Consider the following 57671-nt stretch of genomic DNA (forward strand, 5'->3'; position numbering starts at 1 on the left):
CGCGGCACGACGCCTGGCACACCGACGTCTACACCGATGCCGACGGCACCTGGCGTTGTGTCTGGTCGCAAGCCACCGGCATCATGGACCTTCCGTCGGCCGCACCCTGACCCGGTGGATTCTCGCCGCACCGCCGACGGCGGATCGTATGGGTCATCCGGCCTTTCCGGATTCGATCACCCCGACGGACTCCTGTCCCAGCTCGCGGCTGACGTAGGTCGAAGCCTCCAGGCCGTTGCCCAGGGGGACCTCCACGGAGAAGAATCCGTTCGCGCTGTCACGCACATGATCCAGGTATGGCCGTGCCTGTACGCCGAACCGGCGCGTGGAGTTCGCGTAGATCTGCGCGCCGGGTCGCAACGCGGGCCGCAGGACGGTGAGCGCGTCCAGGTACGAACCCACCCAGCTGTCCAGGTACACCAAGTCGACCTGCTCACCGAAGCCCTTCAGGCTCGTCGCGGCGTCTCCCAACAGGAGCCGTACGTGGGAGTGCAGGCCTGCCGCGGTGAAGTTCCAGCTCGCGTCCCTGGCCTTGCGTGGGTCGATCTCGGAGGTGAAGACGGTTCCGTGCCCGTTGTCCCGCATGGCCGCGGCGATGTGCAGGGTGGAAAACCCGTAGGAGGTGCCGAGTTCGACCACCACGTCCGGTTTGATCGATCGGACCGCCGAGTACAACAGCAGTCCGATCTCCGGCGGTGACGCGAAGGCGCCATCTCGGTAGACCTCGAGGACGTCGCCCGGTTCCGGTTGCGCGTCCGTGCCACGCAGCAGCCGGTCCAGCGCGGGCTCCTCCCCCGAGTTCCATCCGTTCCGGGCACCGATCCGGTCGAGCACGCGCCGCACCTTGGGCTCGTCGAGAGCCGTCCCGTCGTTGCGCATTCGCTGTCCTTTCCGCCGTCAGGGTCAGTTGTCCGCGAGGAGCCGCATCGGCTCCTCGACGCAGTCGGCCACGTAGCGAAGAAATCCGCCCGCCACGGCGCCGTCGCACACCCGGTGATCGAAGGTGAAGCCGAGCTGGACCAGATCGCGCAGTTCGATCCCGCCGTCGTGGCCCCACGGCCGGGCCACGATGCGGCCCACGCCGAGCATCGCCGCCTCCGGATGGTTGAGCAGCGGCGAGGCACCGTCCACTCCGAACACCCCGTAGTTGTTGAGGGTGAACGTCCCGCCCGACATCTCGGCGAGCGACAGCTCGCCCGTGCGGGCGCGTTCGACCAGCCGGGCCATCTCGGCCGCGAGTTCGGCGGTGCTCAGTTTTTGCGCGTCGCGCACCACCGGGACCACCAGTCCGTCCCGGCCCTGTGCGGCGAACCCGAGGTGCACGGCCCGGTGCAGGACCAGCTCGCCGCGTTCGACGTCCACTGTGGAATTGAGCTCGGGATACCTCGCCAGCGCGGCGACGCAGACGCGGCCGAGCAGGGCCGACAAGCCGATCGGCCGGGCGTCGGTACTGATCCGCCGCCTCGCCGTGCGCAGCTCCGTCGCGTCGGCGTCCACCCAGCAGGTCGCGGCCGGGATCTCGCCGTGGCTGCGGGTGAACCGGTCGGCGGCGGTCTTGCGGCGGCCGCGGATCGGGACGCGCTGGGCCTCGTCGCCGGCCGCGGGCCGGGTGGCGGCGACGACGTCCGCGCGCACGATCAGCCCTCCGGGCCCACTGCCGCGCAGCTTCGTGAGGTCGACGCCGTGGTCCTTGGCCAGCCGCCGCACCACCGGTGAGGCCACCGCGACGGCACCGCGCGCCGGGGTCGCCGAGGTGCCGTCGCGAGTGGCGGGCTCCCGGCCGCCGAACAAGTCACGCCGGTTCCGCGTCGAGCGCCGGGTGGTGCCGTAACCGACGAGGACCGGGCCCGAGCCGGGATCGGCCGCGACCGGGGCTTCCTCGTCTTCGCCCGCCACCACCAGCAGCGGTCTCCCGATGGCGAGTGTCTCGCCTTCGGCCGCGCAGAGCACCGTGACGATGCCGCCGTGCGGGCTCGGCACCTCGACGGTCGCCTTCGCGGTCTCGACCTCGGCGACCGGCTGGTCCACGGCGATCAGGTCGCCGACAGCGACGAGCCACTGGACGACGGTGGCCTCGATCAGACCCTCGCCGAGGTCGGGCAGCAGGAATTCACGCGCCGGCAAGGGAAACACCTCCCGGACGGCCGTCCCACTGCAGGCGCGCGAGGGCGTCGAGCACGCGGTCCACGCTCGGCAGATGGTGGCTCTCGAGCTTGGGCGGCGGGTACGGGATGTCGAACCCGGTCACCCGCAGCACCGGCGCTTCCAGCTGGTGAAAACAGCGCTCGGTGATCCGGGCGGCGATCTCCGCGCCCACTCCGCCGAAACCGGTCGCCTCGTGCACGACCACCGCGCGGCCGGTCCGGCGCACCAGTTCGCAGATCGTCTCGTCGTCCAGCGGGACGAGGCTCCGCAGGTCGAGCACGGCGACGTCCAGCCCCAGCGGTTTGGCCGCCTCCGCGGTTTCGAGGCACACCTCGAGGCTCGGCCCGTACGTGATGAGCACGGCGTCCCGGCCCGGGCGGCGCACGACCGCGCGGCCGATGGGTGGCACGTCGAGGGTGCGGCGGAAGGGCTGCTTGCCCCAGTACAACCGTTTCGGCTCGAGGAACACGACCGGGTCGTCACTCGCGATCGCTTGCCGCAGCAGGCCGTAGGCGTCATCGACGGTGGCCGGGGTGACGACGTGCAGCCCCGGGGTGTGCGTGTAGTACGCCTCGGAGGAATCGCTGTGGTGCTCGACGCCGCCGATGCCGCCGCCGTAGGGCACCCGGACGGTGAGCGGGAGCGAAACCGCTCCCCTTGTCCGGTTGCGCATCTTGGCGGCGTGGCCGACGAGCTGCTCGAAGGCCGGATGGGCGAACGCGTCGAACTGCATCTCGACGACCGGACGGGCGCCGTAGAGGCACATGCCGATGGCGCTGCCGAGGATCCCTGCCTCCGCGAGCGGCGTGTCGGTGCACCGGTCTTCCCCGAACTCGGCGGTCAGGCCGTCGGTCACCCGGAACACGCCGCCGAGCGCGCCGACGTCCTCACCCAGCACGTGCACGGACCGATCCGCCGCCATGCTGTCGCGCAGGGCGGCGTTGAGCGCACGGGCCATGCTTTCTTCGACGTCCTCGGGAGCGGGCCGTACCCGGGGACTCGTCTGGACGCTGGTCACGGCGAGGAATTCCCTTCCACGTCTTCGGAGAGCTCGGCGAGCAGGAACTCCCGCTGTTCGAGCAACTGGGGGGTCGGTTCGGCGTAGACGTGGTCGAACAGGCCGAGCGGGGCGACGGCGGGTTCGACGTGCATCCGCGTCCGCAGGTCGGCCGCCATCCGCTCGGCCGCGGCGCGGGCCTCTTCGATCGTCCCGGTGTCGAGCCCGCCGGTCTCCAGCAGATGACGTTCGAGTCTGGCCAGTGGGTCGCGTTCGCGCCACGCCTCCACCTCGGCGGTGGAGCGGTACCGCGTCGCGTCGTCGGCGTTGGTGTGTGCGTCGACGCGATAGGTCAGTGCCTCCACCAGCGTGGGGCCGCCACCGGCGCGGGCGCGGGCGACGGCTTCGGTGAGCACGCCCAGCATCGCCGGCGCGTCGTTGCCGTCGACGAGCACACCCCGGACGCCGTAGCCGACGGCTTTGTGCGCGAGCGTCGGCGCCGCGGTCTGCTTGGCGAGCGGCACGGAAATGGCGTATCCGTTGTTCTGCACCAGGAACACGACCGGCGCGCACCAGACCCCGGCGAAGTTCAGCGCCTCGTGGAAGTCACCCTCGCTGGTGCCGCCGTCCCCGACCAGCGCCATCGCGACGACGTCGTCCCCGGCGACCCGCGCGGCGTGCGCCAGGCCGACCGCGTGCGGCAGGTGGGTGGCCAGCGGGGTGCACAGCGGTGCGACCCGGGTGGCGTGCGGGTCGTAACCGGTGTGCCAGTCGCCCCGCAGCAGCGTCAGAGTCTGCACCGGGTCGACGCCGCGCAGGACGACCGAAAGCGTGTCCCGATAGGTCGGGAACAGCCAGTCCTGAGTGGACAGTGCCAGTGCGGCGGCCACCTGGCAGGCCTCCTGCCCGGTGGACGAGGGGTACACCGCCAGCCTGCCCTGCTTCACCAGCGCGGTCGCTTGCTCGTTGTACCGGCGTCCGAGCACGAGTTCGCGGTAAAGGCGCAGCAGGTCCTCGGGATCGAGATCCGCCGCGGCGGGGGTCTCCAGCACGCGCACCGGATCGTTGTCGGGCAGCAGCGCCGCGGTGTCGGGCCGGACGAGGGCGGTGTTTTCGGTGAGCGTCATCCCGCCACCGCTTCCCGGCGGCCGACGAGGACGCGGGTCCGCAAGGTCAGGACGTCTTCACCGTCCGCGCCCGCGGCGGCGACCAGCAGGTGCACCACGCCGGTGTCCGGGCGGCGTGGATGGCCGACCGCCTGCTCGACCTCGGCGCGGACGGCGAGCACGTCACCGGCGAACACCGGCCGCAGGTACCGCACCTCGTCCAGACCGTAGGAACCCCGGCAGGCCGAGTCGGCGAGCAGCTGCGAGACGTACAGCCTGGTCGCGTGCGCGGTCGTGTGGTTCCCGCTCGCCACCAGCTTGCCGAACGGGCCGGCACTCGCCGCCGCTTCGTCGGTGTGGAAGGGCATCGGGTCCCATTGCCTGGCGTAGCCGATGATCTCCTCCTCGGTCATCGAGACCTGGCCGAGCTGGTGCTCGTCACCGGTCACGAAGTCCTCGAAACAGCGCATGCCGTCCTCCTGTTCTCCGCGGCCTGGTCCTCGAACACCATCGCGAGTTCGAGGGCCAGATGCAGGGACTGATCGTGATTGAGCCGCGGATCGCACGCGGACTCGTAGCGGGTGGCCAGGTCGTCGAACCCGACACCCGAACTGCCGACGCATTCGGTCACGTCTTCGCCGGTGAGCTCCAGGTGCAGGCCACCCGCGTGGGTGCCCAGCTCGTGGTGGACCGCGAAGAAACCCCGTACCTCGCGCAAAATGTCGTCGAAGTGACGGGTCTTGTGTCCATCGGGCGCGGTGATCGTGTTGCCGTGCATGGGATCGCAGATCCAGATCGCCGGGGACCCGCTGTCGCGGACCCGCTCCACCAGCGGCGGCAACAGGTCGCGGACCCGGTCGGCGCCCAAGCGGGCGATGAAGGTGAGCCGGCCCGGCTCCCGATCCGGGTCGAGCCGTTCGGCCAGCGCGAGCGCCTCTTCCGGCCGCGCCGTCGGCCCCAGTTTGACCGCGACGGGGTTGCGTACCCGGGCCGCGAACGCCACATGGGCGCCATCGGGCTGACGGGTGCGTTCGCCGATCCACAGGAGATGGCCCGAGCTGCCGTAGTCGTCACCGGTGCGGGGGTCGGTGCGCACCAGGGCCGTCTCGTAGTTCAGCAGCAGCGCCTCGTGGCTGCTGTAGAAGTCCGGCGCGCGCAGATCGCTGTCCGCCCCGGCGTAGCCGGCGAGGAACCGCAGCGCCACCGAGATCTTCTCGATCAACTCCTGGTGCCGCTCGTTGCGGGGGCCGCGGGCGGCCATCTCCCGGATCTGTTCGTGCAGCGCCGTCAGGTCGATGCCGTCGTGTCCGATCAGCGCGCTGATCTCGTCGAGGGTGTCGGCCGAGGAGCGGTACGTGCGCAGCAGCCGGTACGGATCGATCCGGCGCGCGTCCTCGGTGAACTCGACGTCGTTCACCGCGTCGCCCAGGTAGGACGGCAACGTCACGCCATCACGGGTCTCGACCGGCCGGGAGCGCGGTTTCGCGTACTGGCCTGCGATCCGGCCCACCTGCACGACTCCGAGTCCGGAGGCGCAGGCCAGGATGACGGCCATCTCCCGCAGGCAGCGCAGCTTGCCCCGCACCGAGGCGGGCGTCGCCTTGGCGAACGTCTCGGCGCAGTCACCGCCCTGCAGCAGCATCGCGCGGCCGAGCGACACGTCGGCGAGGCGGCCGCGCAGCCGGTCGCACTCGCGAGGCGCCACAAGTGGCGGATAGCCGGCCAGTTCGGTCTCGACCGCCACGATGTCGGGGCCAGTGGGCCAGTCCGGCTGGTGCGGCGCGCGCTCGGCGCGCCACGTCGGCAACACGGTCATGGTCGTGTCCTTCCGGGCTCGGTGCCGCGGCAGAGCCGCAGGAGGGTTTCGGCCAGGGCGCCACCGGTGCCGCCCAGCGCGTCGCGATAGCGTCCGATGACGGCCTCTTCACGCCCTTCGGCGATCCGCGCGCCACCGGTCTCCGTCCGCCGCTGCTGAATGCTGCGGGAAATCTCCAACCGCTGCCGCAGCAGCGCGATGATGGACTGGTCGAGCTGGTCGATCCGGGCCCGATCGGTCCGGAAGTCCAAGGTTCCTTGCTGCTCGGGCACTGCGTGCTCCTATCTGCCGCGGTAGCTGTGGAGGGTGACGTGGACCGGTTCGGTGCCGTCCGATCCGGCGAAACCGCGGCGGCCGGGTTCTTCCCAGGCGGCGGGCTTGGTTTCGCGCAGGCTCGCCAGGCTTCGCCGTGCGAGGTCCTGATAGGTGCGGGTCCCGTTGGCCTTCCAGTCGATCTCAACGTCCGTCAGCTCACGCAGCACCTTCGCCGGGCTGCCCGCGATCAGGGAACGGGCGGGCACCCGGGTTTCCGCCTTGAGGAAACTCATCGCCCCGACGAACGACTCGTCCTCGACGATGACTCCGTCCATCAGGACGCTGTTCATTCCCACCAGCACGTCCCGGCCGACCTGGCACCCGTGCAGCACGGTGCCGTGGCCGACGTGCCCGTTCTCGCCGACCACCGTGACCGAACCGGGGAAAGAGTGCACGACGCAGCCGTCTTGGATGTTCGCCCCGGCCCGGACCTCGATCCGGCCGAAGTCACCGCGCAGGCTGGCCAGCGGGCCGATGTAGCAGCCGGGGCCGATCAGGACGTCGCCGATGAGGACCGCGTCCGGGTGCACGAACGCCTCCGGGGCGATGACCGGGACCACTCCGTCGATTTCGTAGACGCGAGCCATCTGCCGCGTTCCTTTCGTTCCGGGGTCAGACGCCGAGACCGAGTTCGGCTTCGGCGTCGAAACCGTGGATCCAGGCGACGTTGTCCGCGAGGTGGGTGAGCCGCTCGTCGCGCTTCTCGGCCTCCGGCCCGTCGGGGACCTGGAAGCATTCGCCGTTGGTCCGCGAGCCGATCTGCAGCTGCCGGGACCTGGGCTTGCGCAGGGCTTCGTACCGGCGCAGGGCTTCGGCGATCCCAGCCGGTTCACCTACGCCGGCGAGCTGCCCCGCCAGCACGACCGCGTCCTCGATCGCCTGGTTCGCGCCCTGCCCGTGGTGCGGCAGCATCGCGTGGGCGGCGTCGCCGAGCAGCGTGACCCGCGAAGTGCTCCAGCGGGAAAGCGGTTCGCGGTCGTACAGCGCCCATTTGCCGATGTTCCGTGCCCTGGCGAGGATCGACGTGACCACGGTGTTCCAGCCGTCGAACGCCGCCACCGCCTCGCCGACGTCGCCGCGCGTGACCCAGGATTCCCGGGTCCAGTGCCGGTCCGGAACCACACCGAGGAAGTTGATCAGCCGCCCGCCGCTGACCGGGTAGCAGATGAAGTGCCGCCCCGGTCCCGGGAACAACCAGAGCGCGGGCTTCCGCGGATCGAATCCCGGACCCGGTGGGAGGTGGTCGATCGGGGTGAGCCCGCGCAGGCCACTGGTGCCGGAGAACGTCGCCTCCTGCGGACCCCACAGGGCCTCCCGCAACGCGGAGTGCACGCCGTCGGCCCCGATGACGATGTCCGCCCGCGTGGTGACACCGTTGTCGAAGACCAGCTCCACGCCGTCGGCGTCCTCGGTGACCGAAACGCATTTGTGTCCCAGGTGCAGTGCGCCGTCGGCGAACCCGTCCAGCAGCAACCGGTGCAGGTGGCCGCGGTGCACCGTGTAGTACGGCGAGCCGAATCTGCCGGTGTAGTGGTCACCGAGCTCGTGGGAGCAGAACACTTCGCCACCGGCCCACCGGTGGAACTGCGCGTGTGACGGCAGCACCGCGTCGGCGCGCAAGGCGTCACCCAAGCCGAGACGCTCCAGCAGCCTGCTGGCGTTGGCGCCGATCGCCACCCCCGCGCCGACCTCGGCGAACTCCTCGGCCTGATCGTAAAGCGTCGGCTCGAGGCCCCGGCGGCGCAGGGCGACCGCGGCGGCGAGCCCGCCGATGCCGGCCCCCACCACGGCGACCCGCGGGGACGCCTGCGCCGCGATCACCGGGCGGCCGCGGAGTTTTCCAGCACCGTGGCCAAGGTCTGCTTGGCGCGGCGCTGTTCCTTGTCGTCGATGACGCCGAGGTCGATCGCGGCGAAGTCGATCCTGGTCACCGCGGCGGGACGACCCGCCTGCTCGATGACGACCTCGTGGGAGAACACCAATTGCTCGGGCTTGTCCAGGTCTGCCTGCAGCACGGTGAGGCGGAGGGTGGCGCCGACCGGGAACAGGAAGTTCTTGAACGTCGTGTTCATCGTGTTGATGACGAGGTAGTACCGGCGGCCGGGGGTACGGCTGAGGTAGAACCGTTCGGTCACCGCCACGAACATCTGGCGCGCCGCCTCGACCGCCACCATCCCCTGCACGTGTGGCCGGGTCTGCGCGTCGACCACCAGCTCGTTGTCGTTGTGCAGCCGGAGATCGGCGGTGAAGACCTCGGGGGTCTCCTCGGTGAGGTTGGCCACCAGCACGTTGTGCGCCTGGCCCTTGTGCAGCTCGTGCCGGTCGGCGATGACCTCTTCCGACCGCAGCAGGCTCACCTCGGACTCCTGGACACCGCGCCGCGTCAGCGCGGCCAGCAGGTAGGTGCCGGAGTAGTCGTCGATCCCCTGCCCCAGCAGGATTCGCAGCGGCCACGGTCCTTCGTCGAACTCGCCTCCCGTGATCGCGGCGACGAGTTCGCTCAGCGACCAGGCGCCGACCGACTCGGCGAAATCGCGGAAGCGGTCCCCTACGACACAGATGACGCGGGGCGACCCGGTTTCGGACATCGCGGATACCTCCAGGTGGCTGCCGTCAGCGCGGCAGATCGGAAAACGGGGCGTGATAGGCGCCGCGGTGGAACACCAGCGGCGGCGCCGGGGTGGTGTCGAGCCCGACGACCGAGCCGATCACCAGGACGTGGTCTCCGAGCTCGACACAGCGATAGAGCTCGCATTCGATCGTCGCGGGACTGCCGTCCAGTACCGGGCAGCCGGTCTCCGGGCCGGGGTGCCAGGCGCCGACTTCGGCCAGCGGCGGCCGGCTTCCGTACGGGCGGCTCAGCGCCTTGGCCACCTCGGCCGTGCCGGACCCCAGGATCGAGGCGGCCCAGACCCCGGACCGGCGCAGGCGGTTGAGGAAGGTCGAGTCCTGCCGCAGGTAGAGCGAGACCAGTGGCGGGTCGAGCGAGACGGAGGTGAAGCTGTTCACCACGACCGCGTCCTCGGCCTCCCCCGGTCTGCCGTGCACCAGGGTGGACACGACGCAGATCCCGGTCACCAGCTCACTCATCACCGTGCGCAGGCGGTCCCGGCCGCCGGTCGATGCGGTCACGACGGGTCACCTCCCGCGCAACGCCGGGCTCTGTGGCCCGTGCAGATGCGGCAGCTTCCAGCCGTCGACGTCGTACTCCGACAGGCAGGTGTCGACCAGGCCGGTGTACTCGTCGAACTTGCCGGTGGCCTGCTGGGCCTGCAGCACCTCGAACCGGATCTGCTCGTGGTTACCGGCGTAGTTCATCTCGTACAGCTCGTGCCTGCCGCCGAACTCGGTCCCGACCGCGTCCCAGATGAGCTTCATCAGCTTGACCCGCTCCTGCGCGGGAACGCCCCGGCCGCGGATGTACTTGTCGAGATACGGGCGCAGCTCGGGCACTCCCCAGTCCGCGGCGTCGGAGTTGTTGTAGATCAACGCGCTGCCGAGGTCCTTGAAGAAGATCTCCTTGATCTTCGGATACACGCTGGTGGCCAGCACCCGGAAGGCCATCGCGGTCTCGCCGTTCGGGGCGAGCGTGCCGTCGGGCCAGGGCGTCGGGTTGTGCACCATCGAATCGATGAGGCCCCAGAACACGCTGCGGTAGGACAGGACCTCGCCGAGCCGTCCCTGCACACCGCGGTAGTCGAGGGTGCCGGTGGTGTCGAGGCCTTTGGCCAGCAGGCCGGTGAGGAAGTCGAGCTTCACCGCGAACCGGACGCAGGCGTGCAGCATCGCGCGGTAGAAGAAGCCGGAGCCGACGAAGAAGTTGTTGGCCTTCTCGACGTCGTAGCAGAACACGTCCTCCCAGGGTACGAAGACCTGGTCGAACACAAGGATCCCGTCGTTCTCGTCGAACCGGCTGCTCAACGGCTGGTCGAACGGGGTGCTGGTGGCCGAGGCGACCTGCTCGTAGGACCGACGCGAGATGATCTTCAGCCCGGAGGCGTTCATCGGCACGATGAAGAACGCCGAGAACTCCTTGCCGTTCTCCGGGATCCGCGCGTAACTGCCGACGAAGATGTGCTGGGTCACGGCCGCGCCGGTGCCCACCACCTTCGCACCGGACACGACGAGGCCGGCGTCGGTTTCGCGGTCGACGGTGAGGTAGACGTCCTTGTGTTCGGTCATCCCCCGGTGGCGGTCGATCGGCGGATTGACGATCCCGTGGCCGATGAACATCACCTTTTCCTGGGCCTTGCGGTACCAGTTGGCGGCGTTGTCCTCGAACGGCGCGTAGTGGTCGCCGTTGGAACCCAGGGTGGACAGGAACGCCGCCTTGAAGTCCGGCGTGCGGCCCATCCAGCCGTAGGTCATCCGCGACCACTCGGTCATCGCCTCGACACCCGCCTGCAGGTCCTCGACCGTCCGTGGTGCCTTGAAGTAGGGATGGGTGAAGCCGCCGTTGCCGGTGTCGGTCGGCACGATCAGCTTCTTGCTGGTGGCCGGATCGTGCAACGAGTCGTAGAGCCGCGCGATGGAACCGGCGTTGTTCCGGAACGCCGGGTGCGCGGTGACGTCCTCGACGCGCTCACCGCCGATCCAGACCTCACGCCCGTCCTTCAGGCTGTCCAGGTACTCGGCACCGGTGTAAGGAAGTTCCACGGATTCGGGTCGCGAGGTCGTCATCGTCCACCTAGTTTTCGTCTCATTCGTCCGTCCGCTACAGCATCTCCGGCCCCCACCCGGTCCAGTACCCGCCTTTTGGTACTAGCCGTTAAGGACTATGGCGAACGGGGACGGTGAATTCCCCGCCGAAAGGGGAGCGCATTCCCGCGACCGCGGCTTCGCGCGCACAACGGCATTCTTACCCACGGGAAGATTCTGAGAAATGGAGGCGGGCCGGGTGTTCAGCCCGCCATTTCCCGGTGACAGACGTCGCGGAACTGGTGGCGCAGCCAGCGGTGGGCCGGGTCTGCGTCCATCCGGGGGTGCCAGGCCTGGGAAATCGCGACCGGCGCGCTGATCGGGTGGTCGACCTCGGCGAGGCCGAACCGGCCGATGGCCGAGCCGAGCACCCTCGACGGCACGACCGCGACGAAGTCGGACGCCGAGGCCACTTCGAGGGCCACGTAAAACGACGCCACCACCAGGCTCACCTGGCGGTTCAGGCCTTGGCGCTGCAGAAGGCCGTCCAGCGGGCCGTGGGTCCGCCCACGGCGCGAGACGTTCACGTGCGGGTAGGCCGAGACCTGTTCGAGGGTGGCCTCACCGGTCACCAGCGGATGCCCCTTCCGCACGGCGAGCACGAACCTGTCGTCGAACAGCCACTCGACCCGAACCTCCGGGCCGAGATGCCCGATCATCCCGATGTCGAGGTCGACTTCCCCGTCGCGCAACGGGTCGACATCCTCCCCGCCCTCGGCCATGAACCGCAGCACCGCGTTCGGCGCGCTCTCGCCCAACCGTTTCACCAGCGGGCCGGCCACCGCCGACGCCAAGCCGTCACTGGCGCGGACCACGAACGTGCGGGTCAACGAGACCATCTCGAGCGGGTCCTTCGGGCCCAGGAGCTCCGATGCCTCCTCGACCAGGCCGCGAACCCGATCGCGCAGGGCCAGCGCGTGCGGAGTGGGCACGAGCCGGCGACCCGCCCGCACGAGAATCGGGTCGCCGAGCTCGAGCCGTATCCGCGACAGCGACCGGCTGACCGAAGGCGCGCTGAGTCCCAGCTTCTTCGCCGCGCCGGTCACACTGCATTCCTCCAGCAGCGCGTCGAGAACGACGAGCGTATTGAGGTTCAGAGCCTTCATCTCGCCAGTTTATCCAGCGAACCCTGCCGCGAAATGACCTTTTCGGAGAACCAGGGGTCCGTTCGGGCCGCCTGAAAAGGCAGGTACTTGAAAGCTCAGCTACTCGCGATGATCGGGCTCGCCGTATTTCCAATAGCCTTTCGTTGAGAATTCATCGCGACCGAGACCCCATTCGTTGAGAAATAACATTCGCGCCTGCTTCACCGCGCCGCCCTCGCCCGCCACCCAGATCACCGAGCCGGCGGAAGGTTTCGGGAGCGCACGCAGCGCCGGGGTGATCAACGTGCCCTTCCGCATCCCCTCGCTCCGGCGCAGCGAGCACACCGACGTCATCGTCGGATCGGCGGGTGGCAGCAGGTGTTCCCCACCCTCGAGCACCACGGTCACCTTGCCGTGTCCCACGGGCAGGGAGTCGAGGATCGAGGCGATCGCCGGTGCGGCGCTTTCGTCGCCGGCGAGGAGGTATGGCGTTCCGGGCTTCGGATGGGTGAACCCACCGCGCGGCCCGGCCACCGTCACGACCTCGCCGAGCAGCGGCGATTCCGCCCACCGGGCCACCGGGCCGTTGCCGTGCAACACGATGTCGAGGTCGATCTCGGCGGAGCGTTGCCGCCGCACCGTGTAGGCCCGCCCGACCTGCGCTCCGGTATCGGGGTCGACGACGAACAACTTCACCCATCGGGTCGGCCCGTCGAACCGCACGCCGTCGGCGCCACCGAGCATGAGCGTGATCCGCACGAACGGCTCCGGCAACCGGACGACGTCGACCACCGACGCCGGGACGCGATGGCGGACCGGCCGCGAACGGGTCATCCCCGCCGCCGCCCTTCACGGGCTTGCCCGACCACCGAATGCGCCAGCTCCTCCAGGAACTCGGGGCTCGACGAGATCCCGAGCACCACCGACCGGTAGTAGATCGGGCCGAGCAGCCGGTCGAGCAGTTCGGCGAGCTCGGCGTCGCCCGTCGGCGCGCAGTCCAGGCGCTCCAGCACGTTCCGCAACCCGGCCAGATCCCGCCGCCGCTGCGCGAGCAGGAAGCCTTCCCGGAACCGCTGGGCGGTGTCGGGGTCGTGCAGGGCCTGCCCGATGAGGCTGTGCATGACGGCACCGGCGGCTTCGTCGCGCAGGAACGCCTGCAGCCGCGAGAGCTGGCCGACCAGCTCCGCCAGCGGCTCACCATCGCCGTGATTCCAGGCCAGCGCCGCTTCGCCGTCTTCCTCCAGGTTGTCCAGGAGGATCTCGACCTTCGACTTCCACCAGCGGTAGATCGTCTGTTTGGCGACTCCGGCACGGTTCGCGATGGCCTCCATCGTCACCCCGGCGAAACCCCGTTCCACCAGCAGGTCGTCCGCGGCGTCGAGCACCGCCTGCCGGGCGCTCACGTTGCGGCGGGGTCCCGCGTGCCCGTGGGGGTTCTTGCCGGTGGACGGACGTGTGCTGGTCATTCGGCTGCTTTCTTCTGGCTGGTCAGGCTGAGCAGCACGCCGGCCGCGATCAGCGCGACCACGATCGCGAACGTGGTACCCGCGACCCGCAGGCCGGACAGCTGGATGAGCACGCCCACGCCCACCGCGGGCAAGCTCAGCATCCCATACAGGATCGCGAAGAAGGTGGACACGGCGGCGCCGCGCAGCTGGGGTGCGGCGCCCGTGGTGATCGCCAGCATGCCGGAGCCGATCGCGATTCCGGTGCCGAAACCGGTCGCCACCGCGGCCAGCAGCAACGCTGTCAGCGAAGCGGCGAGCACGGCGAGGGCGACGAGCGCCGACGCGAGGATCAGAGCCGAACAGGCGACGGGCAGGGCGATGGCGGGCCGCATCCGCCGGAGCACGAGCTGACCGAGCGCGGTGCAGGCGAACGCGAGAAACACGACGAAGCCGGTCAGCGCCGGACTGGTCAGGTGCAGTTCGGAGGCCAGCAGGAGGCCGGTGACCGCGGTGAGGACGCCGAGCACCGCGAAGCCCGCGCCACCGGTCATGGCCGAACGCAGGAAGACGCCGCGGATCTCGCGTGGCACGTGCAGTTTTTGCGGGGCCAGCTTCAGCTTGCCGGTGACGGTCACCGTCTCGGGCACGAACAGCTGAGAGATCAGGGCGATCAGCAGCAGGCCGCCGTGCACGATCCACGGCAGGCGCAGCGGGGCGATCCCGGTCTCGGCGAGCAGTCCGGCGATCAGGTTGCCGCAGGCCAGCCCGCCCATATTGGACAGCAGGGTGACGATCGGCGCCCTTCCTTTGCGCGCCAACGGAAACAGTTCCATGATGCCGGCCGTCGCCGCACCGGTGACGAGAGCGGCGGAGAAACCCGACAGCACGCGACCGACGAGCAGGCCGGGCAGGCCTTGCGCGGTCAGGAACACCACCGCGGCGACGGCGGCCAGCAGCACCGCGGCGAACACCACCGGCTTGCGTCCGACCTGGTCCGACACCCGCCCGAAGACGAGCAAGCCGGCGACCACACCGACGGCGTAGACGGCGAACAGGATCGTCACGGCCAGCGAGCCGAAGGCGAACTGCGACTTGTAGAGCGGGTACAGGGCGGTGGGCACCGTGGTGCCCACCATCACGGCCCAGAAGGCGAAGGCGGTGACCGCCGCCCATGGGCCACGTGAGCGCTCGACGGAAGGCGGTAAGTCAGGCGACATCTGGATGTTCGACACGCGGAGCGCTCCTCGCGGGTTCAGGGGGATGAGGCGTCGACCAGGGGGTGGAAAGGTTCTCGAAGCGGCGAACAGGCGCTTGCCTAAACGCAACGTTGAGTCTCGATAAAAGCATAGACGCACCGTTGCGTCAACGCTTCACCGCAGGGGTGAACTTCGAGACCACAAGTTCGAAAAGGGCTCCTACCTGCCGGTTTCCACCAGACCCAGTCGCAGGGCGCTCAGGACCGCCTCCGTGCGCGACGCCACCCGGAGCTTGGAGAAGACCGTCTTCAAGTGCACCTTCACCGTCCGCTCGGAGATACCCAGCGTCCGGGCGATCAACCGGTTCGACTTGCCTTCCGCCAGCTGCCGGACCACCTCCAGTTCGCGCGGCGTGAGCTGGCAACCCAGTCCTTGCCGCGAGCCGGAAACGATCCCCTCGACCGCCTCGCCGCGTTCGATGTCCAACGGATAGCCGATCACGGTCTTGACGAACTCCGCCGGCTCCGCCTGTTCCTTCGGATGCATTCTGGAAAGCAGCATGATGATCATGCTTTGGGTTTTCAGCACCTCCCCGAGCAGGTGCGTCACGCGTTCTGAAACGGGTTCATGAAGATCACCATTCGCCACAGGCATAGAAATCCCCCAGATACGGTAACGGCAGGCATTTTGCGCGCCATCGCGCGGATATGGCGACCTACCGATGTCGGCAGGTCTCCCAAGGTGATAGGCCGAAGGCCCTTGATCTGCCGCACCGAGTCTAACCTCGACGTCGCGGAGCCGACAACCACAACACTGAACAATGAGACTTTTTGCCAGGCGCAACAATCGGAGTCCTTCGGGATACCGTCCGAGAGGCCGGGACCTGCGCCGACACGTATTCGACGAAAAATACGTCAAAGTCGATCACGATAGCGCATCAACTGATCATTCCGTCGCGGATGGCACCATCGAGCCGCCGGACCCAGACCACGACAGCCGGGCATAGCCGATACACGGAGAGCGACAGGACTTGGTGCTTCCCCTGCCGCGGCATGCCAGGGCTCGGCTTCGCGCCGACCATCGTCACCACCTGTAACGGCGCGCCTGTACCGCAAGGCCGTCCGACCGAAGCACCGTCGGCCACGCCACATTGCCGTGACGATCGCGGCGCGCCACAGCCACGCTCCGGCACATCCGGTCGGAGAATCGGCTCGGAAGAGGCCGCCGTCGAACCGTCGTGTTGGCGTTGTGCGTCTTCGGCGCGCCATGGTCTCGCCTATGCCGATCTTGTCCCAGCGGGAGCAGCTGACCGAGGCCGCCGCCTGGCTACGGCACCGAGTAGGCACCAGGTGGTATTCGCGGTTGGCGCCGCGCGCATGGTCAACCGGCGTCCGGTACTTATCTGCGCTCGACGCGCGATGGCATCCGGCGTGGTACAGGGCTTGTCGTTCTCACGCTGGCCGGCGACCAGACCAGGGTTGTGACCCGTTTCGACAACAGCGTCCTTCCGTGCCTCCAGCCCGTAACCCAGACGCAAGACTCGAAAGGTTCGCCAGTTCTCGCTGTCCACACTGCCCCGGATACACCAGCCGGAGCCAGGTTCTGTGAGGCCGAAATACACCATGTTGGACGGCAAACCTCAAGCCACGCCGGCCAACCTGAAGTGTGAGCTGAACATCGACCATCACCTCGACCCAGTGCCGACCGGAGCGTTCTGTCGTATGAACGATGCCGTGTTCGAACTTGGGGAATCAGCCATTATCCCGATTGGTCTCGTGTGCCTGGAGTATTCCGGTGATCTGTCGCGCGCCAATACTGGGATGACAAGAATACCCATCGCGGACTCGACGTGACCTGCACCGACGGATGAGTGCCCGATCATGTCGCGTCGCCAGCAGGGGATCCACGACTGAGATTTCGGTGCTCCCCCACTGGTTCTACCAGACGAGGTTTGCCATGATCCGCCTTCGCGGCACCTTGCCTGCTCTTTCACCGGCCTCGGCACCCGTGCGGTGTCGGAGGGGCGATGGGCCCGCGAACGAGGGACCCCCGGCAGCGCACTGGCCGCCGGGGGTCCCTCGTTCGACGTCGGCTGCTTTCGGTGCAGCGTGAGAACGGCCCTGAGTCAGCCGAGCGGGACTCCACCCCCGAGAAGGCCACCGAGAAGCCCGCCGAGCTGGCCGTTGAAGAGTCCGCTGAGTGTGTCCATGAAGGATGCTCCTTGACTGTCGTCTTGCTTGGTTCGCGGCCATCCCAGCAGGAGCGATCCCATCTCCGAAGCCGCCACGCGGGCGGACCAGAGCCGACCACCCGGTCGAGTGCCTGGCGACCGGAGTCGGTCCGGCCGGAAAGAGCAGGGTTTGAGCGCGTACATGCTCCACCGGGAGCGGCTCGGATCGGCCGCGAGCAGATCCCGCCGCTATTCGTTGCGATAGCTACGCAACTGCGGGAACTCCTCGTTGGCGATGGCATCGGAGTTGCACAGCAGGGTCAGCAGGTGCTGGAAGCCCAGCACAGCAACCACTGGAGGCCGTCTGGTGGCAGCTCGACGACGGCCTGCTCGCCATGGCTTCGCGCGAGGAACGTGTTGTGGTCACCACTGTCCACTTGGGTGGAAGGGTGCCAACTCATCCACTCATCGCGCGGCATCACCCACGTGCGTCATTCATGGCTGGGCACAGAAAAGGCCGAACCAGCCGGAACAGCTGATCATCTGGGCAACTCTGCGGTGAGCAGCCGTAGGCCCTGTTCGAAGAGTTCGGTCAGATCTGTTCCCGTGAGGTGATCTTGGCCCTGGGCGAGATGGGGATATTCGCCGTCCTGGATCGCCTTGTGCAGCTGTTCGATGCCGGCGGGCAGATCTGGGCCGGATTGGATCGCCGCTTGCTCCTCGAGGGCATGGCCGGTCGCGAAGTGCATGATCAAGAGCGCGGTCCGCATTGCCGCCGCGGCGTCGAGCCCGGTCTCCCGTAGAGCGCCGTTGAGAGCTTCGGCGAATCCCAGGGTGTTCGGTCCGATGGCGTGCGTGCCCGCGTACACCCGCGCTCCGTCGCGATAGGACAAGAGTGCTGTGCGTAGGTTTCTTGCGAGGGCCCATACCCGTTCACGCGGTTGAGCGATTCCTTCGTCCACGCCACGACAGCCGCTGAGCATCGCCTCGGCCATGGCGGTCAGCAATGCCCGCTTGGTGGGGAAATAGCCGTAGAGCGTCCCCACTTGGACTCCGACCGCAGTGGCCAGTTTCCGCATGGTGAGCCCGTCGAGGCCCACTTCCTCGAGTAGCCGCAGTGCGGTGGCGGTGACGTGATCCCGGTCAGCGGCCGGTGGCCGTCCTCGGGTGCGGGGCTGGTGCGCGGTCATGTCAGGGCAACTCTAGCAGCGTGTTGACAGCTTCTCGGTCGCTCAGGATACTGAGCCATATAATGAACGTTGTTCATAAATTAGAGGAGACGACCGTGGATGCCGATGTGGTGATCAGCGGGGCGGGCCCCACGGGCCTGCTGCTCGGCGCCGAACTCGCGCTGGCCGGATTGCGGGTCCGAATACTGGAACGACAGGAGGCGCGGCACGGCCAGTCCCGCGCCCTCACACTGCATCCCCGCAGCATCGAGATCCTCGAACTGCGCGGTATCGCCGATCGCTTTCTCGCCGCCGGCCATACCGTCCCGGGCTGGCATTTCGCGGGCCTGTCACGGAAACTGGATTTCTCCGTCCTCGACACCCGCCACGGTTACACCCTGTTCCTGGAGCAGGCCCGGACAGAGCGACTGCTCGAAGATCGTGCGCGGGAACTCGGAGTCGAAATCTCCTATGGGCATGAGGTCGTGTCGCTGACTCAGACCGGCGACGGAGTCGACGTCGTGGGAGTGGGGCCTGACGGGGGCTTCAGCCTTCGCGCGGCGTATCTCGTTGGCTGTGATGGTGGCCGGAGCATGGTCCGGGAGTCCGCCGGCATCGGTTTCCCGGGATCGGACAGCACGATGAGCACCATGCTCGGCGACTTCGCCGTCTCCGACAAGGAGGAGATCGCCGCGGCCGGGCAAGTCCCCGTGCTGATCGCCCCGATGACCGGCGGCGTGACCCGCTTCGTGGTCACCAGTCCGGGGCGTATGCGGATCCCGCCGTCGGAACCGGTGACTTTCGAAGAGTTCCGCGAAGCGCTGGTGGAACTGACGGGTACGTCCTTCGGAATCGCGGAGCCACAGTGGCTGTCGCGCTTTGGCAACGCCACACGGCTGGCCGAGACCTACCGGGCCGGCCGGGTATTCCTCGCCGGCGACGCGGCGCACATCCATTTTCCCGCAGGCGGGCAGGGCCTCAACACCGGTCTGCAGGACGCGATGAATCTGGGCTGGAAGCTCGCTGCCGAGATCAAGGGCTGGGCCCCGCCGGGCCTGCTCGACACCTACCACGCGGAGCGCTTCCCGATGGGAGAACTGGTCGCCGACAACACTCAGGCCCAGGCACTGCTGCTCGAACTCACCCTCGTACCCGACTACCGGCGTCCGGTGATCGCCCTGCGCGGGCTGCTGGAGTCCCTTCTGGACCTCCCCGAGGTCAACGCCCGCCTGGCCGGTCTCGTGTCCGCGCTGGCGACGTCCTACCCGGCACCGGACGACGACCCGCTCGTCGGCACGCGCATGCCCGATCTGCCCCTGGGCTCATCAGGCACCGGAGTCTCGAAACTGGTGCACAGCGGCCTATTCGGCTACGTCGACTTCACCGGGGACGGCGCGGCGCAGGTCGCCGAGGGATGGAAGGACCGGATCGCGGTGGCCACCGGTGGCGATCGGGCCTGGGCCGAGGACGTCGGCGAAGTGCTCGTCCGGCCGGACGGCCATATCGCGTGGGTTCGCCGCGAAAACGACCTCCCGGACGCCGCGAGCCGGGAAGCGGGGCTCACGGCCTGGGCCGGAACCCCCGATCGTACGGCGGTGCGGCGATGACCGATCCCGAGTACCTGATGCCCGCCGGTCTCCACCACGTTCCCGGAGGCTTCACCCCCGTCGTGCTCGTCCCCGGCGCCGACCTCGTCTTCCTGTCCGGACAGGTCGCCTGGGACGAGCAAGGGAACCTGTGCGGAACGGACCATGTGTCCCAGATGCGGCAGATCGCGCGGAACCTCGACACCGCGCTCGCGGCCGTCGGCTGCGGACGCGAGCACATCATCAAGGAAACCGTGTACGTCGTGGACTACCACCCGCGGCTGCTCTCCGGGCTTTTCGCGGTACTGCGCCAAGGGGTGTCCCGGGCTCCGGCGAGCACCCTGGTCGGGGTCGCCGCGCTGTTCGAACCCGGCGTGCTGGTTGAGGTCGACGTCGTCGCGAAGGTGGCCGCCCGATGAGCCATTACGTCCTAGTGCACGGATCATGGTGCGGCGGCTGGGTGTGGGACCGGCTCGCGGCGCGGCTGTCCGAGGAAGGACACACCGTCGTCGCGCCCACGCTCACCGGCCCCGACGACGCCGCGGAACACGGCCTGCTGCGGCACATCGACGAAGTCGTCCGGCTACTCGACGACCAGGCGATCCTCGTCGGCCACAGCTACGGCGGCATGGTCGTCGCCGGTGTCGCGGGCGCGCGTCCGCGACAGATCCTCGAAGCGGTCTACCTCGACGCGTTCCTTCCCTCACCCGGCGAGTCCGCGTTCGACCTGATGCCGATGATCCGGCGGCCGTTCACCGAAGCGGCGATGTCCCACGATCCGGCCGGCAAAACCGTACCCCCGTTCGGGCTCGACGCCCTCGGGTTCACCGACCCCGACGTCGTTTCCCGGCTGCGGCCGATCGGCATGGCCACTCACGAAGAACCGTTGCCACCGGCCGAGAACGACAACAAGCGACCACCAAGCCGCTACCTCCTCTTCGGCGACCGCTCTCCCTCGCCCCTATGGCCGTCCGTGCGCGGGAGCAAGGAGCGGAGTGCCTGACCGTCTCGGCAGACCACATAGGACTGTGGACAGCGGCCGCCGACGTGCACGCCGCCATCACCCGAAACGGAAAGCGGACGACGTCACTGTGAAGCTCGAAGAGCGATCACCGAACGAGCGTGGACCGACAGCCGGTTCAGCGCAGACCCAGATCTCACTCAGGAGGAACTCCTGCGCTCATTTCTAGCCCACTGTCAACGACACTCGATCGAGGGCCCAGTTCATCTGACGCTCGAGCACGGCCCACTCCAACGTCGCCGTGGGTGTCACGAGCCGGACCACCTCCGTGCCGGGATCAACCGAGAGCACCTCGCGGCCCGTGGGGCTACGACGCTCACTCACATCGATCTGGTCGACAACGATCTCCACCGCTTTTCGCCGCAGGAATCGCACGGCGCCGACAAAGGGAACAAAATGGACCCGACCGGGCGACAACATGGCCTCGCCGGCCCACCACTTTTCGCTCAGCCCGTCGTGCGTACCGGTCACCACCCGGACTCTGCACTCGAGCCGGTCGACGCGTTGCAGACGTCTCGCCCGACGTCGCTGCAATATCACGCCAATACCAGCGGCGGTACCACCGCTGACAACGGCGACAATGAGAATGCGGATGATGTCGGACACCCCAAGCCTCTTTCCACGTTGCAATACTGCCGAGCACCATGCTGGCCGACAGACTGGAGCGGTGGAACCATCGGTGGCAAGGTCGGCGTGAATTGCTGTTCATGTCGAGAACGGAGGTCGTGCCGTTATCGACGCCGACTTCGGGACGACGCATCGTACGGCGTCCTGTCGAGGCGGCAGGCTGAGTCCGGCGAACCGGCCGGCTGAGCGCGATGTCCGACGGACCACTGTGGCCTATCCCGGTGACAGTGTCCGCGGGCACCTACGCGGGTTCGCGTCGACGAGGACCGCGTCGGGATCTGGGCCCCGGGGAACCTACCGCTCGCGTCCTATCGTCACGCGGTGACACGCTGACCAAGCCCTTGAACCGGCGCAGGCATTTGCCGCAGGTCCGCGGTGCGAGGGTGCGGATCGGCTAGTCATGCTCTGCCACTTCTGCGGGCCGCTGCCGTCGCGGTTCTCCGTGGTGGGCGCGTCATAATCGAGGCCGAAGCACTTGTTGTCGAGCGCGATCCGGTCACAAGGCAGGCCGTCACGGCCGGCAGGGCGCGCCCCGGTATCCGCGTGACGGCGCCGAGTCGTCCGCTGATCAAGGTTCCATCCCGTCATCGACGAAGATGGGCACGCACAGGATGACGGTCTTGAGCAGTCCACGTCGCGCGTCTACGGGCGGCATCCGGGGCAGCGAGCCTGCCCGTTCGGCTGGACTTCTGGGCCTTGGCGCCGCGGTGCGGGCGCGAAATCGTCGGGTGTGGCCTGTCGATCGACCTGTGAGGCGTGATGATGAGACGTTGCCGGACCGCGCTCGTGGCTTCACTGCTGCTGGTCATGGGAGTGGTCCCGGTCGCTTATGCCGAGGTCGCCGCGCATCCACGCCTGCTGCTCGACGCGGTGAAGCTCGGCCAGCTGAGGCAGCGGGCGCAGGCGAACGATCCCGCCTGGGTCGCGGTGCGCCGGAAATGTGACGGCTACGGTCCGGTGGAATGGCCTGATGGCAACGACTACCCCGGCGACAACGGGATCGGCGAGGGCTATCAGGGCGACGGGTACTTCGCGGCCATCGCGAACATCGGCCTGTGCTATCGCGTCGCGCAGACGGCTGATCCGGCGCGAGCGCAGGCGTATGGCGTGAAAGGGGTCGACGTCCTCGTGCACATGAGCGCGCCCGCCGGGGATCCGCACGCGCCGGATCCGCTGCGGGACGCCGGCTACGGCATCCGGTTCTTCGGTGTCGGGATGGCGCTCGGTTTCGATTGGCTCTACGACGCGATGTCACCGAGTGAGCGCACGAGGGTGTACACCGCGCTCGATCGCTGGATCGACGCCTTCGAAAGTGGCGGGTTCGGCCGCAATCATCCGCAGGGCAACTACTTCGCCGGTTACTACGCCACGAAAGCGTTGGCCGCGCTGGCGACCGAGGGTGATGATCCGCGTGCGCCCGCGCAGTGGGCGGATTTCACCGGCCGGGTGCATGAGCAGTTCGTTCAGCCGTACTACGCGGCGAACCTGACGGGCGGGGGCTGGCCCGAGGGGCAGCACTATGGCCCACTCGCGACGTTCAACATGCTGCTGCCGGTGGTGGCGGCCAAGACCGCCAAGGGTATCGATCTGGTGCACGGCTCCGCGCCGTTCGAGTTCGCCTCCGGTGCGGCGACCTGGTACCTGAACAACGTCTGGCCGAACCTGCGGCGTGTCGACGACCGGGGCACCATGCGCGAGCGGCCGGAGCCCGCCGCCGCGCCGGTTCCCGTCATCACGCAGTTGGCCGGGATGCTGCCGGTGTGGGGTGATCCGCGGGCGCCCGCGTTCCACCGGTTCGCTCGTGAGGTGCGTGCGGCCAATCCCGGCACGTCATCCGACGGCTTGTGGAGCGAGTTCCTGTTCTGGGACCCGAACGCGCCAGAGGCCGACTACCGGACCGGACCGCTCGCCTCGTACGCGCGTGGCATGGAGATGGCTTCAGTCCGTTCGTCGTGGGACGCGAACGCGACGATGGGTTCACTCAAAGCCGGTCCCTACACCAACAATCCGGATTCTTCGGAGGAGCTGTTCGACTCGGGCAGCCTGGCGGTCGCGCGGGGAAACCAGCCGTTCCTGGTCAACGCCACCGGGCAGCTCTTCCGCGGCAGTGCGGCGCCCGACGACTTCGTCTACAACGACAATTTCGGCTCCGCGTCGACCAGAGGTCTCTACAACGTGTTCTACACGGCCTCACCGACGCCGACCGGTCAAGGCACGAAGACGCGTGCCGACGGCGCCCGCACGCGGCTGAGTGCCTTCGACGCCGCGCAGGACTACGTGTTCATGCGGGCGAGCCAGCTGGAAGACATGTACCCGAGGGGCTCCGCCGCGCCGGCCATCTCGTCATGGACACGCGAAGTCGTTTATCTGCGGCCGAACCTGTTCGTCGTCCACGACCGCACGGCGACGGCCGATCCCGCGGTGGGCCAGTGGATGCGGTTCCACTTCGCCGGTGCGCCGACCCGCGTCGCCGATCCCGCGCCCGGTGTCAGCCGCTACGACATCGCGGGTGGCGGCTCGGTCAGCACGGTGCTGCCCGCCGGCCATCAGGAGCAGGTCACGCCCACCGTTTTCGGGGGCAGCGACGTCTCGCGCATCGACGTGAAGCCATCGGCCGCCGCCGCGAGCAACCAGTGGCTCACGGTGGTCGACGCGGGCGGCACCGCGCAGGCGAGCCGGGTCTCCGTGCTCGAGGGCGCCATACAGGGCGCCTTGCTCACCTCGCCCGATGGCACTTCCGCTGTGCTGAACCCGATCAGGGACACGCCCACCACCCCGATCCGGTACCGCCTCCCGGCGGGGACCACACGCAACGTCATCACCGGACTGGCGCCGGACACCTCCTTCGCGGTCACTACCAGGGCCGACGCGGACGGCGCGATCGTCGAGGTCACGCCGGGAACCGGACCGCGCACGACCCAGGCCGGGGTGCTCAGCTTCACCACGAACGAGAACTGTCAGGCTTCGCCGGGCGGTGGCGTGTTCGTGTCGAAGCCTTTCCCCGCTCGCTCGGGCACGTTCGGCGCAAGCTGGGAGGTGACCCCGCGGACGGCGACGGCCGACGGCGCGGTCGGGCTGGCACCGGCGGCGACCACCCGGTGGAGCGGGCTGGCAGCCATCGTCCGGTTCGGGGCCAACGGCACCATCGACGCCCGCGACGGAACCGACTACCCGGCCTCATCGGTCCGCTATGCCGAGGGGGTGACCTATCGCGTGCGAGTCGAGGTCGATGTCCCCGGCCGGCGGTACTCGGCCTGGGTACAGGCACCCGGTAGCGCCGAAGTTCTTCTCGCCCAGGGCTATCGGTTCCGCACCGAGCAGCAGGCCGCGACCAGCCTTGCCGCGTCGGTGGTCGCCAGCGACGGCGACCGGGTCCAGGCCTGCGGGTTCACGGTGCGTCCGTGAGGCAGAAAGCTTTGCGGGCCAGGTCCGCGGCGAGCGAACGGTCCTTGACGCCGAGCTTGGTCAAGATGACCGACACCTGGTTGCGCACGGTCTTCGAGCTGAGTCCGAGCTGCCGCGCGATCGCCGGATTGGGCAGGCCGGTGGCGAGCAGCTCCAGCACCTCGTGCTGCCTGCTGGTGAGCTGCGGGAACGGGTTCCGCACCGACTCTGGGTCGCCGAGCGCCGCGGTGACGTAGTCCGCGATCGTGGCATCGAAGTAGGCAGCCCCGGCGGCGACGGAGTGGACCGCGCGCACGATTTGCGAAGGCGGCGCGGTCTCCAGCAGATAGCCCAGCACGCCGGAGCGCATCGCCCTCAGCACCGAGACGTCGTTGTCGACCTCGGTGAACACGAGTACCGACGTGCCCGCGACGCCAGGCGGCGGACCCAGCCTGGCGTTGATGAGCAAGACATCCGGACGTAAGCGGGCTGTCTCCCTCGCCGCGTCCGGCCCGCTCATCACTTCGGCGAGAACACTGATCTCACCGGAGAGCGCCTCGCGCAAGGCTGCTCTGGCGTGCTGACGGTCGTCGGCCACCACGACGGTCGTCGCCATGTTTTCACCCCGTTCCTCGGCTCTGGACCGAGCTTCGCGGCCGGGCGCGCGCACGGGCAGGGGTATGCCGTATCCCTTGCCGCCCGGATTTCGGGATACACGTTGTGACCAGCGGAAATCGTCAGGCGCACGGCGGGGAGTACGTGTAGTCGCCGAACTGCTCGGCCCACTCCTGGCGCGTGATCGGGGTGCCGGACAGCTCGCAGATCCGCCTCGCCGCGGCCTCGATGTCGGTGTTCCAGAACCGGATGACGTGCTCGCCGGTCTCGGCCGCGATCCGCCTGCCGTCCGGGAGGAAGACGAGGTTGGTCACGGCCGCGCGCGGGCTTCGGAGTGCGGCGGTGAGCGCCGGGTGGCCTGGGTCTGTGACATCCCAGAGCCGGGTGTCGCGGTCGGTGCTGATCGTGACCAGAGTGCGATCGTCCGGGCTGAAGGCGACATACCCCAGCGGCCCGGCGTGCCCGGCGATCGTGGCCAGTTCCGAGCGGTCGGCCAGGTTCCACAGCCGCGCGTTGTGATCGAGGCTCACGGCGGCGAGCCTGCCCGCGTCCGAGCTGAACGCGACGCTCATGACGGCTTCGGTGAATCCGGACAGTTTCGCCACCTGCCGCGGCTTGGCGCGGTCGGCCAGATCCCACAGCCGGACGGTCCGGTCACTGTTCCCCGAAGCCAGCTGCTTGCCGTCGGCGCTGAAGGCCACCGCGTTGACGTTGCGGAAATTGTCGGTGAGGGTTGCCAGCTTGACGGGCGAGCGTGGATCGGTGACGTCCCACAGCATGAGGTCGCCGTTGTCGTCACCGGTGGCGAGTGTGCGGCCGTCCGGCGACCAGGCCACGGCGCTGGCCGTGTCCACGAAGCCGCGAAGCACGCCGAGCGTCACGGGGCGCGCCGGGTCGGCGAGATCCCAGAGCCGGACGGTCCGGTCTCGAGAGGAGGTGGCGAGCAGCCGGGCGCCCGGGCCGAACGCCGTACGCTCGACGTCTTCGGTGTGGCCGGACAGCGTCGACATCGGCGCCAGCCCCGACCAGTCCGTCCGCCAGAGCAGCACGCGCGCGTCCTGCCGGGCCGTGGTGGCGACGAGGCCAGAGCCCGCGTCGACGGAAACAGTCTGAAGTGGACTGTCGTGCCCCGCGCGGTTCGACACCGGGAGGTGCCATAGGTACGAGCGGCCCGCGCTGCTCGCGGTGGCGAGCACGCTGTCGTCCTCGCTGAACGCGAGCGCCCGCACCCGGTTCGGCTGGGTCAGCCGGGAGAGTTCTTGGCGTGAAGCGACGTCCATGAACCGGATGACGCCGTCATTCGCGCCGAGCGCGAGCCTCGTGCCGTCGCGGGTGAACGCCATACCTCGGACCAGCGCGTTGGGGCCGGGGAAGGAAGCAGGGGCGCCGATCTGTGTTCCGTCGACCGCGCAGAGCCAGAGCGAATGCGTTTCGTCGGCCAGCGCGAGCGTCCGCCCGTCACGGCTGAGCGTGAGCCCGCTGACCGGGCTGCCGAGCTTCGCGATCACCTGCGGCCGCGAGTCACGCGTGTCCCAGGCGATGACCTGCCCGTCCTCGCCGCCGGTGACGAGCAAGGGCGCCGTCTGGCTGAACTCGACGGTGTTGACCTCGCCGTCGTGCCCGCGCAGCGCGGTCAACTCGGCCGGATGCCGGGGATCGCTCACGTTCCAAAGCCTGGTCGGCTGCTCCGCGGTCGCGGTGGCGACCAGCGTCTTCCCGTCGGGGCTGAACCGGACGGCCCGCGCGCCCGGTTGCAGCGGCGCGAGCCATTCGGGACGGGCTGGGTCGGCGACGTCCCAGAGCGAGACGCCGCCGGACGCGGCCGTCGCCAGCAAGCGGCCGTCGGGACTGATCGCCAGGCCGGCGACCCGTCCGGCATTCGGCAGGGTCGAGGTCGGCGCGGCGTGTTTGCCGTCCCACAGCTGGATCAGGCCGTCGACCCCGCCGGTGACCAGCAGGTTCCCGTCCGCCCGCAGGGCGAGTGTGTCGAGCTGGTCGCCGCCGCCGTGCAGCCGGGTCGGGTACGGATCGGCGAACGTGCTCAGCAGCGCGCCGCGCGCGGCGGCGGTGTCGGCGATCCGGTACGCGGCCAGCGCCAGCTGCCCAGCCAACGACGGATCGGTGGCCAGCAGCGCGGCGGCGCGCTCTCCCGCCTGACGTGACGTCGCCTGGTCCCGCTCGGTCAACGCCTGCTGCCGCTGGACGATGGCGACACCACCGGCGATCGTGGTCAGCACGACGAAGACCGAAAGGGCGACGACCAATCGCCGCAGCCTGCGGACACCCTTGTGCTCTTCACGCTCACTCGCTGCCAGGAAGTCGCGCTCCAGCGCGGTCACCTCGTCGCGGTGCGCGCTCGCCCAGCTCCGCGCGCCCGCCAGCACGGTGCCCCGGTAAACGAGTGAGGTCGCGCGTTCGTGCTGGTCCCACGTCTCGGCGGCCTCGGTGAGCCGCTGGCGCACGCGCAATCCCACCCGGTCGGCGTCGAGCCAGCCACGCAGCCGGGGCCAGGCCCGCAGCAACGCCTCGTGGGTGATCTCCACCGTCGTGCGGTCGAGCACGAGCAGCCTGGCCGCCGCGAACGCCTCCATCGCGACCAGCGCGGCGTCCTGTTCGAGCAGTGACTCGCGGTCGGCGCGGCGGCGGGTGTCCCAGCCCTCGTCGCCTACGCGGACCAGCCGGAGCAACAGGCGCCGGGCGGCTTCTCTTCCCGTTTCGTCGAGCTGTGTATAGACGCGCTCGGCGGTTTCCGCGACGGCTCGGTTGATGCCACCGGTCAGTTCGTAGCCCGCGACGGTCAGCCGGTCCCCGTCGCGTTGCTGCCAGGTGGTGAGCAGCGCGTGGGACAGCAGCGGCAACGCACCCGGCTCGTAACCCGCTTCGGTGATGCCGAGGTCTCGCAGCAGCAGTTCGACCAGGCCCGGTTCGACGGTGAGTTTGGCCTTGTCAGCCGGACGGGTGATCGTCTCGACGACTTCTTCGCGAGTCATCGCGCCGACGGCGAACTGATTGCGCGTGACGACCGCCAGCAATTCGGGGTACGCCAGGCAATGCGGGTAGAAGTCGGCGCGGACACCCAGCACGGTCGGCGTGTCCGCGCCGCACAGTGCCTTGATGACCGACTCGCGTTCGGTTTCGGACTCGCAGAGCGTGAAGATCTCCTCGAACTGGTCGACGACCAGCACCAGCCGGGTCCCGCCGGTGCCGAGCGCCACCCGCAGTGCTTGGCCGAACGTGCCGTGGTCGATCGCCTCACGCAGGTCCGCTTCGGACGCGCCGAGCATTTTGGCGACGCCTTGGGCCAGCGCCTGCGCAGGACGCGCGGTCGGTGTGAGCAGCAGTACCGGCCAGCTCGCCGAACCGGTGGCGGGCAGCGCACCTCGCGCGATCGAGGGCACCAGCCCCGCCTTCAACAGCGACGACTTCCCGGCGCCGGACGCGCCGAAGACCGCGAGCGGCATGCCGTCCAGTGAACTCGCCAGCCTCGCGACGAGTTCGGCGGTGAGCCGCTCGCGGCCGAAGAACCAGCGCGCGTGCTCCGGCTCGAACGCCGCCAGCCCGCGATAGGGGCAGGCCGACTCGGACGCGACATCCGCCAGCTCGAGCAGGGTCCCCCGGGCGCCGAGCACCTCGTCGAGCCTGCGCGCCAGGTCGGCGGACGGCGGCTTGCGCTCATTCTCGACGTTGCTCAGATAGCTCTTGCTGTAGTGCGTCAACGTCGACAGCGCGGACAGCGAGAGGTCGTTGGCCCGGCGCAGGCGGCGTAACTCGGCGGCGAACCGGTTCACGGAAGTGAGGCTAGCGTCTTGTCGATGTTCTGGCTGACCTGGTTTCAAAGCACGCGGTCTCGCTTCGCCGTTCGGGTCGCCTTATGAGTCGTATGCGACTGTCACGTGCGAGCTGCTGCGTGGCCGACAAGCCGATGCTTCGACGGCACCGAATTGATCGGCCCAGGTCCGCTCAGGCCGTGGAAACAAGTCGGATGTCCCCCGCGGTTCGCCGTTTTCCGTATCGCCAGTTTCCGCAGCCGCGGCAGATCCTGACCTGATGATCATGGTCGGCCAAGCCCCACGATCTCGCCGACGAGCGTGTCTCCGACGGCCGGCAGTGACGCGTCGCCCGGCACCTTAGCCACACACGGTGGGAATATTAGCCACGAGTGCGAATCCGGGTGCTTGATCTCGCCCGGTGTCGCCACGGACGTCTGCGAGGCGGTCGCGGACGGCCTTCCCGAATGAAGAGCATCGCCATCCCGACGACCGCGCCTGGCCTGGTCCCCCTGCGACCAGCGCGGCCCAGCCAGCCGAACGCTTCGGCAATGCGGGCGGTGGTGAAGAACGCCAACACCAACGCCAGACCTGCCTGAAACAGTGCGATTGCCCAGGACCGCTTGTCGGGCGGGAACAAATCAGCGATCAACAAGTTGAACGCCCGATCTGCGGCATGACGGGACGTTGGCGAGGAGTGGCCCCGCTCGCTGATCCAGTGGCGCGGCGTCGTCAGGGTCAATAACTGTCACAGCTTGCCCTATTGGGCGATAATGAGACGTGACCGATGGGGTGGAACGAGCGCGGGACCGGCTTCCTGTTCTCAAGTGGTGGTGGGTAGCGGCTGCAGCTGCCACCGCAATTCTGCTGACAGGTGGGACGATCTGGCTATTGCTGGCCGTCCTGAGCAGACAACCGAGCACAGAGCACGCAAAAGCCCAGCTGGAGGCGATCCGTACCGCGCTGACCGTCGGCGTGGGAACCGGTGGGGCGTTCGCTCTGTGGATGGCCGCCCGCAGGCAGCGGTCCACAGAGATTCAACTGCACGAGAGTGCTAGGGCTGCGGAGGCCACTGAACTCGACTCGCGTGAGCGGCGGCTGACGGACCTCTACGTCCAAGCGGTGGAACAAATCGGGTCTGACAAGGCACCGGTCCGACTCGGCGGACTCTACGCACTCGAGCGGCTGGCGCGGGATGACGTTGGACGCCGCGCGGTTGTGATCAACGTGCTCTGTTCCTATCTGCGGATGCCTTATCTCGTCCCGGAGGAACTCAAGGACGGGCGATACCGGCTTCCTGCCGCTTCCGATGTGCGGCAGCACGAGGAGTGGCAGGTCCGGATCACCGCGCAGCACCTTCTCGCCGACCTGCTCCGGGACCAACCGTACGACCTGGATCTTCGTGGGGCGGTAAGGCGCTCTTTCAAGACGCCCGGTTCATCTCCACACCGAAGTTCATGGGCGCGACGTTCCACGACGAGGCGTGGTTCTTCGACACGTCCTTCGACATCGTCGTCCGAATGGAAGGTGTGGCCTTCCGCGACCGGGCTATCTTCACCCGTTGCGAGTTCCGAAAACTCTGTCTGAAGGATGCCAGTTTCGCTGGCGGCGCATACTTCACACAGTCGAAGTTCGCCGGCAAGGCGGACATGTCACAAACGACATTCAAGTCAGGCATCGAGTTCGAAGCCTGTGTACTCGACATGGACCGGTACACAGCCGAAGAGATGCAGAAGCGTGGCTGGGAGCCACCCGAGATCGATCTGACCGGTGCCACGGCGGATGTGGCCTCGCTCAATGAGCCGGCGAAGTTGCCCTCGGGCTGGCAGCTCAAGGGATCGGACATCGTCCGCGCGGCCACACCTGAGCCGAAGTCTTCTGTTGTACGGCGGTAGATGAGACGCCACGACGTCAATGAGCAAGTGAAGCCGGCTCCACAGACCCCTCGACACGCGGGCGTGCCCGCCACACCTCGCGTTCATCGAATTCGCGACCTGAGCGGTTGTTGGGGGCGGTCGGCTCACGCTTCATCGAGTTCATCGGCGGGGAGGCCCGGTTGACCCAGCCGTAACGTTCGGCGGTCTGCGGGTCGTACAGCTCGGCACCGAGCGCCACCTCCAAAGCGCGCTTGCGGCGGATCCGGCCGGCAAGCTTGACGATTGTCAGCTGTAAAACGTTCGTGTCGTCGGGTGTGTCCGGCCGCGAGTTCGTCAAAAGCGTCCGGTGGCGTCGAGCAGCCTGTCGGTGGGGAGGCCGCCTTCCGCCTTGTGCCGTTCGGCGAATTCGCGGATGAGCCTGTCCCGGTGTTCACCGTTCTCGCCGACCAAATGGCTCGCGACGATCGTCGCGGGCTGGTGCCCTTGAGCAGACCGGGTGCGCGCTGCGCGTGCGGACGTGGCTGCCGGTGAAAGTTCGACAGCAAGCACCAAGAAGGATCTTGATGACAGGTTGCGTTCAGGTGCTGAAAGAACGGTGAGCCGAGGTTGGGTCAGGTGAGGAAGGCCAGTAGTCCGGCAGCGGGGATCGTGTGAGCACCGTGTCGGTCCACCACCAGGTGAACCGATGGCAGCGCGAGCTGCCGTTCGAGGGCAGCCGGGTCGGTCAGTGCCGCTGCCGGGGTGTCGACCGTGGTACCACGGCGAAGACATGGCCCTCGGTCACACACGCCACGACGCGCGGACGGCCCCGTGACGGGTTGACGGTCTTCGTCGCAGGTCCGCTCGATGACGCCCGTGATCGCGCTCGCCGGGAGGCTTCGCTCGTGTCCACGAGGGAGCTGGCCGGGAACCGTCAACCTCAGCGTGGGGAGCCGATTACGAAACGCTCTCGTCGGCACGAAAACCGTTGCTCAGCGCGCGACAGCCGCGCCGCCGTGCCAGGTTTGGACCATGAGTGACTACCCGAACCATCCCGCTTCCACGGAGACCTCCACTGTGGCCGGTCGGGACCGCCCCGGCACGATCAACGGTGCCTTCTGGGCGTTCCTGGCCTCCGCGGTCATCGGACTGCTCAGCGGTGTCCTGGCCTTCGCCAACAAGGACGCCTTGGTCGAAGCCACCAGAAACGCGAACAGACAAGGCGGGGCTCAGCTCACCGAAGCCCAGATCGATCAGGCCGCCACCTTCATCATCATCGTCGGACTGGTGATCGCGGTCGCGTTCGCGCTGTTGTACCTGCTGTTCGCGGTGAAACTCCGGGCCGGCCGGAACTGGGCACGGATCGTCCTCACCGTCCTTACCGCGCTCCAATTGATCTCAGTCATCTTCAGTACCAACACCATTATGGGCTACCTCAGCGTTCTGGCCGCCGTTGTCGGTGTCGTGCTGTCGTTCACCACTCCGTCCAACGAATACATCGCCGCGACCAAGGTCGCGCGCTGAGCACCTTCGGCGCAGCGGTGCCGTGACAGCACCGCGCACCAACGAGTTCGAGGGAGGGTGTGCTGCCCCTGCGACGGGGTGGCACACCCTCCCTCGACGCTGTGCCGTGACGGGCGAAGGAAAACGGTTGTTCACCAGCCGAGTGGATAGCGTTCGACTTCCAGATGCGGTTCGGGGTCGTTCTGGTACCGCGTCACCACGAACAGTCTTTTCCGGTCGGCCGACCAGGAAAGGCCACGCGGCTGTACCGTCTCGCCGCCGTCGAGCGCGATGGAGTTGACCGGGGTCACGCCGCCCACCTCATAGATGAGCACATCGGCGGCGTCCGTGGTCAGCGCGCCCGCTGCCAGATGCCGGTCGTCGGGCGACAGGCTGACCGCGACCGGACGTGGCCGGGCCGCGTAGGCGCCACGGCGAGCCAAGTCCGCCGAGGCGAAGGCTTCCACCCGGTCACGGCCGCCCGCCGCGCTGTAGAGCGTCGCCCCGTCCGCGGTGATGTCGGTGTCGTACAGTCCGGCGCCGACGACGTCGCCGGTGGCACCGGCGCTCAGCTCGCCGCCGGACACGCCGTACACCTGCACCATGGATTGGCTCAGTGACAACTGTCCCGCCACCAGCGGGCCGTTCGCCCCGCCGGCGGCACTCAGCAGTGGCGCGCGCTGATAGCGCACATCCTTCTGCTGGTCACCGGAAACCGGCGTAGCCGCGGCCGGGTCGAGCTTGCCGATCTTGCCCGACCAGGTGCCGTCGACGCAGCCATAGCCGAACCAGATCAGGTCACCGGTCCTGGCCAGATGGGTCGGGCAGGTTCCGGCGCCGGTCGGATGCCGCGCCGTTTCGGTCAGGGTCGCGGTGTCGATCACCGAGATCGCGTCCCCGGCGGACAACGCGGCGTACAGCTTGGTGCCGTCCGCGCTCAGTACGAGTCCGTCGGCGCCCAGCTGGTTCGGGATCGTATGGCGGACCCGGCCGGTGAAGTCCGCCACCACGATGCCGTTGCCGGCGCCACCGCCGGAGACGAAGACCCGCTCGTGCGCGTCGTCCACCACGACGTCGCCGAACCCCGGCAGCGGCAGTTCCTGTCCCGCCGACGCGGCGGGTGCCGCGACGACCGAAACCGTCATCGCCACCACCGCGCCCAACCCGGCCAGCACATTCCGTCTCATCGTCATGCCCTCCCTCGGTTTCCTCGGCGGGCCCCAGGCCCCGCCGAACGGTCTTCGCCCCGGAAGCGTCGCGCTCTAGATCTTGCGATCCATCGACCGGAACTCTGTCGCCAGGCGTTCGCCGTAGGTCCCCTCCTCGGAATCCCACAGCGCGGTGAAACACAGCGCCGAAAGACCGGTCCCGGCGAGTTCGTCGATCAGGGCATCGGTGAAAAGCACGGGCTTTCCCGGCTGCTGCGTCAGCGTGAAGGCACCGAGACCTTCGACGTCCTTCGCCCGGAAAACGTACGAGCGGATCTCTTGGAGTCTGCCACTGCTGCGGAAATAGGCGATCTCCGACTCGTCTTCGTCCAGTGCGTCCACGACGGTGGTGCAGTTGAACACCGACACCCGGAAGCCGTCACCTTCCAGCGGAAGGATCTCTCCGTACGGTTCGAGCAACGGCCCCACCTTTTCGATGGCCTCGTCCCGCAGCATCAACCGGTCCGACCCGCTCCATGGAAAGTACGTGAACTCGTCACTGGTCTGGGCACCTCTGCTGTCCTCGGTGACCAGCTCCATCTTCACCGGTTCCCACGAGGATGCCCTCGATGTCCCGTCGAAGCGCAGGCGTTTGAAATCATCTGAATCGACCGGATTGATCCAGTGATACCCGTCGAGTGGATCGGTCCAATAGATTCGCACGGTCATCCGCCCTTCTTCGGGAATTGACGCCCGGAGTTCAGCGCCTCTTTGATATCCGCCAGGATATCGAACACTTCCTCCTTGTTCCGTGCAGCGGTGAGCTTCTCGGTGATGTATCGGTAGTAGCTGTCCCGGAACGTCTGATTGTGCGGTGTCCGGGACGAGCCCAAGGCGGCCGCCGTCTTGGCGTTGTGCGGCAGGTTGATCCCGTTCTCCGCGTCGTTGATGCCTATTCCGGCGTCATCGAGGACGTCACGGGCCTCCTTGGCCTTCGGCGAGCCGTGCGGCACGATGTGGTGCGATTGCTCACCCGTTCGCCGGAACTCACCCTGCTTCTCCAGTGCCCGGTTGAGTTTGCAGCTCTCCCCCGCGTTGTGGACCAGCAGTTCTTCGCTGCCGACGGTGACGTAGTAGGTGTGGACGTCTTCGACGGTGAGGTTGTGTACCTTCTGCCGCTGGGTCCACGCCCGGGTCGAGACCACGGCGAGGCGCCTGCCGTCGTCGGTGCGCACCTGGTCACCGGAGCGGAGATCCTTGGCGTTGACCCAGCGGCCCTGCTGGTCGGCCCAGAACGGGTGCTCGTCGGTGGCGATCACGACGCCGCTCGAGCCGGTGAGGTCCCCGCCGTCGGTGTCGACGGTGACCTCGACGAGGTTCTTGCTGCCCTCTCCGTCGATGACCGCGGTCACCGGTTTGGCGACCGTGTCACCGCTTTCGGGGTCCGTGGCCAGCACGTGGTCCCCGACCTGGACGTCTTCGATGGGTTTGCGGGTGCCGTCGGCCATCGTCACCGCGGTGCCCGGCACGAAACTGTTGCAGCCCGCCGCCTTCGACGCTCCGCCACCGGAGCCCTTGGCGGCGCTGGTGCCGCCCCCGTTGGCGGCCTGACCGCCGCCGGAGCCACTGCCGGACGACTTCTTCCCGGTCGACGCCGTGCCGCCCGCCTTGCCACCGCCCGCTCCTGACGGCTTGCCCGCGCTGTCGGCACCCGCTTTGGGCGCGGGTTTCGGTGCGGGCGCGGTCTTCGCGCCATTGGCGCCCGCGTCCGCCGACTTGCTCGCCGTCTTCGCCGCGGTTTGACCGGCGTCGGCGGCCTTAGTGGCGCCCTGCGCCGCCTCGGCCCCCTTGACCGCGTACTTACCCGCCTTCACCGCCGTGGCACCCCAGCCGGCGAACGGGATGGCCGAGGCCGCCGACAGCGCCGCGTTGGCGTGGTCGCCCTCGGCGGCGTACCAGGCGGCGTTGGCCAGGTCCGCCGCCTCGCCCACGACGGGGATGACCCCGGCGACGTCGAGTGCGGCGTGGCCGATCTCCTTCGCGTTGTCCTTGACCCAGTCCACCGCGTCGTCGAACCAGCCGTGCCCGTCGATCTCCACCTGGGACAGCGGGTTCCCGGCGCCGAAGGTGTAGCGGTTGTTGGTCCACGGGTCGGTCGTCATCGACAGGTCGGCGAGCGCGCCGTTGTAGAGGTCGAGGGTGAGGAACCGGTTCAGTCCCGGCGAATAGTCCCGGAAGCCCATGTCGTAGGTCCCGGTCGACTTGTCATGCCGGGCGGTGTTGAACCGATAGGAGTTCTCCTCCGCCTTGTCCGGATCGGCCTGGTCGGGCTTGTCTTCCCCGGAGAACTCCTTCTCGTCGTCCTTGCCGTAGGCGGTGTAGCCGTAGGTGGACTTGGTGTCGCCCTGTGCGTTGGTGACCTGTTCGACGTCGGAGTGCGGGTTGAACCCGTATACCGCGTCCTCCTCGGTCCCGTCGTCCTTGTACTTGATCTGCGCCAGCAATTCGCCGTCGGCCCCGTACTGGTATGCCTTGCGCAGCTTGCCGTTCTCTTCCTCGGTCAGTACCTGGTCGGACAGGCCGAGGTGGTGGTACGCGGTGGTCTTGTCCCCCACCTTCTTCGTCTGCTGCCGGTCGAGCGGGTCGTAGGTGTAGGTGGTGCTCTTCGGCCCGCGACCGTCGTCCTTGACGTGCTCCTTCTTGCGGTCGAACCCGTCGTAGGTGTACTTCTCCAGTTCCTTGCCCGACTGCGTGACCCTGGTCAGCTTGCCGAAGGCGTCGTAGTCGTAGACGGCTTTCTGCCCGTCGGTGGTGGTGGAGAGCAGCCGGTTGCGCTGGTAGTCGAACGTCGTGCGCTTGCCGCCGACCTCCTGCTCCCACACATTGCCGTTGTCGTCGTGCTTGTAGCTCTCCTTGCGTTCCCCGTCGGTGCCGTTCTTGGTGACCTCACGGACCCGGTCCCGCGGGTCGTACCGATAGCCGGCGTCGGTGTCGATCGTCGCGCCGTGGTCGTCCGCGTTCTGGGTGCGGCCCTTGTCCTTGGTGCGGTTGGAGTTCGAGTCGTACTCCAGGTTGTGCTCGCTGACGACCGGGCCGTTGTCCTTCTTGCGCTCGACCTGGGTCCGCAGCAGGCCGTCGAGGTAGTAGGAGTACTTGACGACGTTGCCGTTGCTCTTGACCTGCTGTTCGACGTGGCCGCGTTTGGTGTAGCCGAACGTGGTGACCTTGCCCGCGTCGCCGTCGTCACGCTTGTTCGTGATCTTCTCGACCTGGTCGAGCGGGTTGTAGTCGTACAACGAGGTCTTGCCGTCGAATTTCGCGGACTTGAGGTTGGCGTTTTCGTCGTAGGTGTAGGCGGTGCTGTGTGCGACCTTGCCGTCGTTCACCTCTTCGACCAGCTCGGCCAGGTTCACCGCGTCGTACCGGACACGGTAGGTGTCGATCGGGGTTTCCGGCGAGGAGTCGGTCAGCTCGATCAGGTTGTCGTTGGCGTCGTAGCGGTGGGCGAAGGTCTTCTTCTCCACGTCGACGTCCGCGCTGTTGTCGCGTACCAGCTGTACGGCGTCCGCGGCGACCGTGCCGCCGGCCTGGCCGGACAGGGTCACGTTCCGCACCTGTCCCGCCGACATCGGGTACTTGCCGATGCTGACCCATTCCCCGGCCCGGGTGGTCTGGTCCACTTTGCTGGTGGTCGCGCCGTTGTTGTGCTCGACGGTGTAGGCGGCGTCGGTGGCGGTCGCTCGCGGATAGCGCACCAGCACCTCGTAGGTGCCGTCGGCGGGTACCGGAGCCTTCCAGGTGAAGGACGAGCCGGGGCCGCGGCCGTCCCCGGTCCGGTATTGCGCGCCTTGGAAGCCCTTGTCCGAGTCGGCCGTGGCCCAGTCGCCGGTGGCCTGGGTGCGCTCGGGGTTGGCGTTGTCGGCGACGACCACGGCGCGGCCGACCGGAACACCTTCGTCCGAGCGGGTCTTCAGCTTCCCGTCCGGGAAGTAGTCCCACGTCTGCACCCGGTTCGCGCCACCGCCGGCGCTGGTCAGTGTCCGGTTGGCCTGCTGACCGAGGGCCGTGTAGTCGTAGCTGGTCTTGATGTCCCACTGGTCGACCGATTCACGCAGCCAGCCGTTGTCGTAGTAACTCATCTTGGTGACGTTGCGAACCTGTTCACCGTGCGACGGGGGCGCGCTGACCTCCTTGACCCTGCCGACCTCGTCATAGGTGGTGATCGTGCTGACCGGCGTGCGGTGTTCGGCGTCGGCCGGGTCGTACGGCAGGATCTCCTCGCGGACCCGGTTCAGCTCGTCGTAGACGGTTTCGGAGACGAAGTCGTTCGCCTCACCCGGCGTGTCCACCCCACGGGGGTTGACCGTCCTGGTCAGGTTTCCGACCTGGTCGTACTCATACCGGGTGGTGAAATACCGCAACCCGTTGTCGTTGCTGTGCGGCGACCGCACCTCGGTCTGCATGGCCCGCTCGTCGAGGGTGATGAGGGTCTTCTGGCCCTCCTCGTCGACGCTGGCCACGACGTTGCCGTCCCGGTCGTACTCGGTGCTCACCGTGTTGCCGTTCGCGTCGGACGTCGCCACGACCTGGTGGTTCAGATCGAAGCGGTACTTGGTGGTGTAGTCGGCCGGGTCGGGGGTCTTGTTCTTCCGGGCGTCGGCGTGCGTCACGAGGTTGCCCACGTCGTCGTAGCTCGCGGTGACCTGCCCGCCCTTCACGTCGGTCGCCCGCACGATCTGGTTCAGCTCGTCGTAGACGAAGGTGTAGGTGAAGTCTCCGGGGTCGTTCGCGGTGAGGACGCCCTTGGGTTCGGTCTGCTTGATCAGATTGCCGACGGCGTCGTAACCGAAGGTGGTGATCTTCTCCGGGCCGTCAGGCGTGTCCTTCGGGGCGTGGACGGCGACACGCCTGTCCATCTCGTCGAAGGTGGTGCGGGTGACCGCGCCATTGGCCGCCGTACTGGTCACCACGTTGTCGTTGCGGTCGTAGCGCGGGCCGGGCGTGACGATGTAGGCACCCGCCGCCTGATCCTTCGGCTCCTTGGTGTCGAGCGGCCGCTTGAAGACGTCGTAGGTGTAGGTGCTGGTCTTCCCGCGCGCGTCGGTGATCCAGACGACGTTGCCGATCTGGTCGTAGCGGTAGAGCGACGCGCAGCCCAGCGGGTCGGTGATGACCCGCGGATACCCGTTGGGGTCGTAGTCGCCGTAGACGGTGGTGCGTCCGTTGGCGTCGGTCTGGTTGATGAGGTGACCGAAACCGTCGTAGGAGTACCTTGCGGTGTAATCGCCCTGCTGCGGCGTGGCGTTGCCCTTCGGGTCGGTGACCGCGACCAGATTTCCCTTGTCGTCGTAGACGAAGGTCCACTTGCGCCCTTCGGGGGTGGTCTTGTCCGTCAGGTCGGCGACGTGACCGTTCAAGTCGGTGCGATACCCGAGCCGGGTCGCCGGGCCACCCGCCCGGTTGGCCTCGGCGTCCTTGATCTCCAGCGGATACCCGGTCTTCTGGTCATAGACCCAGCTCTGCGTGGCGCCGTTGTTCTCGACCAGCCGGATGACGTTGTTGTCCTCGTCCCAGTGCGCGAGGGTCTTCTCGTTCTTCGCGTTGACGATCCGTTCCGGACGGCCGTAGCCGTCGATCAGTGTCTTGCTGGTCTTCCCGTTGCCGTCGACGAACGTGGATTCGATCTTCGATCCGGTGTCGCCGTCGGCATCGGCGTAGTCGAAGCTCATCGGGGAGGCGCGGCGGTCGGTGACCGTGCGCACGTTCCACCTGCGCTGTGTGTCACCGGCTTCGGTGAAATAACCGATCCGGGTGGTGTGCCCGTTCGGATCGACGACGGACGTCAGTTTGACGTAGTTCTCGTCGTAGAAGAACGTGAACGGTTTCGCGTCGGGGGTTCCCGCGCCGTCGACGACCTCGCCGAGCGCACCGCGGTCGGTATAGGTGAAGTTCACGACGCGCCCGGAGACGTCGGTGACCGACTTGAGCTTGTCGATGATGAAGAGGTTGTCGAGGTTGGTGCCGGTCAGCTTCTTCCCGCCGAGGATGTAGGAGAACGCGTCACCGCGCTGGTAGTAGTCCAAGGTGAGGGTGCGACGACCGGTGGCGTCGGTGACGTGTTTGAGCACCCCGGTGTTGCGGTTGCCCAGCAGCGCGCGCTCATAGGCGAACGACATGGTGTTGCCGTTCTTGTCCACAGTGGACGTGTGATAGCCCTGGGAATCGAAGAAGAACTTGGTGCGCTCGGGCGTGGTGAACACCCAGCGGCGTTCGTCGGCGCCTCCCGGGAGATACTGCAGGTACAGGTGCACGCCCGCCGGGCTGTCGTAGGTCCATTTCGCCGAGTCGGCGGAGTTGTTCTTGTTCAACTCGAAGACGTGGCTGGTTCCGTCACCGTCCACCAGGGTCACCGTGGTCGGCCAGCCGAGCAGACCGGGCAGCAGCCCGCCGAATTCCAGCGGTGTACCGAGCCGGTTCAGCGTCGACGCGGTGACCGACCAGCCGTTGCCGGCATAGGAATCCGAGGTGTCGGCGCTGTTGCTGCTCAGGCGCAGGAAGCTGGCCAGCCCCCGGCTGGGGTTGCTCAGCACGTCGAGGTTCCACACGGCGTTGCCGGAGAACTGGTTGACCGACACGGATCCCCCGGCGCCGGTGGGCACTCCGACGTAGGAGTAGAACTGCTCCAGCCCGAGCTGGTCCGACGTCGGACGCTCGACCCGCACCGGCTGATCCAACGTCGGCACCCCGGCCGTCTGCGACAGCCACTTGCGCGTCGAGTTGTCGTAGACGTCCCAGCGCAGCACGAACTGCTCACGCTCGTTGCCGGTATCGGCCAGCGCCGGCGCCTTGACCTTCGCGTCCAGTGCCACGGAGGCGCCGGGGGCGAGGTTCGCGGGCAACGGCGTGTCGACGCGGTTCCCCAGGGTGGCGTCTTGGCCGTCCGGCAGTTCCCACCGATAGGACAGCACGTGTTGTCCGGCGACCAGCGGGAATTTCACCGTGTTGGTCACGGTGACCCGCACCGGATGGACGTCGCCGGGGATCATCCGCCGCGCCGTGTCCGGCGCCGAATAGGCCGCCGACGCGGCCTGCCCGGCCACCGGCCTCGTCAAAGGTGCCTGCGCCTGCGCCGCTCTCGTCTCCGGAGGGGCGGCCGTCTGCGGACACCGCGGCGACGGCGGCGCCGCCACCCGCGGTGCCGGTTCCGCGGCCACGGCGACGGCGGGCGCGGACAAACCGACCACACCCGCGAACACGATCGCGGTCAATGACAGGACAGCGCCGAAACGGACTGGTTTCCCCATGATCCCCAGTTCCCTTCACCCGCGGAAAAGCGGGCGCGATCAACCACCGCTCGACCAAGCGATGCGGCGATCGGTGAAATAAGCTCGTGTGGTCATCCCCAGCAAGCGCCCCGCGGCGTCTTCACGACGCGCCCCCAGCCCCGACGTGCCCACAATGGAGCACCGGCCTCAGTCAAGCACTGGACGGCGAAGATCGGAATAGTCCGAACAGGTGGCTGCCAGGCGAGTCAGCCAATCCGTGCACCGGCGTCGAGGCAACAGAATCGATTCCCGTGAAATTATCCTCGATTTACCCGGAATTCGCTTTGAGGGGCTGCTTCGAGCACTGCTTTCCCCGTCGCGCGCCGTCTACGGGAATCCCAGGAGACCGCACCCGGCCTGTCGAACCGCGGAGACCGGCGAGAAGACAGAAAGACCGCTACACCACCAACCTACTCCGCCCCGCTTTCTGAAGACAGAGAACCATCGTATTACGCCGCGCCGACAAAGGACCGTGCTCGAAGCACCTCTCACACGTCGTTGCGTCCGGCGTGACCCGATGACCACCGGCTGTCCTGATCTGCGGTTCGGTAGTCCACGAATACGCGTGGCGCGGCACAGGATAGGGGCGGACCGGGGCCCTGTATTGGAAAGATGTCAGATCGTCGCCAGCTGCGAAAATCCAGGAATACCGGCCCGCCGTTCCCGTGGGCTGACCGGGTGATGTTGCCTCGATCGCCTGGCAGGCAAGTGTTTTGGCTGCGTACCGTCCCCAAGGTGCTTGAGCGCCAGGGGGCGTTGTCGGGGCGAGCATCGCAGAGAGGCCATTCAATCCATGGATTCGAGACGCTTTCATCGATGGCGGCTGCGCGGAATCTTCGCGACCACGACCGCGGTCGTCTTGGCGGCGAGTGGAATCACCGCCCCGGCGAACGCGGTCGCACAGTTCACCGCGAAACCGCCGCGTCCGGCGACAAGTCAGGCATGGCATCCCGGCACCGCGGTCGACCGGACACCTGACGGCGGCTCACCGCCATCGAGCGACTGGACCTCCCGAGCGTCACGGTCGCGAGCCGACAGACAGGCATCCGGGCTGGCCTCCTGCGGTGACCGGACCGGAATCCGGCCGTTCTATCCACTGGAGCGGTTCAAGGTCAGCGATCGGATGGAGATCCTCGTCAATCTCTCCAGCGGAAACCTGGTGGTCACCCAGGACGACTTCTCTCTCCAGGGCACGGGCCTGGATCTGGCGATCAGTCACGTCTACAACAACCTGGTGCCGAATCGGGGCTCGTTCGGGGTCGGCACGACAATGTCGGCCGGGGCGGACGTCGGCCTGGAATTCTCGGGCGACAACGTGATTCTGCATGGCCCCAGCGGCTACTGCGCCACGTACGTACCGAAGACCGGCGGCGGATACACCGCGCCGAACGGGATGAACGCCCAGCTGCGCAAGGAAAGTGACGGCACCTTCACGCTGATCTTCGATTCCTCGGAGGAGAAGTGGCGATTCACCGGCCAAGGCTGGCTGACCTCACAAGCCGACCGCAACGGCAACGCCAACAGCTACACCTATCATCCCAACGGGACACTCGCGTCGATCAGGGACTCGCAGGGACGGGTCACCACGGTGGCGAGCGACACCCAAGGCCTGGTGAAACGGATCATCGACCCGACCGGCGCCGACGTCGGAACCTACGAGTACAACGGCAATGGACAGCTGACCTCCTTTGTGGACCGTAACGGGCACACGGTCGCGCTGGGGTGGGACGCGGCCTCCAACCTCGTGTCGATCACCGATCCGTCCGGCAACGCCTACCACTTCGCCTTCGACGGTGCCGACCGGGTGACCAAGGTATCGGTTCCCAACAGCGCGAAGGCATTGGACACGACCTTCGAGTACCAGAGCGGCCGGACCGTGGCGCGGGATCCGAAGGGCAACGCCACTACCTACCACTTCGACGGCGAAGGCCGCCAGGTCAAGGCCGTCGACGCACTCGGGCACGAGCGGTCGCGGTCCTGGAGTGCCAACAGCGACGTCCAGTCCACGACCGACAGCATGGGCAACACCGGCAAGCGCCGCTACGACCCGCTCAACAACCTGATCGGAACCGAGCTGCCGACCGGCGCGAAGAACACACTCGGCTACACCGACAGCGCGCACGCGCACTCCCCCACGTCGCTCAAAGACCCGGCAGGACGGGAACTCGTCCACGAGTACGACGGACCCGGCAACCTGACGAAGATCCGCTCGATCGGAGCGCTGACCGCCGACCTGGACGTGCGCACCTACAACTATCCACAAGGGACGCTGGCCACGGCCAAGGACGGCAACGGCCACCTCACGAGTTACGGATACGACCCGGCGGGCAACCTGACGTCGGTGACGGAACCCGCGCCGATGGGAGTCACCGGTTATCAGTACGACGCGCTCTCGCGGATCGTGCAGGTGACCGACGGGCGTGGTCACAAAATCGGCTACGACTACGACAAGTTCGACCGTGTCGTGCGGGTCACCGACGACTCCGACGGGGACAAAACCCTGCTCGAGGTCTGGTACGACCACCAGGGCAACGTGATCTGGAAGATCGCGCCGACCTGGAACATCTACTACTCCTGGGATCGATACCCCGTCGGCAACCAGGTCAAGACCGCCGAGCGGACCGAAGGAACCGGCAACGAACACGTCACCTACGACTACGACGAGGCGGGCAACCTCGACAACGTGTGGACCAGCGAGACCGGCCAGCCACTGCTGTTCTACTACGACGCCGCGAACCGCCTCGTCAAGATGACCGACCCAGGCATCCAGGACACCACCTTCACCTACGACGACGCCGACCGCCGCACCTCGATCCTCTGGCCCGGCGCAGGAACCCAAACGATCACCTACGACAACTCCGGCCGCCAGACCGGCATCACGGTGAAGAACACAGCGAACACCGAAACGTTCAGAGCCACGTACAGCTACACGACCGCCGGCGGCGAGGACAGTGACCAGCTGCAGGCCAAGACGATCGCTGGAGTCACCACGCCCTACAGCTACGATCCGCTGCGACGGATGTCCAAGGCGGGCCCCGAAACTTACGGCTACGACCTGGCGGGCAACCTGACGAACCTGGCAGGGACCGCCTTCACCGTCAACGCGGCCAACCAGTTCACCCAAGCCGGGAACTCCGTCAACGGCTTCGACGGAGCCGGCAACCTCATCAGCCGCACCGACCCTGCCGAAACCTACACCTACAGCTCGACCAACCAGCTCGTACGGGCGACGTCCGGCGGGACCGAGGTCTACCGGGCCGCCTACGACGGCATCGACCAGACCCAGCCGCGGTCCATCACCGAACAGACCGGCGTGGCCACCAGCAGCACACACGTCTTCGGACAGACCGCCCTCGGACCGATGTGGGTCAAGGAGAACGGCTCGACCACCACCTACAGTCGCGATCCCCGCGGCACGCTGGTAACGGTCCGGACCGGTACCGGCGCCCGCCACAACGCCATCACCGACTACCAAGGCACCGTCCTCGGCCTGGTCGACACCACCGGCGCCGTCACCGCGAACTACGCCTACCGCCCCTACGGCAGCTCGACGCCCAGCGGTGCCGCGGCATCGGCGAACAAGCTGCGCTACCTCGGTCAGTACCAGACACAGCGCGGTGACCTGTTGCTCGGCTACCGGAACTACAAGCCCGACTGGGGGCGCTTCACCCAGCCGGACCCCACGTACCAGGAACGAAACGCTTACAACTACGCGACCTGCGATCCGATCAACAACAGTGACGCCACCGGCGCACTGTCCGTCACAAGCCTCGCCAAAAAGCTTTGGAACGGCGCCAAGAAACTCAAAGGACCGTTCTGCTACATCAATCGCGCCCTGGAAGACACCGATGATTCACTCAAGGACGAGTTCAAGGACTTGACCGAATGCTTCTTGGGATGACACGCCTCGCGGAGTGAGCGGTCGTCCGCCGGTCACAGCACCGGCGGACGACCACCCGTTCGGTGAACGAGAACACTCGCCCAAGCCGGACATCGGGAACCTGAATACCCCCGACTCCTGGTCCGCGGCGCCGGAGCGGCAGCGAGATGTCGAGGACGCCGTGGAACATGACGGTGCCGGAGCGAACCAAGGCTCGCTCCGGCACCGTCGGATCTCGGTCCATGTCAAGCAGACCGCCGGTCGCCTTGGCTGAGGTCTAGCCGAAGATCCGGGCGCGCAGTTCTTTCACTGTCTGGACCGAAGCGATCAAATCCAGCGTGTCGAAGTGCAGCGACCAGGCCGTGCCGGTCGCGGTCTTCACCGTCCGCTCGACCAGGCTGAAGGAGATCGTGCGCGGGTCGGCGCCACCCAGCGCCACCGCGGTACCGACCCACTCCCGGTATTCCGTGCCGCCCGCGGACACGGTCGCCCGCGGCTCGAGCTGGACGTCACGAACCGCGCCGAACAACCGGTCCAGGTAGTCGGTCATGGCCCGGCGGCCGGAGATCGGCGCGGTCAGGCCAGGTCCCTGCAGAGTCGCCGTGCCGTCCACCCCGGCGACCAGGATCCCGGCTGCCTCCCGGTTCCAGGCCAGCTGCCGGACTCGCGGCGGCAGGGGGATGCCCGGGGCCGGATCGGTCGACGACGAGGTGATTCCCTCGAAGAGGTTCCGCAGCGGGTTCGCCGGATCTTCGACCGGGCGGAACATGTTGACCTGGTCCCAGAACCGCCTGCCGTCCTGCACCCGGGCGGAATCCTTGCCCGCCGCCGGATCACCGAGGACGAGCCGGTGCATCGTCTTGAACGAGACCGGCTTGCCCTTGATCGTGCCGGTGTTGAGCGCCTCGATGAAAACGACCCTGCCGTCCGGGTCGGAGGTGACGGTCTCCGGCACGAAGACATAATCCGGGACCAACCGCAGTACGCCCTCGATCTGGCTCTTGATCCCCGCCCAGTCCCGAGGCGTTTCGAGCCCGCTGTCCCACAAGCGCGCGGTTCCGTCTTGGACGAACAGGTTCAAGTACGCGCCGACATCCTGCGCGTTCCGTCCCCAGTCACGGTAGGCGTCCATGAACTGCCGCACGTTCGACGGCACTTCCGCCGTCGTCCGGTCCGGTTGCCGGGCAAGGGGTTCGGCGTTCGCCGAGGTCGCCAGGACGACACAGGACAAAAGAGCGGCCGTGAGAGCGGGGATGAATCTCGAAACCCGCATCGGGTTTTCTCCGATCACTTCGGTGGAAAGCCGGTTCCCGGCTCGGTCTCATCGCAGGAACGTGGTGATCGACGATGCCGGTCACCGGGTCTTCTCGGTGGGGTGCTCCTGCTCTGCCCAAAGGATCATCGAGAAGCAGCACGCTGTCGATTACCTCTGAGGTAAGGGCGGGGCCGCCGCCGCAGAGCCGACACCGAGCCAGGCCGTCTGTCCCGGGGCTACGCGGGTGCCGGGCTCAGCGGGCGAGGGATTGGACACCATCCGGGGGCGGCAGGCGGTCGCGGTCAACCACAGAGCGGGTGGTCCCGAGGTGGCGGACCGGGCAAGGAGCTGGGCCGCCGACCTGGTGGACGGCCAAGGTCCGCTGACGATCGACCGGACAAGTGTGCCGGAGCTGTCCGCGCTGCAAGAGGTCGGCGTCGAGATGCGGTACGGCCAGAGCGTGCTGGAGCGCGCGGGCAGGGCTGTGTTTCCGGGAATTCCGTGATCGAGCCTGGCTGCCACCCGAAGGCTTTCGCAAGCGCGGACACCGTCCTACGACGGCACGCTCGAGACCGGAATGATCATTTGCGTGGAAAGCTATGCGACCGCTGACGACCTTTCTCTTCGAGGACGCGCTGTCAGCCTGAACCGGCGCGAGAACGGTGCCGAGCAGCCGAAAGCGCCCTTCACACAGGAAGTGGTGAAGGGCGCTTTCGGCTCGGGTGACGACGTCAGCCGGTGACATCCAGGTGTGCGGGGACCGGGGTGGGCTTGGGCGCCTTGCCGCCGGGCTGAGGCTTGTCGCCGGCGGGCTTGGTCGGCGGTTCCGGTGCGGTGCCGGGCTTGACGCAGGTGGCCGACGCGATGTCCACGGTCTGGGTGCGACCGAGCAGCTTGGCCGAGACCGCGGTCACGGTGAGGGTCCCGTCGGCGTTCTTCGTCTGCTTGTTGACCACCAACTCGACCAGCTGGGCGAGCGGGACGGTCGTGTTCGGCGGGACCTGGTCGAGGTCGAGCACCTTGCCACCGGCCTTCAGCTTCGTGATCGACACCGAACCCTTGCCGTCGCGGCATTCGGCTTTGATCGCGTCGGCACTCAAGCCGGGCAGGGCGACCGTGGCGGGCAGCAGGCCGAGGTTCAGCGCGAGAGCGGTGACCCCGGACCTGGCTTGCCCCGGTCGCACCTCGGCGTTCAGTGCCTTCGCGGTGAGCAACGCCGGGCCGGGGTTGGGCAGCCCCACCGAGGCGAGTGAGTCCTTGCCGGTGCCGGAGACCGACGGGGTGCGGGGGATCGTGATCAGGCCGGACGCGGCGATGGCGTACGCGGATTCGGCCGGCGCGGCCGTGGCGGGGATGGCGGTGAGCGCGAGAAGAGCCGCCGTCGTACCGGCGAGCACGCTCGTTTTGCGCGGGGACAAAGAAAATACCTCCGTAGGGGACATCAGGCGATCTGGACGACGGTGCCGAGTGGCAGCTCCACGAGGCGGTCCAACGCCTCGCGGGGGACGCGGATGCACCCGTGGCTCGTGGCTTTGCCGACGAAGCTCTCGTCAGGCCAGGTGTGCAGGCCGACCGTGCCGGGACCGCCACCGAAGGTCTCGTGCGAATCGGAATGGCTGCTCAGCGGCAGCACGATCGGGCTGTAGGTGTTCACGCTTTCCCTGATCGAAGCGAGGATGAACGCGCGACCGGTCGGCGTCGGGTGTTCGGGCTTGCCGGTACCGATGGTCCACGAGCCGGTCGGCTTGCCCGCTTCGCGGATCTCCAAGCGGAAGTCGGCGAGGTCGACGGTGACGTGGAAGTCGTTGACCGCCGATTCCACGGCTTCCGGCGTGGCACGCAGCCAGCCCGTCGCCCCATTGGGACGGGCCGGCAGCAACACCTGCGCCCACTCGCCCTGACGGGCGATCACCGGCACCCAGGTCGGCGAACCGATCTGGGTCTTGGGCAAACGGGCGATCGGCTCCGCGCCGGGCACGCGGTGGATCACCGCGTCTTCCTTGGGGTGCAGCACTTCGCCGTCGGTGGGTGCCGCCGGGAGCGGATCGGTCGGCGCGGAGGTCAGCTCGCCGAAGGTGTTCGCCTCCGGCAGCGCGGCGAGCGCCTCGGGGGATTGGGATGGTGGAGCCGAGGAGGTGACGGCGCCACCTTGGTTCGCGGTCGTGCCACAGCCGGACAGCGGCAGCGCGACCAGTATCAGCGCCAGGAGCGCGTAAATCGCCGGTGGGCGGGCATGACCGCAAGAGACCTGCGGAGTGATCATCGGGGCCTGTCCTTGTGCAGAGTCATCCGCAACGGGGTTCGATTCCGGGAGGTCAATTACTAACATCGAAAGGATCTGTCAATCAATGATGACGTTGCGTATTCGAATCCGGCCTGCCTGCGATTTCCCACTGTTTTCCCAGGTCGCGTACAGGCCGCATATTCACTCGATCGGTGATCGTACAGAAAATTCGGTAACATCCTGAAACTCCACTCAGAGTATATTTCCGTCGCCGTTTTCGAGGGAACGGCGGGAAATCACGTCGTGATGATCACGCGGCGTGGTCGTGCGGCAGGGCGGGAACAGGAATCCGCCGAGCGGCGACAACGGTGGCAGCGGGCCTGGACATCTTGGGCTGACCCCGGCGTCCCTGCGTGAACCACTTCCGCCTCAGTCGTAGCCCGGCGTCCTGCCGGACACAGCGGAAGGAGAGCACTCCTCTCTGCCCGACACCCGGTGCCAAGCGCCACCTGTCCGGGTGGTTTCCCGCCCCCGGAATTGCGGGTAGATCTCCAGGAATCCCGGCATGGGGTTACCTGGCCGCGGCGCGACTCTCCTTAGCTCGTGCTGCCTGGCCGCTGTGGCCGGTTCCCGGTGCGGACGTACCCCGGGAACCGGCCACTTCCAGCGTTACGGGGCGTCCGCTGGAGCGGATGACACCGCGTCAAGCAGGTCGCCAGGTTTCCGGGTCGCGAGGGAACCCACACGAGTGCCACTCCCCCTAAGCTGCGCGACGGGTTCGGTGGCAGGAGGGCGCGGGATGACGAACGAAGTGCTCCAGGACCGGTACGCCTTGGTCCGGGAACTCGGCCGCGGCGCGATGGGGGTCGTGTGGCTCGCCCACGACCAGGTTCTGGAGCGTCCGGTCTCGATCAAACAGCTCCACACGCTCGGCGGTGGTCACGTCGCGTCCATGCGCTTCGTCCGGGAGGCGCGACTCGCAGGCCGGCTCAGCAACCCCGCTATCGTCACCGTCTACGATGTTTTCCATCACGACGGCGTCTCGTACGTCGTGATGGAACTGCTGGACGGCACCAATCTCGCCGATCACGTCGAACAGCTCGGCCCGCTGCCCATGCACCGCGTCGCGCAGATAGGGCTTGACCTGCTCTCGGCGCTGACCGCCGCCCACTCCGCCGGGATCGTGCACCGCGACGTCAAACCCGCGAACGTGGTGCTTACCCCGGCCTCAGCGAAGCTGACCGATTTCGGCATCGCGCACTCAGCGGACGACACCCGGCTCACCGGCACCGGCCTGCTGATCGGCTCCCCCGCCTACATGGCACCCGAACGCCTCAACGGCGACGACGCCTCTGCCGCATCCGACCTGTGGGCTCTCGGCGCCACCCTGTTCTACGCATCCGAAGGGCGGCCGGCTTTCCAGCGAGCCAACCTCGAAGCCACCATGGCCGCCGTTCTCACCGAGAAACCTGTCCTCGAAAACACTCGAGGACCTCTCGCCGAAGTCATCACCGGCTTGCTCGCCCCAGCGAAGAACCGGCTGGACGCCGAGTCCGTGCGCCCCCTGCTCGAGCACGCTCGTGACGGCGATACCGGTCAACGCCGTCGAACACCTCTGCTCAGAATCGCCACGATCACCGCCGTCGCCGTAATCGTCATCGCGGTAGCGATCTTGTGGCCGAGTGGCGATGACCAGCAGACCGCCGCACCTGACCGCACCACACCGCCCGCATCAGCCACAAAGCCCTCGACATCACCCACCATCCAGCCCTCCTGCCCCATCGACCGGATCGAGATCTCCGGCTCGGCCCGCCAACGGCCCAGCATCACCATTCCTCGCGACTGCGCGCCACCCACCGCGCTTGCCGTCCACGACATCACCACGGGTAGACGCGGCAAACCAGTTCCTGAACACAATGACGACCACCTCCAGCTCAACATCAGGACCGAAGCGCTGTCCTGGTCCGGAAAACCGGTCTGGTCCACCTGGAACCTACAGACCGCACCACAGGTCTTGCTGGGTCACCGCGCCGACGATGGCCTCGCCGGAATGCGACCCGGTGGCCGGCGCACCATCGTCGTCCCACCCCACCACCCATATTGGTCCACCCTGCGGAATTCCCCACCTGACACATCGGCCTGGCCCGCGGACGACACCGTCGTTCTGGTCGTCGACCTCATCAGCTGAACAGCCGGCTAGGCCCGGGTGTCGGAGTCGCCGGGCTCAGCGTCGTGCCGAGGCGCCCGGCCGCGAAGGCCAGGTTGTATCGGTGGGTAAGCCAAATATGGCACGCCCTCCCGCGGTCCGGACGGCTACCGGAAGCCGTACGAGGACAGAGGTGTCCACAGACAGCCCGCAGTTCATCCCCGTTCTGAGCGGGATACAGGTGCCGAGGCTGGGAGATGGTCGGCCACGACCCCGTCCGGATCGAGTGTTGGCGGGTAAGGCCTCCAGGGCCCACCTGCGCGGTCGCCATCCGCTACGAAGCCACCGTCCACATCGCCGCGATCAGCGAATGACTTCGACCTACTTCGTTAGAGCCGCTCGACTCGGTCCTGCGGGTGGCGGGACTTCCGGGCGAGGTGGAAGAACCCGGCGGCGACCAGAGCACAGATCAGTCCGAGCACCAGAAAGAACCACCCGATTCCCTGGCCACTGGAGGCGACGATGCCGATGCCCGCTACCACCATCATGATGGCCATCAACGACGTTGTCGTTGCCCTCCAAGTGAAGGGCGACCGGTTGTCGAAGTCCTTGGATGTGTCGGCTTCCATGGCCCTCTACTACCCGGAAAGGGCTTCCATCATGCCCCCTTTGCGGCTAGGCATGTTCCTGGCTTCTCGTTCGGATGGATGACGATGCGCTGCCATCCTCGCGGCTGCCTGTCGGAGCGTCGCTGCGAGCCGGCGACACTCCGATGGGCAGGTGAAAAGGCTTGCCCCGCAGCCGGTTTCGGCACGAAGGCAGAGGCGAACGCAGCACCGAAGATCCCGACCGCGGTGGCGGCGATCAGGACCCGGTTCAGCCCGTCGACCGGAGAGGCGCCGTCGTGCTGGAACAACACTCCGAAGATGGAGCGGCCATGCCTCCGCGCTCCGGTGGAAGGGCCGCGAAGACCGCGGCTCCCATCGTCGGCCCCATCAGCCCACTGCCGTGGCGGGCCACCCCGTGAAACGAGCCGGCGCACTGCTTCCCAGGTGAGAACCCAGATCAGTGACGCGGTGAGCGATCGAGGATCACCAAGGGGATCGTGACCAGCGCCAGTGCGGCGCCGATCCAGAACACCGCGGTCACCGAGGCGCCCAGGTTCAGCACCCCCGCGGCGAAGGCGGGCGTGAGACTGATGCCCAGCTGGAAAGCCGACACCGTGGTGGCACCGGCCAGCGTAGGCGCGGAAGCGGCGATCGCGAAGACCCGTCCGTATAGCGCCGGGTTCAGCACGAAAGCCGCGACGCCCAGCAGGAACACCAAAGGCACGACGAGCCAGGCGGACGCGGCGAAGACAGCGAGCAGGGCCGAGAACAGAGCGATGCCGAGCGCCCCGCCGAGCAGCGCGTGGTGGGGCCACCGGTCGGAGATCCGGCCGCCGAGGGAGAGACCGAAGAAGGCGCCGATACCGAAAAGTGCGAGCACCGCGGGAATCCAGACGGCAGGAAGGCTGGTGACGTCGGCGAGAACCGCGGCCAGGTAATTGAAGGACACCATGTACGCGGCGGTGCTCAGGATCGTGATCGCGTAAACTCCCCAGAGGCGTGGTGTCCGCATCGCGCGCAATTCAGCCGCGAGACCGGATTCTGCCGACACCGCCGTGGTGGGCAGACCGGAAGCGCAGGCGACCACGCCCAGCAGGGTGAGCACGACTACGCCCCAGAAGCCGCCGGTCCAGTCCGTGAGGTTACTGAGCAAGGTGCCGGCGGGGCCTCCGGCGACCATGGCGACACTGAGTCCGGCCACGACGACACCGGAGGCGCGGGCGTTGCGGTCGGGTGTCACCAGGCTGATCGCGGTCACGGCGGCGACGGCGAAGAAGCCCGCGTAGGCGAGACCGGCGACGAACCTGGTGACCAGCAGGGTCCAGTAGTCGTCGGCGAGCAGGCCCGTCGCGATGGCGGCGGCGAAAACGGACTGGGTGGTCATCAGCGCGGTGCGGCGCGGCCAAGTCAAGCTGAGCACGGCGAACGGCGGACCGCCGAGGACGACACCGAGGGCGAACGCGGTGATGAGCGCGCCCGCCGAGGAGAGAGAGACGCCGAGCTCCGTGGCTACCGAGGGCAGGACCCCGGCCATCAGGAACTCGGCGCTCCCCATCGCGAAGAGGCTGAAGGCGAGGAGATAGACCCCGGTGGGAAGGCGGTGGGTTTCGATCATGGCGCCACCATCGACCGGGTTTGGCGATTTCAGCAAAAAATGTTGCCGAAATCGGGACGAGCTGCTGATCTGGCCTCATGGAGATCCAACCCGCCGTCAACGCGGCGATCGAGCTGATCGCTCCCCGATTGCGTCGCGCCCGCGAGAAGAAGGGGACGACGCTGGTGGAACTCAGCCGCGCCACCGGCATCTCCGCCAGTACCTTGTCCCGCCTCGAATCCGGGCAACGCAAGCCCAGCCTCGAACTCCTGCTGCCGGTCATCGCCGCGCTGGGCCTGCGCGTCGACGAGATCGTCTCGTCACCAAGGGTGCTGGAGCCGCGGGTGCCGCCGGACGGGCGAGTCCTCATCCCGCTCACCCGGCACCAGGGCGAGCCCCGCGCCTACAAGATGACGATCCCGCCCGACGACGAGGCACCCCGTCCGCGCACGCACACCGGATACGAGTGGCTCTACGTGCTCCGGGGCCGGCTGCGGCTCGTGCTCGGTGACCAGGACGTCGTCATGGGACCCGGCGAGGCGGCCGAGTTCGACTGCCGGACGCCGCACTGGTTCGGCGCGGCCGGCCCCGAGGGCGTCGAGGTGCTCAGCCTCTTCGGCAAGCAGGGTGAGCGGATCCACGTCCGCGCCCGCACCCGGTGACAGGGGTGGGAAACCGATCATGGCGGCTGCACGCGATCCGCTCCTGACAGCTCATCGCCGCCGCGGCCGTCTCCGGCATGTCGGTCAACGGCGACGTCGTGCGCGCCAAGGTCGGGTAAGCGGCTGCCCCGGCGGCACGGCGGCTGGGGTGGGCCATCGACATCGGTCACTAGGCCTGCAACGCGGCGACGACGGCCTCGGCGACCCCGCGGGCACTGCCCGGGTTCTGGCCGGTGATCAGCCGGCCGTCGGTGACGACGTGGGTCTCGAACGGTTTGTCCGCGATGCTGTAGTTCCCACCCCGTTCGGCCAGCTCGTCCTGCAGGCTGAACGGGACGGCATCGGCGCGCTGCGCGGCCTCCTCCTCCGCCCACGAGAATCCGGTCACGTTCTTGCCCTTGACCAGTGCGTCGCCGTTGTCGAGCGTGACGTCCAGCAGCCCGGCCGGACCGTGACAGACCGCCGAGACGATCCGGCCGCTGTCGTAGAATCGCGCCGTCAGCGCGGCCAGGTCCTTGTCTCGGAAGTCGAACATCACCCCGTGGCCGCCGGTGAAGTAGATGGCGTCGTAGTCCTCGACGTCCACTTCGCATGCCTTCTTGGTGTTGTTCAGCAGGTCCATGAACTCGCGGTCCTGGTAGCGCCGGTCGGTGCCGAGTTCTTTGAGCACATCGTGGGCCAGGCTCTCCGGGTCGATCGGGACGTAACCGCCGGCCGGGCTGGCGATGTCCAGCTGGAACCCGTTGTCCAAGGCGTAGTCGTAGAAGTGGGTCAGCTCGCCTAGCCACAGCCCGGTCCGCATTCCCACCGTCTCGTACTCGCGAACGTTCGTGACGATGATCAAGATCTTGCCGGTAGCCATTGAGTTACCTCCGGAAGGTGCCTTCGAGTTCCTCGCCGGCGGCCGGGTGGCCGCCGCGGTCCGCCTCGTCTCGCGCTTGGCGAGCGACGCGGGAGAGCAATCACCTCGCCTGTAGCGCCACCCATCCCGGCTCACGGTCTGGCTCGACGTCGGATATCGACATGCATCTCAGTGTGCTCTCGGATCACCCGCACGCAACTCGGCCGCTTTGGACAACGAAACCCAGCACAGCGATCCGCGGAGCCTGACTCGGCCTGGATACAGTTTGCCACCCACCGGAGCTGGAGCTTTCCGATCCGTGCGGGTAGGCGAACGTCGCGCCGCCTGGCCACTGTGGCCGGTTCCCGACGCCGTCCTCGTCGAGTCCGTGCTGACCGGCCACCCCGCCATCAAGGTGCCGCGGTGCTATGTCCGCGGGTGCGCTACCGGGCAGACGCCGGCGGCAAGCCACTTCTCCCGCAGGTCCGCCGGGATGGTCAACGCGGTCGACTGACCGTTGGTCAGCGTCCGGACGCTGCCGCCGAGCAGCAGGCTGCCCGCCTTGTCGAGCACTGCCGTGGCCGTGTGGCTGCGGTCCTCCGAACGCTCCAGCCATCGCATCATCCGCGCCCCCGCACCGACCGCGCGGCGCCATCCGCGCGAGCTCGGCACTTCGAGCCAGTCGGCGACCTCCTCGGTGACGACCTGGCGGACCATCGCCGCGACCACCCCGTCGAATGCCTTGCCTGGCACCATTTCCTCGTACAGGCGCAGGAGGTTGCGGGTCAGCTCGATCCCCTCGGCCGACGGGCCGTAGGTCGCCTCGACCAGCTCCGCGTTCAGTTCCCGGGCTGCCGTCAGCGTTTCGGGCATGGCCTCGGCCGGGATGCCGAGCATCGCGCCCGTCACCCGCCAGACGTAGTAATAGTCCTCGGCTTCGCGCTCGGTCACCGAGATCCCGATCCGGCGCATCCCGTCGATGACCTGCACTGAGAAGATCAGCAGCGCGCCGAGCATGTCCTGCTGGCACAGTGGGACACCGTCAGCCTCGACATCCCATTCACCGGACCGGGTGATGAAATACCGCACCGCGGCATGAATCAGCCGGGTCTTCTGGATGGTGGGCACGAAGCTGCCGCCCGAGCCGAACGGATCCGGCCCCATCAAGTGCAGCACGAACTGCGACGTCTCCGACAACCGCCGATGCGGCTGGTTCAGCCGGTGGGTCAGCGACAGGACTCGGGACGGCCGCGGCTGGGCGTAGCAGTTCACCATGGCACCGAAGGACAGTACCGAAGCGACGTGCACACCATCGTCCACGAAGAACTCGTACGTACCCGCCACCCGGTCCAGATCCACCCAGCCCGGCGGGACGTCCGTGTCGATCAGATAACGCCGCACCGACTCCGGCAAATCCTCAGGAATGGGCTGGTCGTTGTCCCGGAACTGGGCCAGCACCTCGTTCACCACGCCTGTCCGCCCACCGGTCACCAGATCGGCGATGACGGCGTCCGCCAGCGGGTCACCCTGGTACTTCAGCGTTTCGAGAGCGGACAAACCCGCCCGCCGCCCGATCAAGCTTTCCGACATCGGGTCAGCCTCATCGAAAGTCCACTGTGGGCGCTAGCGCCGTTCGGGCACGGCCACGCCTCGATGTGGTGGCACCGTCATCACTGCCCGTGTCCCCACGGCAGGCGGCTACTGGATACGTCACCGGTCCGGGGGCCCAGAAGCCCGGTGCCCGCCGAGACGGGACCCTCGTCGAAGTAGTAGACGCGAGTGGCCGTCGCGGTCCAGGTGGTGGAACGTCGCCCGGGCGTCGGCCTCGGGCGAGCCCATCAGCGCACCGGTCCAGCGCACCTCGTCGTCCTCGGTCAACCGGCCGTCGTGGTCCCCGCCAGTGCGGGGAGCCGATCACCTTGGTGATCACGCCGGGCCGGCGACCGCGGGCACGGACTCCTCCACGGCAGGTCCTTCGGCCTTGCGCTCGCCGCCGAAACGACCACGCAATTCATCGACGGCCTCCGCGATCTGCCCGAGTTCGGACAGGACCGCTCGATGCGCCTTTTGGATAGCCGCCGCTTCCTCCCCCGCACGGGAAAGGATGAGTTGGGCCTCGCGATGCGCGGCGCGTTCCGTTTCCTTGCGGGCCTTCTCTGCCTCGGCGACGGTTTTCTTGGCGGTCGCCAGCAGGTCCTCGCTTTCCTTGCGGGCCTGTTCCTTGATCTCCCCGGCTTCGGCTTTGGCGACCGCGATAATCTTTTCGATCCGCCTTCCCAACCCACTGGCCTGGTCCGGTTCCGGAGTCCGAGGCGCCGGAACCTGGGCTTTGGCGAGCCTGCGTTCCGCTGTTCTCCGGGCTTTCTCGTGTCGGTCCACACGCTTCTCCATCGCCCGCACGTATTCGTCGACCTGTCGGCGGTCGTATCCCCGCAGGACGATCGGGAATTGGACGGCGGACTCCGCTGTGGCCTCGTCTTCGGACACCATACTTTCCATACGCCAAGTGTCGGATACGGCAAGAAGACCGGCAAACCGAAACCTGATGTCGGCGCACCGGGAGCCCTTTCGGGCAACCATCCGAGATGAGCGCCCACCAGGCACATCACCGATCGGCATCCTCCTCATTGTGGAATAGTGCCCGTCGTAGGGCTAACCCTATCGCGGAGCGTGCTCACCCATTGGTGCCCCGGCTTACCCGGCCGGAACGCGCGCGCGATCACGCTAAGTTGACGTTATTTCCCGCATCACCCGTAGCTGCGCCGCCCTTGATCACTCCAAAGCGAAGATCGAGGTGGTGGCCGGCGCCGATTGTCCCGTGAACCGAGCTGGATCGAGCGTTTCCGCAGGTCAGCCCAACGGCGAAGCCTGCGACGCTGCCTCTGCCTGGAGCGGTCCCGCCGGCTTGCGAGGTTCGCGACCACGGCGCCGGCCCAGCACGGTGTTCACCGTCGCACTCGACGAAGTCCGCGCCGTCGAGTCCACCGGCTCTCCGATTTGCGAGCAAGGGAAGCATCGATTACCGCTTCTCGAGCGCGGCGTGCGGGTTGTGCTAGCGGGTCGTGACATCCGGCAACCCACTCCAGCTTCCCGCGATCGTCACGATCGTCGAGATCGAACCTGATCGGGGCGGTCAACGTGACCCGCCTCAGCCGTACGACGGCGAGAAGACCGGACGAGTTCCGGGAAGCTTCATCTTGTACTTCGGCTGAGGCGCAACGTGAGGAAGTCCGAGCTGGGCGAGAGATCCGCGTAGTCGACCCGGTAGCCGCCGAAGGTGGCCCACTCGGCCTTGACCACGTCCATCGTGAACGACACCGCCGGGCCCGCCGATGGCAGGGCATAGGACATCGTCACGATCGCGCGCCCCGCCGAAGCGCAGCTCCCCCCTTTCGGGCACCGCTCGTCCAGCACCGCCAGATACTCGAGGCGCAGGTCTTCGTCCGGGAGCATCGCCCAGGTGCCGAGGCGGACCGTGAACGCG

The 57671-nt window shown here is 67.6% G+C and carries 45 protein-coding genes (1 of these 45 running past the window's edge); 10 read left to right on the forward strand and 35 right to left on the reverse strand.

Annotated features, from left to right (window positions below; genetic code table 11):
• Positions 1-153: 153 nt before the first annotated feature.
• From AVL48_RS35950 to AVL48_RS36035, 18 genes are all read right to left on the reverse strand, one after another.
• Positions 154-879 (reverse strand): O-methyltransferase, encoded by a 726-nt coding sequence (locus tag AVL48_RS35950; protein ID WP_061981052.1) that lies wholly within the window; start codon positions 877-879, stop codon positions 154-156.
• A 24-nt stretch (positions 880-903) separates the two neighbouring features.
• Positions 904-2133, reverse strand: coding sequence for a dihydrolipoamide acetyltransferase family protein (locus AVL48_RS35955; RefSeq protein WP_425266099.1), 1230 nt, complete (start codon positions 2131-2133; stop codon positions 904-906).
• Positions 2111-3103: an alpha-ketoacid dehydrogenase subunit beta gene (locus tag AVL48_RS35960; protein WP_082857897.1), complete on the reverse strand. Its 993-nt coding sequence runs from the start codon at positions 3101-3103 to the stop codon at positions 2111-2113. Before AVL48_RS35960 ends, AVL48_RS35955 begins: the two co-directional genes overlap by 23 nt.
• 56 nt (positions 3104-3159) lie before the next feature.
• Positions 3160-4269, reverse strand: coding sequence for a pyruvate dehydrogenase (acetyl-transferring) E1 component subunit alpha (gene pdhA, locus AVL48_RS35965; RefSeq protein ID WP_061981049.1), 1110 nt, complete (start codon positions 4267-4269; stop codon positions 3160-3162).
• Positions 4266-4718 (reverse strand): MaoC/PaaZ C-terminal domain-containing protein, encoded by a 453-nt coding sequence (locus AVL48_RS35970; RefSeq protein WP_061981048.1) that lies wholly within the window; start codon positions 4716-4718, stop codon positions 4266-4268. The genes pdhA and AVL48_RS35970 overlap by 4 nt, the downstream gene beginning before the upstream one ends.
• Positions 4694-6064, reverse strand: a complete 1371-nt coding sequence (locus AVL48_RS35975) for a 3-deoxy-7-phosphoheptulonate synthase (protein ID WP_177242274.1) — start codon at positions 6062-6064, stop codon at positions 4694-4696. Before AVL48_RS35975 ends, AVL48_RS35970 begins: the two co-directional genes overlap by 25 nt.
• Positions 6061-6336 (reverse strand): chorismate mutase, encoded by a 276-nt coding sequence (locus tag AVL48_RS35980; protein WP_061981047.1) that lies wholly within the window; start codon positions 6334-6336, stop codon positions 6061-6063. Before AVL48_RS35980 ends, AVL48_RS35975 begins: the two co-directional genes overlap by 4 nt.
• Before the next feature lie 9 nt (positions 6337-6345).
• A complete protein-coding gene (locus AVL48_RS35985) occupies positions 6346-6966 on the reverse strand; it encodes an acyltransferase (RefSeq protein WP_061981046.1) in 621 nt (206 codons plus the stop codon).
• A 25-nt stretch (positions 6967-6991) separates the two neighbouring features.
• On the reverse strand, positions 6992-8200 hold the full coding sequence (locus tag AVL48_RS35990; RefSeq protein ID WP_061981045.1) for an FAD-dependent monooxygenase: 1209 nt from the start codon (positions 8198-8200) through the stop codon (positions 6992-6994).
• A complete protein-coding gene (locus tag AVL48_RS35995) occupies positions 8197-8967 on the reverse strand; it encodes an AfsA-related hotdog domain-containing protein (RefSeq protein WP_061981044.1) in 771 nt (256 codons plus the stop codon). Before AVL48_RS35995 ends, AVL48_RS35990 begins: the two co-directional genes overlap by 4 nt.
• Before the next feature lie 25 nt (positions 8968-8992).
• A complete protein-coding gene (locus AVL48_RS36000; RefSeq protein ID WP_061981043.1) occupies positions 8993-9511 on the reverse strand; it encodes a flavin reductase family protein in 519 nt (172 codons plus the stop codon).
• A 6-nt stretch (positions 9512-9517) separates the two neighbouring features.
• A complete protein-coding gene (locus AVL48_RS36005; protein WP_061981042.1) occupies positions 9518-11059 on the reverse strand; it encodes a 4-hydroxyphenylacetate 3-hydroxylase N-terminal domain-containing protein in 1542 nt (513 codons plus the stop codon).
• 221 nt (positions 11060-11280) lie between these two features.
• On the reverse strand, positions 11281-12183 hold the full coding sequence (locus tag AVL48_RS36010; protein ID WP_061981041.1) for a LysR family transcriptional regulator: 903 nt from the start codon (positions 12181-12183) through the stop codon (positions 11281-11283).
• Positions 12184-12282: 99 nt separating this feature from the next.
• Entirely contained in the window at positions 12283-12996 is a 714-nt protein-coding gene (locus AVL48_RS36015) for a siderophore-interacting protein (RefSeq protein ID WP_061981040.1), read from the reverse strand.
• Positions 12993-13628, reverse strand: a complete 636-nt coding sequence (locus AVL48_RS36020; protein WP_063816504.1) for a TetR/AcrR family transcriptional regulator — start codon at positions 13626-13628, stop codon at positions 12993-12995. The genes AVL48_RS36015 and AVL48_RS36020 overlap by 4 nt, the downstream gene beginning before the upstream one ends.
• Positions 13625-14842 carry an MFS transporter gene (locus AVL48_RS36025; protein WP_208616229.1) on the reverse strand — a complete coding sequence of 406 codons (1218 nt, stop codon included), beginning with the start codon at positions 14840-14842 and terminating at the stop codon, positions 13625-13627. Before AVL48_RS36025 ends, AVL48_RS36020 begins: the two co-directional genes overlap by 4 nt.
• A 183-nt stretch (positions 14843-15025) precedes the next feature.
• Positions 15026-15367 carry a response regulator transcription factor gene (locus AVL48_RS36030; RefSeq protein ID WP_244162445.1) on the reverse strand — a complete coding sequence of 114 codons (342 nt, stop codon included), beginning with the start codon at positions 15365-15367 and terminating at the stop codon, positions 15026-15028.
• 2148 nt (positions 15368-17515) lie between these two features.
• Entirely contained in the window at positions 17516-18166 is a 651-nt protein-coding gene (locus AVL48_RS36035; protein WP_061981038.1) for a TetR/AcrR family transcriptional regulator, read from the reverse strand.
• Positions 18167-18261: 95 nt separating this feature from the next.
• Between AVL48_RS36035 and AVL48_RS36040 the strand changes: the two genes are divergently transcribed.
• Genes AVL48_RS36040 through AVL48_RS36050 form a run of 3 tightly spaced genes read left to right on the forward strand, consistent with a single transcriptional unit; the run spans position 18262 to position 20734 of the window.
• Positions 18262-19752 (forward strand): FAD-dependent monooxygenase, encoded by a 1491-nt coding sequence (locus AVL48_RS36040; protein ID WP_167386353.1) that lies wholly within the window; start codon positions 18262-18264, stop codon positions 19750-19752.
• Positions 19749-20150: a RidA family protein gene (locus tag AVL48_RS36045; protein WP_061981036.1), complete on the forward strand. Its 402-nt coding sequence runs from the start codon at positions 19749-19751 to the stop codon at positions 20148-20150. Before AVL48_RS36040 ends, AVL48_RS36045 begins: the two co-directional genes overlap by 4 nt.
• Positions 20147-20734: an alpha/beta fold hydrolase gene (locus AVL48_RS36050; protein WP_082857880.1), complete on the forward strand. Its 588-nt coding sequence runs from the start codon at positions 20147-20149 to the stop codon at positions 20732-20734. The genes AVL48_RS36045 and AVL48_RS36050 overlap by 4 nt, the downstream gene beginning before the upstream one ends.
• 183 nt (positions 20735-20917) lie before the next feature.
• Here AVL48_RS36050 and AVL48_RS36055 read toward each other — a convergent pair whose 3' ends face one another.
• Positions 20918-21358 (reverse strand): hypothetical protein, encoded by a 441-nt coding sequence (locus tag AVL48_RS36055; protein WP_061981034.1) that lies wholly within the window; start codon positions 21356-21358, stop codon positions 20918-20920.
• Positions 21359-22138: 780 nt separating this feature from the next.
• On the opposite strand from AVL48_RS36055, the gene AVL48_RS36060 reads away from it, so the two are divergent.
• A complete protein-coding gene (locus AVL48_RS36060; protein WP_143104699.1) occupies positions 22139-24784 on the forward strand; it encodes a hypothetical protein in 2646 nt (881 codons plus the stop codon).
• Here the strand turns inward: AVL48_RS36060 and AVL48_RS36065 are convergent.
• Together AVL48_RS36065 and AVL48_RS36070 are read right to left on the reverse strand one after the other, a co-directional pair.
• Positions 24768-25379 (reverse strand): LuxR C-terminal-related transcriptional regulator, encoded by a 612-nt coding sequence (locus tag AVL48_RS36065; protein WP_061981032.1) that lies wholly within the window; start codon positions 25377-25379, stop codon positions 24768-24770. The two genes, AVL48_RS36060 and AVL48_RS36065, sit on opposite strands and share 17 nt — an antisense overlap.
• Positions 25380-25500: 121 nt before the next feature.
• On the reverse strand, positions 25501-29166 hold the full coding sequence (locus tag AVL48_RS36070) for an nSTAND1 domain-containing NTPase (protein ID WP_061981031.1): 3666 nt from the start codon (positions 29164-29166) through the stop codon (positions 25501-25503).
• 1436 nt (positions 29167-30602) lie between these two features.
• Between AVL48_RS36070 and AVL48_RS36080 the strand changes: the two genes are divergently transcribed.
• Positions 30603-31040 carry a pentapeptide repeat-containing protein gene (locus AVL48_RS36080; protein ID WP_061981029.1) on the forward strand — a complete coding sequence of 146 codons (438 nt, stop codon included), beginning with the start codon at positions 30603-30605 and terminating at the stop codon, positions 31038-31040.
• A gap of 16 nt (positions 31041-31056) precedes the next feature.
• Here AVL48_RS36080 and AVL48_RS39895 read toward each other — a convergent pair whose 3' ends face one another.
• Together AVL48_RS39895 and AVL48_RS40420 are read right to left on the reverse strand one after the other, a co-directional pair.
• Entirely contained in the window at positions 31057-31359 is a 303-nt protein-coding gene (locus AVL48_RS39895) for a hypothetical protein (RefSeq protein ID WP_061981028.1), read from the reverse strand.
• The gene (locus AVL48_RS40420; RefSeq protein WP_244162446.1) at positions 31356-31571 is read right to left on the reverse strand and encodes a hypothetical protein; all 216 of its coding nucleotides are present in this window, start codon (positions 31569-31571) and stop codon (positions 31356-31358) included. Before AVL48_RS40420 ends, AVL48_RS39895 begins: the two co-directional genes overlap by 4 nt.
• A gap of 462 nt (positions 31572-32033) precedes the next feature.
• On the opposite strand from AVL48_RS40420, the gene AVL48_RS36090 reads away from it, so the two are divergent.
• Positions 32034-32525, forward strand: a complete 492-nt coding sequence (locus AVL48_RS36090) for a hypothetical protein (protein ID WP_061981027.1) — start codon at positions 32034-32036, stop codon at positions 32523-32525.
• 131 nt (positions 32526-32656) lie between these two features.
• On the opposite strand, the gene AVL48_RS36095 is transcribed toward AVL48_RS36090, so the two are convergent.
• From AVL48_RS36095 to AVL48_RS36105, 3 genes are all read right to left on the reverse strand, one after another.
• Positions 32657-33697 carry a YncE family protein gene (locus AVL48_RS36095; protein WP_061981026.1) on the reverse strand — a complete coding sequence of 347 codons (1041 nt, stop codon included), beginning with the start codon at positions 33695-33697 and terminating at the stop codon, positions 32657-32659.
• 69 nt (positions 33698-33766) lie between these two features.
• Positions 33767-34381, reverse strand: coding sequence for a hypothetical protein (locus tag AVL48_RS36100; RefSeq protein WP_061981025.1), 615 nt, complete (start codon positions 34379-34381; stop codon positions 33767-33769).
• Positions 34378-40956, reverse strand: coding sequence for a golvesin C-terminal-like domain-containing protein (locus tag AVL48_RS36105; RefSeq protein ID WP_143104698.1), 6579 nt, complete (start codon positions 40954-40956; stop codon positions 34378-34380). The genes AVL48_RS36100 and AVL48_RS36105 overlap by 4 nt, the downstream gene beginning before the upstream one ends.
• Positions 40957-41770: 814 nt before the next feature.
• Between AVL48_RS36105 and AVL48_RS36110 the strand changes: the two genes are divergently transcribed.
• Positions 41771-44878 carry an RHS repeat-associated core domain-containing protein gene (locus tag AVL48_RS36110; RefSeq protein ID WP_061981023.1) on the forward strand — a complete coding sequence of 1036 codons (3108 nt, stop codon included), beginning with the start codon at positions 41771-41773 and terminating at the stop codon, positions 44876-44878.
• 256 nt (positions 44879-45134) lie between these two features.
• Here the strand turns inward: AVL48_RS36110 and AVL48_RS36120 are convergent, their stop codons facing one another.
• Positions 45135-46130: a nuclear transport factor 2-like protein gene (locus AVL48_RS36120; protein ID WP_061981021.1), complete on the reverse strand. Its 996-nt coding sequence runs from the start codon at positions 46128-46130 to the stop codon at positions 45135-45137.
• Positions 46131-46356: 226 nt separating this feature from the next.
• On the opposite strand from AVL48_RS36120, the gene AVL48_RS36125 reads away from it, so the two are divergent.
• Positions 46357-46617, forward strand: a complete 261-nt coding sequence (locus tag AVL48_RS36125; protein WP_061981020.1) for a hypothetical protein — start codon at positions 46357-46359, stop codon at positions 46615-46617.
• Between the two features lie 226 nt (positions 46618-46843).
• On the opposite strand, the gene AVL48_RS36130 is transcribed toward AVL48_RS36125, so the two are convergent.
• Both AVL48_RS36130 and AVL48_RS36135 read right to left on the reverse strand, forming a co-directional pair.
• Entirely contained in the window at positions 46844-47530 is a 687-nt protein-coding gene (locus AVL48_RS36130) for a choice-of-anchor P family protein (RefSeq protein ID WP_244162447.1), read from the reverse strand.
• 23 nt (positions 47531-47553) lie between these two features.
• Positions 47554-48375, reverse strand: a complete 822-nt coding sequence (locus AVL48_RS36135) for a L,D-transpeptidase family protein (protein WP_082857882.1) — start codon at positions 48373-48375, stop codon at positions 47554-47556.
• Positions 48376-49168: 793 nt separating this feature from the next.
• On the opposite strand from AVL48_RS36135, the gene AVL48_RS36140 reads away from it, so the two are divergent.
• Positions 49169-50524: a protein kinase domain-containing protein gene (locus tag AVL48_RS36140; protein ID WP_158070219.1), complete on the forward strand. Its 1356-nt coding sequence runs from the start codon at positions 49169-49171 to the stop codon at positions 50522-50524.
• 347 nt (positions 50525-50871) lie between these two features.
• Here the strand turns inward: AVL48_RS36140 and AVL48_RS39395 are convergent, their stop codons facing one another.
• Positions 50872-51030, reverse strand: coding sequence for a hypothetical protein (locus AVL48_RS39395; RefSeq protein ID WP_156515795.1), 159 nt, complete (start codon positions 51028-51030; stop codon positions 50872-50874).
• A 517-nt stretch (positions 51031-51547) separates the two neighbouring features.
• Complete coding sequence (locus AVL48_RS36150) at positions 51548-52705, reverse strand: MFS transporter (RefSeq protein WP_061981015.1); 1158 nt, start codon at positions 52703-52705, stop codon at positions 51548-51550.
• Positions 52706-52782: 77 nt separating this feature from the next.
• On the opposite strand from AVL48_RS36150, the gene AVL48_RS36155 reads away from it, so the two are divergent.
• Positions 52783-53346 carry a helix-turn-helix domain-containing protein gene (locus tag AVL48_RS36155; RefSeq protein ID WP_061981014.1) on the forward strand — a complete coding sequence of 188 codons (564 nt, stop codon included), beginning with the start codon at positions 52783-52785 and terminating at the stop codon, positions 53344-53346.
• 169 nt (positions 53347-53515) lie between these two features.
• Here AVL48_RS36155 and AVL48_RS36160 read toward each other — a convergent pair whose 3' ends face one another.
• The 4 genes from AVL48_RS36160 to AVL48_RS36175 all read right to left on the reverse strand — a co-directional run.
• Positions 53516-54208 carry a type 1 glutamine amidotransferase domain-containing protein gene (locus AVL48_RS36160; RefSeq protein ID WP_061981013.1) on the reverse strand — a complete coding sequence of 231 codons (693 nt, stop codon included), beginning with the start codon at positions 54206-54208 and terminating at the stop codon, positions 53516-53518.
• A 405-nt stretch (positions 54209-54613) separates the two neighbouring features.
• Positions 54614-55777, reverse strand: a complete 1164-nt coding sequence (locus tag AVL48_RS36165; protein WP_061981012.1) for an oxygenase MpaB family protein — start codon at positions 55775-55777, stop codon at positions 54614-54616.
• A gap of 336 nt (positions 55778-56113) precedes the next feature.
• Positions 56114-56806 carry a DivIVA domain-containing protein gene (locus AVL48_RS36170; RefSeq protein WP_244162448.1) on the reverse strand — a complete coding sequence of 231 codons (693 nt, stop codon included), beginning with the start codon at positions 56804-56806 and terminating at the stop codon, positions 56114-56116.
• Positions 56807-57379: 573 nt separating this feature from the next.
• Positions 57380-57671, reverse strand: partial view of a hypothetical protein gene (locus tag AVL48_RS36175; RefSeq protein WP_063054189.1) — the 3' portion only. Its footprint extends 71 nt past the window's final position; the window shows 292 of its 363 coding nt (coding positions 72-363); its start codon lies beyond the right edge, outside the window; it ends in the stop codon at positions 57380-57382.

The sequence above is a fragment of the Amycolatopsis regifaucium genome (assembly GCF_001613935.1).
Taxonomy (GTDB): domain Bacteria; phylum Actinomycetota; class Actinomycetes; order Mycobacteriales; family Pseudonocardiaceae; genus Amycolatopsis; species Amycolatopsis regifaucium.

Bases quoted from the DNA above. Each gene is read 5' to 3' on its own strand.
- AVL48_RS36150 (WP_061981015.1), bottom strand. From the start codon at position 52,705: ATGATCGAAACCCACCGCCTTCCCACCGGGGTCTATCTCCTCGCCTTC.
- AVL48_RS35995 (WP_061981044.1), bottom strand. From the start codon at position 8,967: ATGTCCGAAACCGGGTCGCCCCGCGTCATCTGTGTCGTAGGGGACCGC.
- AVL48_RS36010 (WP_061981041.1), bottom strand. From the start codon at position 12,183: ATGAAGGCTCTGAACCTCAATACGCTCGTCGTTCTCGACGCGCTGCTG.
- pdhA (WP_061981049.1), bottom strand. From the start codon at position 4,269: ATGACGCTCACCGAAAACACCGCCCTCGTCCGGCCCGACACCGCGGCG.
- AVL48_RS36065 (WP_061981032.1), bottom strand. From the start codon at position 25,379: ATGGCGACGACCGTCGTGGTGGCCGACGACCGTCAGCACGCCAGAGCA.
- AVL48_RS36165 (WP_061981012.1), bottom strand. From the start codon at position 55,777: ATGTCGGAAAGCTTGATCGGGCGGCGGGCGGGTTTGTCCGCTCTCGAA.
- AVL48_RS36005 (WP_061981042.1), bottom strand. From the start codon at position 11,059: ATGACGACCTCGCGACCCGAATCCGTGGAACTTCCTTACACCGGTGCC.
- AVL48_RS36015 (WP_061981040.1), bottom strand. From the start codon at position 12,996: ATGACCCGTTCGCGGCCGGTCCGCCATCGCGTCCCGGCGTCGGTGGTC.
- AVL48_RS36120 (WP_061981021.1), bottom strand. From the start codon at position 46,130: ATGCGGGTTTCGAGATTCATCCCCGCTCTCACGGCCGCTCTTTTGTCC.
- AVL48_RS36160 (WP_061981013.1), bottom strand. From the start codon at position 54,208: ATGGCTACCGGCAAGATCTTGATCATCGTCACGAACGTTCGCGAGTAC.
- AVL48_RS36105 (WP_143104698.1), bottom strand. From the start codon at position 40,956: ATGGGGAAACCAGTCCGTTTCGGCGCTGTCCTGTCATTGACCGCGATC.
- AVL48_RS36110 (WP_061981023.1), top strand. From the start codon at position 41,771: ATGGATTCGAGACGCTTTCATCGATGGCGGCTGCGCGGAATCTTCGCG.
- AVL48_RS36095 (WP_061981026.1), bottom strand. From the start codon at position 33,697: ATGACGATGAGACGGAATGTGCTGGCCGGGTTGGGCGCGGTGGTGGCG.
- AVL48_RS35960 (WP_082857897.1), bottom strand. From the start codon at position 3,103: ATGGCCCGTGCGCTCAACGCCGCCCTGCGCGACAGCATGGCGGCGGAT.
- AVL48_RS39395 (WP_156515795.1), bottom strand. From the start codon at position 51,030: ATGATGGTGGTAGCGGGCATCGGCATCGTCGCCTCCAGTGGCCAGGGA.
- AVL48_RS35970 (WP_061981048.1), bottom strand. From the start codon at position 4,718: ATGCGCTGTTTCGAGGACTTCGTGACCGGTGACGAGCACCAGCTCGGC.
- AVL48_RS36035 (WP_061981038.1), bottom strand. From the start codon at position 18,166: ATGACCGCGCACCAGCCCCGCACCCGAGGACGGCCACCGGCCGCTGAC.
- AVL48_RS35975 (WP_177242274.1), bottom strand. From the start codon at position 6,064: ATGACCGTGTTGCCGACGTGGCGCGCCGAGCGCGCGCCGCACCAGCCG.
- AVL48_RS36170 (WP_244162448.1), bottom strand. From the start codon at position 56,806: ATGCCGATCGGTGATGTGCCTGGTGGGCGCTCATCTCGGATGGTTGCC.
- AVL48_RS36100 (WP_061981025.1), bottom strand. From the start codon at position 34,381: ATGACCGTGCGAATCTATTGGACCGATCCACTCGACGGGTATCACTGG.
- AVL48_RS35950 (WP_061981052.1), bottom strand. From the start codon at position 879: ATGCGCAACGACGGGACGGCTCTCGACGAGCCCAAGGTGCGGCGCGTG.
- AVL48_RS36090 (WP_061981027.1), top strand. From the start codon at position 32,034: ATGAGTGACTACCCGAACCATCCCGCTTCCACGGAGACCTCCACTGTG.
- AVL48_RS35985 (WP_061981046.1), bottom strand. From the start codon at position 6,966: ATGGCTCGCGTCTACGAAATCGACGGAGTGGTCCCGGTCATCGCCCCG.
- AVL48_RS36060 (WP_143104699.1), top strand. From the start codon at position 22,139: ATGATGAGACGTTGCCGGACCGCGCTCGTGGCTTCACTGCTGCTGGTC.
- AVL48_RS36045 (WP_061981036.1), top strand. From the start codon at position 19,749: ATGACCGATCCCGAGTACCTGATGCCCGCCGGTCTCCACCACGTTCCC.
- AVL48_RS36080 (WP_061981029.1), top strand. From the start codon at position 30,603: ATGGGCGCGACGTTCCACGACGAGGCGTGGTTCTTCGACACGTCCTTC.
- AVL48_RS36050 (WP_082857880.1), top strand. From the start codon at position 20,147: ATGAGCCATTACGTCCTAGTGCACGGATCATGGTGCGGCGGCTGGGTG.
- AVL48_RS36020 (WP_063816504.1), bottom strand. From the start codon at position 13,628: ATGACCAGCACACGTCCGTCCACCGGCAAGAACCCCCACGGGCACGCG.
- AVL48_RS36155 (WP_061981014.1), top strand. From the start codon at position 52,783: ATGGAGATCCAACCCGCCGTCAACGCGGCGATCGAGCTGATCGCTCCC.
- AVL48_RS36030 (WP_244162445.1), bottom strand. From the start codon at position 15,367: ATGCTGCTTTCCAGAATGCATCCGAAGGAACAGGCGGAGCCGGCGGAG.
- AVL48_RS36135 (WP_082857882.1), bottom strand. From the start codon at position 48,375: ATGATCACTCCGCAGGTCTCTTGCGGTCATGCCCGCCCACCGGCGATT.